Source organism: Thiomonas sp. (genome assembly GCF_034007205.1).
Lineage (GTDB): Bacteria > Pseudomonadota > Gammaproteobacteria > Burkholderiales > Burkholderiaceae_C > Thiomonas.
The window spans coordinates 56,664-112,404 of the sequence record NZ_JAVERI010000009.1 but is presented as its reverse complement, the minus strand read 5'-3'; the positions used below and the strand labels follow the sequence as shown (position 1 = coordinate 112,404).

At 66.6% G+C, this 55,741-nt stretch carries 56 protein-coding genes and 1 pseudogene (2 of these 57 only partly in view); 37 read left to right on the top strand and 20 right to left on the bottom strand.

The window, feature by feature from the left end:
- The 19 genes from RBR52_RS09260 to hprK form a co-directional block, all read left to right on the top strand.
- Positions 1–945: the 3' end of a nitric oxide reductase activation protein NorD gene (locus RBR52_RS09260; RefSeq protein WP_320376924.1), read on the top strand. Its footprint begins 1,401 nt before the window's first position; only the last 945 of its 2,346 coding nucleotides appear in the window; the start codon falls outside the window, past its left edge; the stop codon is at positions 943–945.
- A gap of 40 nt (positions 946–985) precedes the next feature.
- Positions 986–1,279, top strand: a complete 294-nt coding sequence (locus RBR52_RS09255; protein ID WP_320376923.1) for a hypothetical protein — start codon at positions 986–988, stop codon at positions 1,277–1,279.
- Positions 1,280–1,443: 164 nt separating this feature from the next.
- On the top strand, positions 1,444–1,767 hold the full coding sequence (locus tag RBR52_RS09250; RefSeq protein ID WP_320376922.1) for a DUF1840 domain-containing protein: 324 nt from the start codon (positions 1,444–1,446) through the stop codon (positions 1,765–1,767).
- Positions 1,768–2,242: 475 nt separating this feature from the next.
- Positions 2,243–2,626: a hypothetical protein gene (locus RBR52_RS09245; RefSeq protein WP_320376921.1), complete on the top strand. Its 384-nt coding sequence runs from the start codon at positions 2,243–2,245 to the stop codon at positions 2,624–2,626.
- A 148-nt stretch (positions 2,627–2,774) separates the two neighbouring features.
- Complete coding sequence (locus tag RBR52_RS09240) at positions 2,775–3,299, top strand: hypothetical protein (RefSeq protein ID WP_320376920.1); 525 nt, start codon at positions 2,775–2,777, stop codon at positions 3,297–3,299.
- A gap of 133 nt (positions 3,300–3,432) precedes the next feature.
- Positions 3,433–5,997 carry a penicillin-binding protein 1A gene (locus RBR52_RS09235; RefSeq protein ID WP_320376919.1) on the top strand — a complete coding sequence of 855 codons (2,565 nt, stop codon included), beginning with the start codon at positions 3,433–3,435 and terminating at the stop codon, positions 5,995–5,997.
- Between the two features lie 62 nt (positions 5,998–6,059).
- A complete protein-coding gene (glyQ, locus tag RBR52_RS09230; RefSeq protein WP_320376918.1) occupies positions 6,060–7,082 on the top strand; it encodes a glycine--tRNA ligase subunit alpha in 1,023 nt (340 codons plus the stop codon).
- Between the two features lie 62 nt (positions 7,083–7,144).
- Positions 7,145–9,262, top strand: coding sequence for a glycine--tRNA ligase subunit beta (glyS, locus tag RBR52_RS09225; RefSeq protein WP_320376917.1), 2,118 nt, complete (start codon positions 7,145–7,147; stop codon positions 9,260–9,262).
- Between the two features lie 20 nt (positions 9,263–9,282).
- Positions 9,283–9,858: a D-glycero-beta-D-manno-heptose 1,7-bisphosphate 7-phosphatase gene (gene gmhB / locus RBR52_RS09220; RefSeq protein ID WP_320376916.1), complete on the top strand. Its 576-nt coding sequence runs from the start codon at positions 9,283–9,285 to the stop codon at positions 9,856–9,858.
- 10 nt (positions 9,859–9,868) lie between these two features.
- A complete protein-coding gene (locus tag RBR52_RS09215; RefSeq protein ID WP_320376915.1) occupies positions 9,869–10,606 on the top strand; it encodes a lysophospholipid acyltransferase family protein in 738 nt (245 codons plus the stop codon).
- Positions 10,593–11,432: a SprT family zinc-dependent metalloprotease gene (locus RBR52_RS09210; protein WP_320376914.1), complete on the top strand. Its 840-nt coding sequence runs from the start codon at positions 10,593–10,595 to the stop codon at positions 11,430–11,432. The genes RBR52_RS09215 and RBR52_RS09210 overlap by 14 nt, the downstream gene beginning before the upstream one ends.
- On the top strand, positions 11,429–11,728 hold the full coding sequence (locus tag RBR52_RS09205) for an Lrp/AsnC ligand binding domain-containing protein (protein WP_320376913.1): 300 nt from the start codon (positions 11,429–11,431) through the stop codon (positions 11,726–11,728). Before RBR52_RS09210 ends, RBR52_RS09205 begins: the two co-directional genes overlap by 4 nt.
- Before the next feature lie 183 nt (positions 11,729–11,911).
- Positions 11,912–12,301, top strand: a complete 390-nt coding sequence (gene gloA / locus RBR52_RS09200; RefSeq protein ID WP_320376912.1) for a lactoylglutathione lyase — start codon at positions 11,912–11,914, stop codon at positions 12,299–12,301.
- Positions 12,302–12,368: 67 nt separating this feature from the next.
- Positions 12,369–12,701 (top strand): multidrug efflux SMR transporter, encoded by a 333-nt coding sequence (locus RBR52_RS09195; protein WP_320376911.1) that lies wholly within the window; start codon positions 12,369–12,371, stop codon positions 12,699–12,701.
- A gap of 155 nt (positions 12,702–12,856) precedes the next feature.
- Positions 12,857–13,648, top strand: a complete 792-nt coding sequence (locus tag RBR52_RS09190; RefSeq protein ID WP_320376910.1) for a transcriptional initiation protein Tat — start codon at positions 12,857–12,859, stop codon at positions 13,646–13,648.
- A 49-nt stretch (positions 13,649–13,697) separates the two neighbouring features.
- Positions 13,698–14,717, top strand: coding sequence for a substrate-binding domain-containing protein (locus RBR52_RS09185; RefSeq protein WP_320376909.1), 1,020 nt, complete (start codon positions 13,698–13,700; stop codon positions 14,715–14,717).
- Between the two features lie 323 nt (positions 14,718–15,040).
- Entirely contained in the window at positions 15,041–15,373 is a 333-nt protein-coding gene (gene hpf, locus RBR52_RS09180; RefSeq protein WP_320376908.1) for a ribosome hibernation-promoting factor, HPF/YfiA family, read from the top strand.
- A 117-nt stretch (positions 15,374–15,490) separates the two neighbouring features.
- Complete coding sequence (gene ptsN / locus RBR52_RS09175; RefSeq protein WP_320376907.1) at positions 15,491–15,961, top strand: PTS IIA-like nitrogen regulatory protein PtsN; 471 nt, start codon at positions 15,491–15,493, stop codon at positions 15,959–15,961.
- Between the two features lie 61 nt (positions 15,962–16,022).
- Positions 16,023–16,976: an HPr(Ser) kinase/phosphatase gene (gene hprK / locus RBR52_RS09170; protein WP_320376906.1), complete on the top strand. Its 954-nt coding sequence runs from the start codon at positions 16,023–16,025 to the stop codon at positions 16,974–16,976.
- Positions 16,977–16,998: 22 nt separating this feature from the next.
- Here hprK and fur read toward each other — a convergent pair whose 3' ends face one another.
- The gene (fur, locus tag RBR52_RS09165) at positions 16,999–17,478 is read right to left on the bottom strand and encodes a ferric iron uptake transcriptional regulator (RefSeq protein ID WP_320376905.1); all 480 of its coding nucleotides are present in this window, start codon (positions 17,476–17,478) and stop codon (positions 16,999–17,001) included.
- Between the two features lie 120 nt (positions 17,479–17,598).
- Here fur and RBR52_RS09160 point away from each other — a divergent pair, with 120 nt between their 5' ends.
- The 4 genes from RBR52_RS09160 to RBR52_RS09145 are packed head-to-tail and all read left to right on the top strand — an operon-like array spanning position 17,599 to position 20,209.
- Positions 17,599–18,246 carry an outer membrane protein assembly factor BamE gene (locus RBR52_RS09160; RefSeq protein ID WP_320376904.1) on the top strand — a complete coding sequence of 216 codons (648 nt, stop codon included), beginning with the start codon at positions 17,599–17,601 and terminating at the stop codon, positions 18,244–18,246.
- A 13-nt stretch (positions 18,247–18,259) separates the two neighbouring features.
- On the top strand, positions 18,260–19,084 hold the full coding sequence (gene dapB, locus RBR52_RS09155) for a 4-hydroxy-tetrahydrodipicolinate reductase (RefSeq protein ID WP_320376903.1): 825 nt from the start codon (positions 18,260–18,262) through the stop codon (positions 19,082–19,084).
- An 8-nt stretch (positions 19,085–19,092) separates the two neighbouring features.
- Positions 19,093–19,746 (top strand): MotA/TolQ/ExbB proton channel family protein, encoded by a 654-nt coding sequence (locus tag RBR52_RS09150; protein WP_320376902.1) that lies wholly within the window; start codon positions 19,093–19,095, stop codon positions 19,744–19,746.
- A gap of 10 nt (positions 19,747–19,756) precedes the next feature.
- Positions 19,757–20,209, top strand: coding sequence for a biopolymer transporter ExbD (locus RBR52_RS09145; protein WP_320376901.1), 453 nt, complete (start codon positions 19,757–19,759; stop codon positions 20,207–20,209).
- A gap of 2 nt (positions 20,210–20,211) precedes the next feature.
- On the opposite strand, the gene RBR52_RS09140 is transcribed toward RBR52_RS09145, so the two are convergent.
- Together RBR52_RS09140 and RBR52_RS09135 are read right to left on the bottom strand one after the other, a co-directional pair.
- Positions 20,212–20,568 (bottom strand): cytochrome c, encoded by a 357-nt coding sequence (locus tag RBR52_RS09140; RefSeq protein ID WP_320376900.1) that lies wholly within the window; start codon positions 20,566–20,568, stop codon positions 20,212–20,214.
- Between the two features lie 92 nt (positions 20,569–20,660).
- Positions 20,661–22,460, bottom strand: coding sequence for a diguanylate cyclase (locus RBR52_RS09135; RefSeq protein ID WP_320376899.1), 1,800 nt, complete (start codon positions 22,458–22,460; stop codon positions 20,661–20,663).
- A gap of 146 nt (positions 22,461–22,606) precedes the next feature.
- On the opposite strand from RBR52_RS09135, the gene RBR52_RS09130 reads away from it, so the two are divergent.
- Positions 22,607–23,245, top strand: a complete 639-nt coding sequence (locus tag RBR52_RS09130) for an MBL fold metallo-hydrolase (RefSeq protein ID WP_320376898.1) — start codon at positions 22,607–22,609, stop codon at positions 23,243–23,245.
- 1 nt (position 23,246) lies between these two features.
- On the opposite strand, the gene RBR52_RS09125 is transcribed toward RBR52_RS09130, so the two are convergent.
- From RBR52_RS09125 to RBR52_RS09105, 5 genes are all read right to left on the bottom strand, one after another.
- On the bottom strand, positions 23,247–24,506 hold the full coding sequence (locus tag RBR52_RS09125; RefSeq protein WP_320376897.1) for an OmpP1/FadL family transporter: 1,260 nt from the start codon (positions 24,504–24,506) through the stop codon (positions 23,247–23,249).
- 178 nt (positions 24,507–24,684) lie between these two features.
- Positions 24,685–25,017, bottom strand: coding sequence for a BON domain-containing protein (locus tag RBR52_RS09120; RefSeq protein ID WP_320376896.1), 333 nt, complete (start codon positions 25,015–25,017; stop codon positions 24,685–24,687).
- Positions 25,018–25,028: 11 nt separating this feature from the next.
- Positions 25,029–25,505, bottom strand: a complete 477-nt coding sequence (locus RBR52_RS09115) for a DUF6691 family protein (protein WP_320376895.1) — start codon at positions 25,503–25,505, stop codon at positions 25,029–25,031.
- Between the two features lie 25 nt (positions 25,506–25,530).
- Positions 25,531–25,974 carry a YeeE/YedE family protein gene (locus RBR52_RS09110; RefSeq protein ID WP_413818316.1) on the bottom strand — a complete coding sequence of 148 codons (444 nt, stop codon included), beginning with the start codon at positions 25,972–25,974 and terminating at the stop codon, positions 25,531–25,533.
- Between the two features lie 40 nt (positions 25,975–26,014).
- Complete coding sequence (locus tag RBR52_RS09105; protein ID WP_320376893.1) at positions 26,015–26,317, bottom strand: hypothetical protein; 303 nt, start codon at positions 26,315–26,317, stop codon at positions 26,015–26,017.
- A 385-nt stretch (positions 26,318–26,702) separates the two neighbouring features.
- On the opposite strand from RBR52_RS09105, the pseudogene RBR52_RS09100 reads away from it, so the two are divergent.
- From RBR52_RS09100 to RBR52_RS09090, 3 genes and pseudogenes are all read left to right on the top strand, one after another.
- Positions 26,703–26,825 (top strand): annotated as a pseudogene (locus RBR52_RS09100) (helix-turn-helix domain-containing protein); the annotation flags it as partial.
- Between the two features lie 101 nt (positions 26,826–26,926).
- Entirely contained in the window at positions 26,927–27,226 is a 300-nt protein-coding gene (locus tag RBR52_RS09095) for a type II toxin-antitoxin system RelE/ParE family toxin (RefSeq protein WP_320376892.1), read from the top strand.
- Positions 27,227–27,229: 3 nt separating this feature from the next.
- Positions 27,230–27,517 (top strand): addiction module antidote protein, encoded by a 288-nt coding sequence (locus RBR52_RS09090; protein WP_320376891.1) that lies wholly within the window; start codon positions 27,230–27,232, stop codon positions 27,515–27,517.
- Between the two features lie 353 nt (positions 27,518–27,870).
- On the opposite strand, the gene RBR52_RS09085 is transcribed toward RBR52_RS09090, so the two are convergent.
- Genes RBR52_RS09085 through pyrE form a run of 4 tightly spaced genes read right to left on the bottom strand, consistent with a single transcriptional unit; the run spans position 27,871 to position 31,931 of the window.
- The gene (locus RBR52_RS09085) at positions 27,871–29,241 is read right to left on the bottom strand and encodes a sigma 54-interacting transcriptional regulator (RefSeq protein WP_320376890.1); all 1,371 of its coding nucleotides are present in this window, start codon (positions 29,239–29,241) and stop codon (positions 27,871–27,873) included.
- An 8-nt stretch (positions 29,242–29,249) separates the two neighbouring features.
- The gene (locus RBR52_RS09080) at positions 29,250–29,759 is read right to left on the bottom strand and encodes a hypothetical protein (RefSeq protein WP_320376889.1); all 510 of its coding nucleotides are present in this window, start codon (positions 29,757–29,759) and stop codon (positions 29,250–29,252) included.
- Complete coding sequence (locus RBR52_RS09075; RefSeq protein ID WP_320376888.1) at positions 29,756–31,225, bottom strand: HAMP domain-containing sensor histidine kinase; 1,470 nt, start codon at positions 31,223–31,225, stop codon at positions 29,756–29,758. The genes RBR52_RS09080 and RBR52_RS09075 overlap by 4 nt, the downstream gene beginning before the upstream one ends.
- A 19-nt stretch (positions 31,226–31,244) precedes the next feature.
- Positions 31,245–31,931 (bottom strand): orotate phosphoribosyltransferase, encoded by a 687-nt coding sequence (gene pyrE / locus RBR52_RS09070; RefSeq protein WP_320376887.1) that lies wholly within the window; start codon positions 31,929–31,931, stop codon positions 31,245–31,247.
- Positions 31,932–32,125: 194 nt separating this feature from the next.
- On the opposite strand from pyrE, the gene RBR52_RS09065 reads away from it, so the two are divergent.
- From RBR52_RS09065 to ubiM, 4 genes are all read left to right on the top strand, one after another.
- Positions 32,126–33,052, top strand: a complete 927-nt coding sequence (locus RBR52_RS09065; protein ID WP_320376886.1) for a 23S rRNA (adenine(2030)-N(6))-methyltransferase RlmJ — start codon at positions 32,126–32,128, stop codon at positions 33,050–33,052.
- Positions 33,053–33,280: 228 nt separating this feature from the next.
- Positions 33,281–33,613, top strand: coding sequence for a YegP family protein (locus RBR52_RS09060; protein ID WP_320376885.1), 333 nt, complete (start codon positions 33,281–33,283; stop codon positions 33,611–33,613).
- 92 nt (positions 33,614–33,705) lie between these two features.
- Positions 33,706–35,109, top strand: a complete 1,404-nt coding sequence (locus tag RBR52_RS09055) for a dihydrolipoyl dehydrogenase (RefSeq protein WP_320376884.1) — start codon at positions 33,706–33,708, stop codon at positions 35,107–35,109.
- Between the two features lie 55 nt (positions 35,110–35,164).
- Entirely contained in the window at positions 35,165–36,421 is a 1,257-nt protein-coding gene (gene ubiM, locus RBR52_RS09050; protein WP_320376883.1) for a 5-demethoxyubiquinol-8 5-hydroxylase UbiM, read from the top strand.
- A gap of 76 nt (positions 36,422–36,497) precedes the next feature.
- On the opposite strand, the gene cydC is transcribed toward ubiM, so the two are convergent.
- Together cydC and cydD are read right to left on the bottom strand one after the other, a co-directional pair.
- Positions 36,498–38,288 (bottom strand): thiol reductant ABC exporter subunit CydC, encoded by a 1,791-nt coding sequence (gene cydC / locus RBR52_RS09045; protein ID WP_320376882.1) that lies wholly within the window; start codon positions 38,286–38,288, stop codon positions 36,498–36,500.
- Positions 38,285–40,042, bottom strand: a complete 1,758-nt coding sequence (gene cydD, locus RBR52_RS09040; RefSeq protein ID WP_320376881.1) for a thiol reductant ABC exporter subunit CydD — start codon at positions 40,040–40,042, stop codon at positions 38,285–38,287. Before cydD ends, cydC begins: the two co-directional genes overlap by 4 nt.
- 284 nt (positions 40,043–40,326) lie before the next feature.
- Here cydD and RBR52_RS09035 point away from each other — a divergent pair, with 284 nt between their 5' ends.
- The 4 genes from RBR52_RS09035 (at position 40,327) to RBR52_RS09020 (ending at position 46,739) form a co-directional block, all read left to right on the top strand.
- Positions 40,327–40,776: an OsmC family protein gene (locus tag RBR52_RS09035; RefSeq protein WP_320376880.1), complete on the top strand. Its 450-nt coding sequence runs from the start codon at positions 40,327–40,329 to the stop codon at positions 40,774–40,776.
- A gap of 324 nt (positions 40,777–41,100) precedes the next feature.
- Positions 41,101–42,894: an NADH-ubiquinone oxidoreductase-F iron-sulfur binding region domain-containing protein gene (locus RBR52_RS09030; RefSeq protein WP_320376879.1), complete on the top strand. Its 1,794-nt coding sequence runs from the start codon at positions 41,101–41,103 to the stop codon at positions 42,892–42,894.
- On the top strand, positions 42,895–45,831 hold the full coding sequence (gene fdhF, locus RBR52_RS09025; RefSeq protein WP_320376878.1) for a formate dehydrogenase subunit alpha: 2,937 nt from the start codon (positions 42,895–42,897) through the stop codon (positions 45,829–45,831).
- Between the two features lie 47 nt (positions 45,832–45,878).
- Positions 45,879–46,739 carry a formate dehydrogenase accessory sulfurtransferase FdhD gene (locus RBR52_RS09020; protein ID WP_320376877.1) on the top strand — a complete coding sequence of 287 codons (861 nt, stop codon included), beginning with the start codon at positions 45,879–45,881 and terminating at the stop codon, positions 46,737–46,739.
- 18 nt (positions 46,740–46,757) lie between these two features.
- Here RBR52_RS09020 and RBR52_RS09015 read toward each other — a convergent pair whose 3' ends face one another.
- Complete coding sequence (locus RBR52_RS09015; RefSeq protein ID WP_320376876.1) at positions 46,758–47,741, bottom strand: glucokinase; 984 nt, start codon at positions 47,739–47,741, stop codon at positions 46,758–46,760.
- Positions 47,742–47,875: 134 nt separating this feature from the next.
- On the opposite strand from RBR52_RS09015, the gene edd reads away from it, so the two are divergent.
- Positions 47,876–49,771 carry a phosphogluconate dehydratase gene (gene edd, locus RBR52_RS09010; protein WP_320376875.1) on the top strand — a complete coding sequence of 632 codons (1,896 nt, stop codon included), beginning with the start codon at positions 47,876–47,878 and terminating at the stop codon, positions 49,769–49,771.
- Entirely contained in the window at positions 49,768–50,391 is a 624-nt protein-coding gene (gene eda, locus RBR52_RS09005; RefSeq protein WP_320376874.1) for a bifunctional 4-hydroxy-2-oxoglutarate aldolase/2-dehydro-3-deoxy-phosphogluconate aldolase, read from the top strand. The genes edd and eda overlap by 4 nt, the downstream gene beginning before the upstream one ends.
- Before the next feature lie 40 nt (positions 50,392–50,431).
- Here eda and RBR52_RS09000 read toward each other — a convergent pair whose 3' ends face one another.
- The 5 genes from RBR52_RS09000 to glnE all read right to left on the bottom strand — a co-directional run.
- Positions 50,432–50,635 (bottom strand): hypothetical protein, encoded by a 204-nt coding sequence (locus RBR52_RS09000; protein WP_320376873.1) that lies wholly within the window; start codon positions 50,633–50,635, stop codon positions 50,432–50,434.
- A gap of 120 nt (positions 50,636–50,755) precedes the next feature.
- Positions 50,756–50,968 carry a hypothetical protein gene (locus RBR52_RS08995; RefSeq protein ID WP_320376872.1) on the bottom strand — a complete coding sequence of 71 codons (213 nt, stop codon included), beginning with the start codon at positions 50,966–50,968 and terminating at the stop codon, positions 50,756–50,758.
- Between the two features lie 14 nt (positions 50,969–50,982).
- On the bottom strand, positions 50,983–52,116 hold the full coding sequence (gene cydB / locus RBR52_RS08990; protein WP_320376871.1) for a cytochrome d ubiquinol oxidase subunit II: 1,134 nt from the start codon (positions 52,114–52,116) through the stop codon (positions 50,983–50,985).
- 5 nt (positions 52,117–52,121) lie between these two features.
- Positions 52,122–53,750 carry a cytochrome ubiquinol oxidase subunit I gene (locus RBR52_RS08985; RefSeq protein ID WP_320376870.1) on the bottom strand — a complete coding sequence of 543 codons (1,629 nt, stop codon included), beginning with the start codon at positions 53,748–53,750 and terminating at the stop codon, positions 52,122–52,124.
- Between the two features lie 172 nt (positions 53,751–53,922).
- Positions 53,923–55,741: the 3' portion of a bifunctional [glutamate--ammonia ligase]-adenylyl-L-tyrosine phosphorylase/[glutamate--ammonia-ligase] adenylyltransferase gene (gene glnE / locus RBR52_RS08980; protein ID WP_320376869.1), read on the bottom strand. Its footprint extends 923 nt past the window's final position; 1,819 of the gene's 2,742 nt are visible here — the last part of the coding sequence; its start codon lies beyond the right edge, outside the window; the stop codon is at positions 53,923–53,925.

Below are 55,741 nucleotides of genomic sequence, written 5' to 3'. Positions count from 1 at the left end.
GAAGACCTGGGCAAGAGCTACAACGAGCTGGAAGGCAAGGAGCCCATCTCCGAGCCCTTCCATTACGCCGAGTGGGACTACCAGATCCAGCTCGAACGCCCGGCCTGGGCCACGGTGCTGGAGCGGCGCGGCAAGCTCGGCGATCTGGCCCTCATCGATGCCATCACCGCGCAGTACAAGCGCGAGATCCACCGCATGAAGTTCCTGCTCGACGCCATGCAGCCGCAGGGCGTGCAGCGCATCCGCAAGCTCGAAGACGGCGACGAGATCGACATCAACGCGGCGATTGCCAGCTTCATCGACCTGCGCATGGGCCAGCAGCCCGATCCGCGCATCATGATGCGCAGCGTGCGCAGCGTGCGCGACTTCTCCATCCTGGTGCTGCTCGACCTGTCCGAATCGACCAACGACAAGGTCGCTGGACAGGACTATTCCGTGCTCGACCTCACCCGCCAGGCCTGCGTGCTGCTGGCAGACGCCATCAGCAAGGTGGGCGACCCCTTCGCCATCCACGGCTTCTGCTCCGACGGTCGCCACGATGTGCAGTACCTGCGCTTCAAGGACTTCGACCAGCACTGGAACGAAGAGCCCAAGGCGCGGCTGGCCGGCATGACCGGCCAGCTCTCCACCCGCATGGGCGCGGCCATCCGTCACGCCGGGCACCACCTGCAACTGCAGAAGTCGGCCAGGAAGCTGTTGCTGGTCATCACCGACGGCGAACCCGCCGACATCGACGTGCGCGACCCGCAATACCTGCGATCGGACGCCAAAAAGGCGGTGGAAGATGTCGCCAGGCACGGCGTGACCACCTATTGCCTGAGCCTGGACCCGCGCGCCGATCAGTACGTCGCCCGCATCTTCGGCCAGAACCGCTTCATGGTCGTCGATCATGTGCAGCGCCTGCCGGAAAAGCTGCCGCTGCTGTACGCCGGGCTGACGCGGTAGCGCGCCGTTTGTTCTTCTGACTTTTCACGCCAAACGCCGCATGGACAAATACGTCGGACTCGATCAGGACAGGCACGGCATCACCCAGCTCGGCCGCGTGGTGCTCGATGCCCGGGTGTTCGGCTTCATTGCCGACACGCAGGATTGCGCCGGCTGGAGCCTCGGCCAGATGCAGACCTTGATGGACAGGGTCGACAAGACCTGGGATCAGTACGGCAACCTCCCCAGCCGCCTGCCGCCTGAACTCGCCGAGCGCCACACCCGCATCTACACCGAGGCCGTGGCCCGCGCCAAGGAGCGGGGCTGGAATGCGGAGTTGGGGGAAGACGAGTAAGGCTCATGAGAAAACTTGGGGCGGCCTGGCGTTTTCCCATCAGGGTGAGGAAGCGGTCGGGCAGGCAACCCGGACTCGTCCCAGCATGACAGAGCCCGCTCGCGGAGGGCACAATGCGGCATCGAGACGGCGCATCGCCGTCTTGCCCCATGGAGCATCCATTCATGATCTACAAGTTTCAATCGAAGGCCGATAGCGATTTGTTCATGAACGCCGGGCCGGCCCAGCGCATTCTGTCCATCATCGGCAAGTCGGCCGGGCCGCAGGGCATCATCGAACCGGCTGAAATGCCTGCCGCCATTGCTGCGCTCGAAGCCGCCGTCCAGGAGGAAGAGCAGGCGCGCAATGCCGCCCTGGAGGCCGACGCGGCCGACGGACAGGCCGCCTCCGCCGCACAGCCCATCGGGTTGAAGCAGCGCGCCTGGCCGTTCATCCAGATGCTCAAGCGTTGCCAGCAGGCCGATACGCCGGTGGTCTGGGGCGTCTGAACCGCCGTGCACGGGCATCCTGCGGTCGATTCCGCGCGGGGCATGCCCGGCTGCACCAAGCGCTCGACATCGAACACGCCGCCTCGCAGATCGAGACCGTGGTCTGCACCCGCCCCGCTCAGGCCCACTTCCACCCGGGCTGATGGTCTGCGAGCGGGGTGGTGAAGTCGGCCGAGCCAAAACGAGACCTGCATGCGCCACCAAGTCTGCGAAAACGATGGGGGACTCGCGCATCAGATCAACTCGATCATGGAATGGATGCACGCGGTGGCGTTGCGGCCGCAACCGTAACGTGTGCTTGTGGAAATGGGTTGACCGGAAACCGTTTGGAAACAGTTGGTTTACATTCGTCCAGCAAAATCCGTCAAAGGGTCTCGACAGTGTTGTCGACATCAGCGGGAGTATTGCGTTGACCATTGCACCATTTCGTCGGAACTTCAGAAGACATCGGCGCATCAAATTTTGGAGGTTTGCCATGCAGCAGCTCCGTCTTTCTAAGCGCGTTTTTCTCGCCCTTGCCGTGGGCGGGCTGCTTGCGCTGCCGGGCTTGGCCCAGGCCCGCGTGTTCTGGAGCGTCGGCGTGGGTTTGCCGGTGTATTACTACGGCTCGCCCTGGTATTCTGGCTGGGGCGGTGGGTGGTATGCACCTTATCCAGTCTATGGCGGCTGGTACGACTGGAACCCTCCGGTCATCGTGGAGCAGCAGCCCGTGGTGGTGCAATCGCTGCCGCCCGGTCCGGCGCCACAGTCGTTCTGGTATTACTGCCGGAATCCGGCTGGCTACTACCCTTATGTCTCGGTCTGCCCCGGCGGGTGGACTCCAGTGCCCGCCACGCCCCCTCCGCCGCCTGCCAAGTGATTCACGGCTTGTTTCCCATAACGACTTTTGAGGACGCATCATGCGAATTCATCGAAACCTTCGGTTTTATCGAAACCTTCGGTTTTATCGAAACCTTCGGTTTTATCGAAACCTTCGGTTTTCCCGAAACCTTGGGTTTTCCCGTCCGTTGTTTGTTCTTCCTGCCATTCTGGGCGCGCTCGTGCTGGGGGGCTGCGCCACCGCACCGCTCGGGCCGACGATTGCCGTCATGCCCGCGCCGGGCATGCCTTTCGAACAGTTCCAGGCCATCGATGCAGTCTGCCGTCAGTTTGCCGCGCAGCAGGCGGCTCCCTACCAGGGCGGGGCCAGCAATTCCGGCTTGACCTCGGCGGCTGTGGCCACCGGCGTCGGTGCCGCAGCCGGGGCGCTGATCGGCGGCAACAGCCAGGGCGCCGGTGTCGGCGCGGGCGTGGGCCTGCTCGCAGGCAGCGCCGGTGGCGCGGGGTCTTATTCCGATACGCAATACAGTGCACAACGTGCCTACAACATTGCGTATCAACAGTGCATGTACTCCAAGGGAGCGCAGGTGCCGGGCTACACCGCACCACGCTATGTGCCGCCACCTCCGCCCCCGGCCTACCCCGCGCAGCCTTCCTATCAGCCCGCGCCGCAGCAACCGACCTACCCGCCCGCCCAACCCCCGGCGCAATGAGGCAGACCGGATGGGTGCCCAGCGTTGGCGGGCGATGGGGCGGGTTGCTGGCGCACGGCGTTACTTTGCGTGACAACTGGTCACGGCAAGGCGGGCGTTTTAGCGAACGCGGCGGCTATCATGCCCCGCGACCATGAGTACCCCTGCTGATTCCGCGCCTGCGGGTTCCCCCAAGCCGCCTGCCGGCCGCAACGAGCGTCGCCGCCCGGCGCGTTCGCTGCCGCTGTGGCTGCGATTTCTTCTCGGCGCAGCGCTGCTGGGCGCAGCCGGGCTGCTGGCGCTGGTGTTTGCCGTGGTCATGCTCTATCCGCGGCTGCCCGCACTGAGCGAGCTCACCGACTATCGCCCCGACCTGCCGCTGCGGGTGTATTCGGCCGAGGGCACGCTGATCGGCGAGTTTGGCGTGCAGCGCCGCACGGTGGTGCCGTTTGCGCAGATCCCGCTGCAGGTGCGCCAGGCCTTTCTCGCAGCCGAAGACGCGCAGTTCTACCAGCACGGCGCGGTGGACTGGACGGGGGTGTTTCGCGCCGCCCTGGCCGACCTGATGCACGGCGCGGCGGTGCAGGGCGCGTCCACCATCACCATGCAGGTGGCGCGCGACTTCTATCTCAGTCCGCAGAAAACGCCGCTGCGCAAGTTCACCGAAGCGCTGATGGCCTACAAGATCGAGCACGAGCTGAGCAAGGATCAGATTCTCGAGCGCTACCTCAATCAGGTCTATCTCGGCCAGCGCGCCTATGGCGTGGCCGCTGCGGCGCAGGTGTATTACGGCAAGCCGCTCGACCAGCTCAGCCTGGCGCAGATCGCCGTGCTGGCGGGCCTGCCCAAGGCGCCTTCGGCCTTCAACCCGCAGACCAATATCAAGGCCGCGCTGATTCGCCAGCATTACGTGCTGGGCCGCATGCTGGCACTGGGCGACATCACCCGGGTGGAGTATGACGACGCCATGCAGGCGCCGCTCGATGTCGTGGCCGGACAGGGTCTGCTGCGCTACAAGGTGGACGCCGATTACGCCGCCGAGCAGGTGCGCCAAATCATGGTGGCACGCTTTGGCGAGGCGGCCTATACCGATGGCTACAAGGTCTACACCACGTTGCACGACCGCGACCAGAAGGCCGCAGTCGATGCGGTGCACGCCGGGGTGCTGGCCTATGACCAGCGCCACGGCTGGCGCGGACCGCAGGCGCGCATCGACCTGCCCGAGCACGATGCCGATGCCTTGGCCGTGGCGATCAAGGCGCTCAAACCCTATGACGCAGCGGGCGGACTACATCCGGCCGTGGTGCTGCACGCCAGCCCCAAGCGGGTCGAGACCATGCTGAAATCGGGCAATACGGTGGAACTCGGCGGCGATGCGCTCAAGTTCGCCGCCGCGGGCCTTTCGCCCAAGGCCAGCGACAAGCTGCGCATCGATCGCGGCAGCGTGGTCTGGCTGCAGAAGCTGGCCAAGGGCTGGCGCATCGCGCAGATGCCCGATGTGCAGTCGGCGCTGGTGTCGCTCGATCCGAAAGACGGTGCGGTGCGCGCCTGGGTGGGCGGCTTCGACTACAACCACGAGAAGTTCGACCACGTGAACCAGGCCTTCCGCCAGCCCGGATCGAGCTTCAAGCCCTTCATCTATTCCGCGGCGATCGACGAGGGACTGGCGCCGACGACGGTCATCGACGATTCGCCCATCACCATTTCGCAGGGCCCCGGTCTGCCGCCGTGGACGCCGCACAACTACGACAACGAGCAGCTCGGCGCGATTCCGGCATCGCTGGCGCTGGCGCATTCCGACAACGTCTGTGCGGTCAAGGTGCTGCTGGCCGTGGGCATCCCCTACGCCCGCCAGTTCGCCTCGCGCTTCGGCCTGCCGCTCGATCAGATTCCGCCCTATCCGACCATGGTGCTGGGCGCGGGCAGCTTCACGCCGCTGCAGATGGCCACCGCCTATGCGGTATTCGCCAACGGCGGCTCGCTGGTCGAGCCCTACCTCATCCAGCGCATCGTCGATGCCCGCGGCGCCGAGGTCTACGTGCACAAGCCCGTCGTCGCGGGGCGGAACGCGCCGCGCATCATCAGCGCGGCCAATGCCTTTCTCACCACGCAGATGATGCAGGCGGTGATCCAGCGCGGCACCGGCGCGGCGGCGCGGTCGCTGGGGCGCATCGATCTGGCGGGCAAGACCGGCACCTCGCAGAATTTCCACGACGCCTGGTTCGACGGCTTCAACCCCGATCTGGTGGCCATCACCTGGATGGGCTACAACAACCAGCGCGACCTCTACCGTGGCGAGCAGGGCGCCAAGGCCGCGCTGCCGATCTGGATGGATTACATGCGTGTGGCGCTGCAGGGCAAGCCCGACGTGCCCTGGCCCGTGCCGCCGGGGGTGATCATGGCGCAGGTGAACCCGGCCACAGGGTTTGCCTCGAACGCGCCTGGCGCGGTGAGCGGCTATTTCCTGCAGAACTTCCCGCCGCTGGCCATCGATGCCATGATGCCGCTGTCGGCCTCGGCTTCGGCGCCCGCGGGGGCCGTGAGTACGGGCAGTGGCGGCATGCTGGTCGGGCCCGGCGGCGTGCCGGTGGGCACGTCCACCGTCAGCGTGCGCGGTCAGGGGCCGGGCACGCACCCGGCCGCCATCGCCCAGCCGGTGCCGCCGCAGCCCGTGCTCGCGCCCGGTGCCATCCTGCCCTCGCTGGGCGGCGGTCACTGAAGCCGCGCCGAGACCGAGCCGGGTGCGCTTTCTACAATGAGGCCTTCTTCAAGGCCGATTCCATGCGCACCTTTCAAGACCTCGTTCTCACACTGCAAACCTATTGGGCCCGCCAGGGCTGCGCTCTGCTTCAGCCCTACGACATGGAAGTCGGCGCCGGCACCAGCCATACCGCCACGTTTTTGCGCGCCCTCGGGCCCGAGCCGTGGAAGGCCGCCTATGTCCAGCCCAGCCGCCGCCCGAAGGACGGCCGCTACGGCGACAACCCCAACCGGCTGCAGCATTACTACCAGTTCCAGGTGGTGCTCAAGCCCGCACCTGAAAACATCCTCGACCTCTATCTCGGCAGTCTGCAGGCGCTGGGTTTGGACCTGAAGACCAACGACATCCGCTTCGTCGAGGACGACTGGGAGAACCCCACGCTCGGCGCCTGGGGGCTGGGCTGGGAGGTGTGGCTCAACGGCATGGAAGTCACCCAGTTCACCTACTTCCAGCAGGTCGGCGGCATCGACTGCAAGCCGCTGACCGGCGAGATCACCTACGGCCTGGAGCGTCTGGCGATGTACCTGCAGGGTGTGCAGAGCGTGTACGACCTGGTCTGGACCGAAACCGAGGTGGCTGGCGAAGTGACTGCCCCCACGCCCCCGCAAGCGGTGTCTGCCCTCCAAGGGGGCGCGAGCGCCTTGGGGCGGCCCGGCGGCGCTCGTACCCTTCTCAAATACGGCGACGTGTTCCACCAGAACGAAGTCGAGCAGAGCGCCTACAACTTCGAGCACAGCGACGTGGAGTTTCTGCTCACCGCCTTCGCCGCGCATGAAAAGCAGGCCAAGGCGCTGATGGCCGCGCAACTCGCGCTGCCCGCTTACGAGCAGGTGCTCAAGTGCGCGCACAGCTTCAATCTGCTCGACGCCCGCGGCGCGATTTCCGTCACCGAGCGCGCCGCCTACATCGGTCGCATCCGCCATCTCGCACGCGGCGTGGCGCAGGAATACCTCGACAGCCGCGCCCGCCTGGGCTTCCCCTTGGCGCCGAAAGACTGGGCCGACGAAGTCTTGGCCCAACTCGCCCAGAAGAAAGCCGCCTGAGGTCAGCAGCACGCCGCGCCCGCGCCGATGTCGCGGGCAGGCGTCGGCCCAAATTACCCGCCATGAACACACAGAATCTGCTTGTCGAACTCTTTGTCGAAGAACTGCCGCCCAAGGCCCTGCCCGCGCTGGGCGAGTCCTTCGCCCGCGCCCTGGCCGCGAGTCTGCAGGCCCAGGGCCTGGCCACCGCCGACTGCGTCGTCACGCCGTTCGCCAGCCCGCGCCGCTTGGCCGCCCACCTGACCGCCGTCGCCGCCAAGGCGGCCGACAAGGCCGTGGCGCAGAAGCTCATGCCCGCGGCCGTCGGACTGGATGCCGACGGCAAGCCCACCCCGGCCTTGCTGAAAAGGCTCGGCGCGCTGGGCCTGGGCAGTGACGCCGCCCCTCGGCTGCGCCGCGAGGGCGTTGGCAAGGCGGAAATCTTGTTCATCGACACCGTGGCGCCCGGCGCCTCGCTGGCCGAGGGTCTGCAGGAGGCGCTCGCCGGGGCCATTGCCCGGCTTCCCATCCCCAAGGTCATGGCCTACCAGTTGGCCGACGGCTGGACCACGGTGAAGTTCGTGCGTCCCGCGCACGGTCTGGTCGCGCTGCATGGCGCCGACATCGTGCCGGTGCAGGCGCTGGGGCTGACGGCAGGGCGCGAAACGCACGGCCATCGCTTCGAAGCCAGTGCCGACCCGATCGTGCTGCGCAATGCCGATGGCTACGCCCAGCAGTTGCGTGATGAAGGGGCGGTGATTGCAAGTTTTGCGCAACGCCGCGCCGACCTCCTCCAACGATTACAGGCGGCAGCCGCAGCAGCGGGACACGGGCTGCATCCCATCGAAGATGCCGCGCTGCTCGACGAAGTCACCGCCCTGGTCGAACGCCCGAATGTGCTGCTGTGCGAGTTCGATCCCGCCTTTCTCGCGGTACCGCAGGAGTGCCTCATCCTCACGATGAAGGCTAACCAGAAATACTTTCCCCTGCTCGACGCCGCGGGCAAGCTGACCCACCGTTTCCTCGTGGTCAGCAATATCTCGCCGTCCGATCCAAGCGCCGTGATCTCCGGCAACGAGCGCGTGGTGCGCCCGCGCCTGGCCGATGCGCAGTTCTTTTTCGAGCAGGACCGCAAGCGCTCGCTCGAAAGCCGCGTACCCGGCCTGGACAGAGTGGTCTATCACGCCAGGCTGGGCTCGCAGGGCGAGCGCATGCGACGGGTGCAGGCGCTGGCGCGCATCATCGCCGCCCAGATTCCACCTTCCTTTCCTGTCGATCTGGCCGAGCGCGCCGCGCTGCTGGCCAAGACCGATCTGCTGACCGATATGGTCGGCGAGTTTCCCGAACTGCAGGGCGTCATGGGGCGTTACTACGCCGCGCATGATGGCGAACATCCCTTGGTGGCCGAGGCCATCGAAGATCATTACAAGCCGCGTTTTTCCGGCGACGAGTTGCCGCGCAGCGACGTGGGCTTCGCGCTGGCGCTGGCCGACAAGACCGAAACCCTGGTCGGCCTGTTCGGCATCGGCGAGCGCCCGACCGGCGACAAAGACCCGTTCGCGCTGCGCCGCCATGCGCTGGGCATCATCCGCATGTTGATGGAGCGCGGCACAGGGATCGAGCTGTCGCGCTTTGTGCGCGATGCCGTGCCGGTGTTCAGCGCGGTGGCCGGGTTCGCCGACCCCGACGCAGAGGTGCAGACTTTCCTCTACGAGCGGCTGGCCAACCTGCTGCGCGAGCAGGGCTGGACGGCGCAGGAGGTCGATGCGGTGCTGGCGCAGCGGCCCGAGATCCTGGCCGATGTACCGCGCCGCCTGGAGGCGGTGCGCGCCTTCGCCGCCCTGCCCGAAGCAGACGCGCTGGCCGCAGCCAACAAACGGGTGGGCAATATTCTGCGCAAATCCGACGGGGTGAAGGACGGCAGCGGTTTCTATACAGACCGTCTGGTCGAGCCCGCCGAAATCGCTTTGTCGCAGGCCTTGCTTGCCGTGAGATCGCAGGTGCAGCAACACTATGCGGCAGGCGACTACACCGCCGCGCTCAAGGCGCTGGCCGCGCTGAAAGTCCCGGTGGATACCTTCTTCGACCAGGTGATGGTCAACGCCGAAGACCCCGCGCTGCGCGCCAACCGCCTGGCGCTGCTGGCTCGGCTGCAAAATGCGATGAACCAGGTCGCCGATCTGTCGCGTCTGGCGACCTGAAGCTGCAGGACAATGCCGACATGAAACTGCTCATCCTCGACCGCGACGGCGTCATCAACCAGGACAGCGACGACTTCATCAAGTCGCCCGATGAATGGGTGCCCATTCCCGGCAGCCTGGAGGCCATCGCACGGCTGAACCACGAGGGCTGGCATGTGGTGGTGGCGACCAATCAATCGGGCATAGGCCGGGGCCTGTTCGACATGAGCACGCTCAACGCCATCCACCGCAAGATGCAAAAGGCGCTGGCCGCGGTGGGCGGGCGCATCGACGCCATTTTTTTCTGCCCGCACGCGCCGGAAGATCATTGCAGTTGCCGCAAGCCCAAGCCCGGTCTGTTCCTCGACATTGCCCGGCGCTTCGAGCTCCAGACGCTCGACGGCGTGCCGTCGGTGGGCGACAGCGTGCGCGACTTGCAGGCCGGCGCGCCGCTGGGCTGCGCGCTGCATCTGGTGCGCACCGGCAAGGGCGAGCGCCTGGCCGATCTGGGCAATCTGCCCGCAGGCACGCGGGTGCACGACGACCTGGCGGCGTTCGCCGCCTGGCTGCTGCAGCAACCCGAAGCGGCGGCTGAAAAGACGGCCGACAGGACCTGACCGAGCCGCCATGCGCTTTCTCCGCTCCCTGCTTTATCTGGCCTGGCTGATCGTGACCGTGGCGCCTTACGCGATTGTTTTGCTGATCCTGTCCCTCTTCCTGCGCGGCACGCCGCTGTATCGTTTCGCACTGGGCTGGGTGCGCCTGTCGATCTGGGGGGCGCGCTTCATCTGCGGCATACGCAGCCGCGTCACCGGCATGGAGAATCTGCCAGACGGCCCTGTCATCCTGCTGTCCAAGCACCAGTCGGCCTGGGAAACGCTCGCCTATCCGCTGATCATGCCGCGTCCGCTGGCCTATGTGTTCAAGCGCGAGCTGCTCTACGTGCCGTTTTTCGGCTGGTCGCTGGGGCGGCTCGACATGGTGCACATCGATCGCAGCAAGCGCACCGAAGCATTCTCCCGCGTGGAAAAACAGGGCAGCCGGATTCTCAAGCAGGGTAACTGGATCATCATGTTTCCCGAAGGCACGCGCACCGCGCGCGGCGAGCAAGGCGTGTATAAGACCGGCGGCACCCGTCTGGCCATCGCCACCGGCGCCTGGGTGGTGCCGGTGGCCGTGACTTCAGCGCGCTGCTGGCCGCGTCAGGCCTTCATCAAGACACCCGGGGTGATCGACGTCTCCATTGGCAAGCCCATCTCGCCAGCAGGGCGCAAGCCTGCCGAAATGATGGCCGAGGTCGAACAGTGGATCGAGGCCGAGATGCGCCGTCTCGACCCCGAGGCTTACGCGCATGCCTCGCGCTGAACCTTCCCGCCGTGCGGCTGCACCGGGCTCGACGCAACTGGGCCTGTTCGACTGGACCGAGCCGGTTCCCGCTCCGATCGCGGCCCCGGCGCCTGAAGGCACTGCGACATCGCCGCCGCTGCAGCACTATGACGACGGCATCCACCATTTCGACTGGACGCTGCATCGCGCCGCCCGCCGCACCCTGGCGCTGCGGGTGGACGACCGCGGCGTCAGCCTGCTCGCGCCGCGGCTGGCCAGTGGCGCGAGCATCGTCCGGTTTCTGCAGCAGCATGCCGCCTGGGTGCAGCGCAAGCTGCGACAGCGCGAACAGCGCCAGCAGGCGCTGCAGGCCGCGCGCATCGAGTGGACCGATGGCGGCCGCATCCCCTATCTGGGCCAGCACCTCACCCTGCGGCTGCGCGGCGCCGCACAGTTGCAGTGGGACGAAGCAAGCTGCGAACTCCACCTGCCGCTGCCGCCCGATTGCAGCGCGCAGCAGGTGCGCGACAGCGTGGCCGCCTGGCTGCAGCGGCAGGCGCTGGTGCTGTTCACCGCGAGGGTGGCGCATTTCGCTGCCCGGCTTGGCGTGAACGTGACGGCGGTCAAGCTCAGCGCCGCCACCACCCGCTGGGGCAGCGCCAAGAGCGACGGCAGCATCCGCCTGCACTGGCGGCTGCTGCATTTCAGCCCGCAACTGGTCGATTACGTCGTCGCCCACGAAGTGGCGCATCTGCGCGAAATGAACCACAGCCCACGCTTCTGGGCGCATGTGGGCAACCTCTACCCGCAATACCAACAGGCCCGCACGCAACTGCGCAAAAGCGTGCTGCCGCCCTGGGGTTGAGAAAACGCCGGGCCGCCCCAAGTTTTCTCATCCACCTCGCGGCTTGCAGGCCGCTCGGATTCGGCTCCGTCCAGGCTGCCGCAGGGCAGCCTGGAGCCGCGGGCCTCATCCCCCTCGGGGGGCCTGACGCGAAAGCGCAGGTCTGGGGGCGCTCTTACCTGCTGCTGCGCGTCGCCGTCGCCGACATGCCCGGCCTGGAAGCCCTGATCGAAACCCTCAATCCCTACGGCGAAACCCGCACCTCGCTGGTCCTGTCCACCCCCATTGCGCTGCGTGCCGTGCCACCGCCCGACTGAGCCGGCGCCTTGGAGCGCCTCCAGGGTCGGCTCGCCGACCCGCCCCCCCGTGGGGAGTCAAGGAAACTTGGGGCGGCCCGGCGTTTCCTTGGAGCCGCGTGCAAGCGCGTCCCCGCGGTGCTACAAAACCGGCTGAACCAACCCCGGCGGCGCTGTGCCGCTCCCACCTCACAGGACATTCGCATGCGTTTCCTCCACACCATGCTGCGCGTCGGCAACATGCAGCGCTCCATCGATTTCTACACCCAGGTCATCGGCATGAAGCTGCTGCGCACCACCGACCGGCCCGAGCAGAAATACAGCCTGGCCTTCCTCGGTTTCGAGCCCAACCCGGCGCAGGCCGAGCTGGAACTAACCTACAACTACGGCGTCGATCACTACGACCTCGGCAGCGCCTACGGCCACATCGCCCTCGGCGTGGACGACGTGGCCGCTGCCTGCGCGCGCATCAAGGCCGCCGGCGGCAAGGTCACGCGCGAAGCCGGTCCGGTGGCTGGCGGCAGCACCGTCATCGCCTTCGTGCAAGATCCAGACGGCTACAAGATCGAGCTGATCCAGCATGGCACGATGTAAGACACGCAACGCTTGACGGCCGGTCGCGCGATCCCCGTCAGAGCCAAGCGACAAACGCTCGAAAGCCATGCAATCCTGGTTTTTTCTGTTCGGCGCGATCGCTGCCGAGGTCATCGGCACCACTGCGCTCAAGGCCACGCAGGGCTTCACCCGGCTGGCGCCGTCGCTCGTGGTCGTGGTCGCCTACGCCATGGCGTTCTACCTGCTGTCGCGCACCATGCAGACCATCCCGATGAGCATTTCCTATGCCGTCTGGTCGGGCGTGGGCATCGTGCTCATCACCCTGATCGGCTATGTGGTGTACCGCCAGACGCTCGACCCGCCCGCGCTCATCGGCCTGGGGCTGATTCTCGCCGGGGTGCTGGTCATCCACCTGTTTTCCAAATCCGTCATGCATTGACAGCCCCACCGAAAGCCGCGCAGCGCTGCACGATCAATCGACTACGGTGGTTGATCTCAGCATAAATATCCGTTGGTTTTGTTGAGCGCGTCGTCCTATCTTCTGGGCCTGTTGACGCGCGCAACCGACGCGCGATGTTTTTCGGAGCCCTCCCCATGACCTCACCCCTGACTTCGCGCCGTCTGGCGCTGCAATCCACGCTGGTCGCGGGCCTCGGCCTGACGGCGCTTGGCGCCAAGACGGCCCAGGCCGCCGCGGCGCAAGCGCGCCTCATGCCGCAAGGCGCCGCCACCCTGGCCGAGCTCGGCAAAAAACTCGCCGCCGCCCCGCGCCGCCGCGACTTCAAGACCACGCAGATGATTCTGGAAAACCGCGACGAATGGGACGCCGAAGCCCTCGATCTGGTGCTGGCCTACGCCGGTCAGCCCAGGCAGGTGTGGAACAACACCAATCTGGAAGGGCCCTGGCTCAACCTCATGCGCAATGCGATGAACGCGCAGATCTGGTCGTTCAAACATCCCGACTTTCTCGCCGTCTCGGCCACGCATGGCCCGGCGCACCTCGCGTTGTATGACGATGCACTGTGGGCCAAATATCAGTTGGGCGCCCTGACAAAAGGCAAGGCCAGAACCAATGTCTGGATCAAGGCCTCTGCCGCCGCCGACGCCGATCCCAAGGCCGTCGAGGACGCCAAGGGCGTGTATTCGCCCGCCGACAACAGCATCACCGTGCTGCAGGAGCGCGGCGCGGTATTCCTGGCCTGCCACAACGCCATCTGGGAACTCACCGGGCATCTGCACGCCAAGGGCGTGAATCCGGACAAAAAATCTCACGGTGAAATGGCCGCCGAGTTCACCAACCACCTCATTCCCGGCGCGGTGCTGACCCCCGGCATCGTCGCCACGCTGGTCGAGCTGGAAAACGCGGGCTATGGCTACGCCGGGTGAGCGCTGGCAGATACATCTGAGCTTTGACCGCCCAAAACTGGAGACTTTCATGCGCCCTTCCTCTTTCGCCTCAATGCCCTTGCTCGCCGCCTTGCTGCTGGCCCTGCCGGTGCTCGCCCATGCGCAACAGGCCGACAGCGGCTGGCAGGGCAAGGTGCACGCTCCGCAATACAAGGAAACCATCTTCCCGCCCTGGCAGCACGGCGCCAACAACCCCGCGCTGAACAAGGGTCTGGAATTTACCGTGCCCGAAGTCAACGATCTGCCCGACTTTCATGGCGACCTCGATCATCCCAAGCTGGTGATCTTCGTCGCCGGCAACTACTACTTCGCCATGGCGCCGCTGGTTCAGGCCTTCGAGAAAGCGCATCCCGACTACAGGGGCCGCGTGTTCTACGAAACCCTGCCGCCGGGCATTCTGCTCAAGCAGATGAAGAGCGGCGGCACGATCACCGTGGGCAATATGACCTGGACGGTCAAGCCCGACGTGTTCGCCGCCGGGCTGAAAAAGATCGAGGCGGGTATTCACGACGGCGTGCTGACCGGCCGGGCCATTCCCTATGTGAGCAACGACCTCACCATCATGGTTCCCAAGGGCAATCCGGCGCACATCACCGGCCTGGCCGATCTGGGCAAGCCGGGCGTCACCCTGTCCATGCCCAACCCGGCCTGGGAAGGCGTGGCGCGGCAGATCGAAGCCTCGCTGAAAAAAGCCGGGGGCGACGCGCTCGAGCAGGCGGTGTATGACACCAAGGTGAAGAACGGCCAGACCACGCTCACCCACATCCACCACCGCCAGACACCGCTCTACCTCATGCAGGGCGTGGCGCAGGCCGGGGTAACCTGGAAATCCGAAGCCATTTTCCAGGAGCAGGCGGGTCACCCGATCAGCCATGTGCCCATTCCCGCCGATCAGAACACCACGGCGATTTACGCTGCCGCCGTAGTCAAGGGCGCCGCGCACCCGAAGGCCGGGCTGATGTGGGCCGAATTTCTGCGCTCGCCCACGGCGCTGCGCATTTTCGAGCGCTACGACTTCAAGCCGGTGTCGGCGCACCAACCCGGCTGAGCCGGCTCCTTTCTCGCAGTTTGGCCCATCATTCGCCCCCGCCCGGGATTCTGGGTCGGGGCGTTTTTTTCGTCTTCGCCGCGCGCGTCCAGGTTGAACCTTTGCACGTTTGGCGAATGTCAGCAAAAACCCGGTGACAGGCTCGGGTCAGGGCTTGATTTTGGCGCAGGCCGGTAGCACACTGAATCTGACAAATCCATCACAACCGCGCACCGGCCAGGCGCCGCAGCGCACCACAGAGGAGGTCAAACCACACCAGACAACATCCCGGCAAGGCATCGCGCCCTGCTGTTTTCTTTCTTTCCGAAATCAGGAGCCTCACTATGAATCTGACCATCAGCGGCCACCATTTGGATGTCACCCCTTCGCTGCGCAGTTACGTCGAAACCAAGCTCGATCGCGTGGTGCGGCACTTCGATCAAGTGGTGAATGTGAACGTGCTGCTCAGCGTGGAAAAGCTCAAGGAAAAGGAAAAGCGCCAGCATGCCGAATGCAGTCTGATGGTCAAGGGCAAATCGATCTTCTGTGAAAGCCAGCACGAAGATCTCTACGCGGCCATCGACACTCTGGTCGACAAGCTGGATCGGCAGGTGGTGGAACATAAAAACCGCCTGCGCGACCATCAGGCCACGGCGGGCAAGCATCTGGCGAGCTGATCGGTGGGTTCTCGCCGCGGATCCGCAACGGCGCTCACCGGGCCGGATTCGCGGCGGTGACGGACTGCCGCAAAACCCGTTTAAACTCGCTGTCCTCCTTGGCCCAAGCGTGATCCCATGAACCGTCTTGCCCAGATTTTGCCGCCGTCGCATGTGCAGCTCGATGTGGACGTCAGCAGCAAAAAACGTGCGTTCGAATACGCCGGACTGCTGTTTGAAAACAGCCTCGGCCTCAACCGGGCGCTGATCACCGACAATCTGTTCGCCCGCGAGCGACTAGGCTCCACCGGGCTGGGTCAGGGCGTGGCGATTCCGCATGGGCGCATCAAAGGGCTCAAGCAGCCCAGCGCCGCCGTCATCCGCCTGCGCCAACCCATCGCCTTCGAAGCGCCGGACAACCAGCCAGTGTCGCTGCTGGTCGTGCTGCTGGTGCCCGAAAGCGCCAATGCCAAGCATCTGGAGTTGCTGTCGGCCATCGCGGAAATGCTCTCCGACACCGAACTGCGCGAACAACTGCTCACCGAGACGGATGCCACTGCGCTGCACCGCCGCATCAGCCTTTGGGCGCCGCTGCAAACCGCGGCCTGAGCGTCAGAGGCGGCGCTTCTGTGTCGTCCCGATGTTGTCGCCTTGATCTTCCCCGCCTGATTTGAAAGCCTCCACCCTCGCTGCCGAACGCCTGTTCGAGGCCAATGCGCCGCAGCTCATGTGGCAATGGGTCGCCGGGCAGAGCAACCCCGAGCGGCGCTTCGACATGGCCGCCATCGAGGGGGCCACTTCCGGCGCCGATCTGGTGGGGTATCTGAATTACATCCATCCTTTTCGCGTGCAGATTCTGGGCTGGCGCGAAGTCGACTATCTCAACGGCTCCTCACGGGAAGACCGGGTGCGCCGCATCCGCCGCATCATCGGCCTGGAACCTCCCGCACTGGTGCTGGCCGACGGCAAGGAACCGCCGCCCTGTCTGATCGACGAGTGCAATGCGGCGCAGGTGCCGCTGTTTCGCACCGCCGAGACGGCAGCCTTCACCATCGACGTGCTGCGCGCCTTTCTCTCCAAGCACTTCGCCGACCGCGTCACCCAGCACGGCGTGTTCATGGACATTCTCGGCCTGGGGGTGCTCATCACCGGCGAATCGGGTCTGGGCAAGAGCGAACTCGGGCTGGATCTCATCACCCGCGGTCACGGCCTGGTGGCCGACGACTGCGTCGATCTGCTGCGCGTGGCGCAGAACACCATCGAGGGCCGCTGCCCGCCGCTGTTGCAGAACCTGCTGGAAGTGCGCGGCATCGGCCTGCTCGACATCAAGACCATCTTCGGCGAGACCGCCGTGCGGCGCAAGATGCGGCTCAAACTCATCTGCCACCTGATTCGCCGCGACGTGCTCGACCGCAACTTCGAGCGACTGCCCGCGGGCAATCTCGAAGAAGACGTGCTGGGCGTGCCCATTCGCAAGGTGATGATTCCGGTGGAGGCCGGACGCAACCTGGGCGTGCTGGTGGAGTCGGCGGTGCGCAACACCATTCTGCAATTGCGGGGCATCGACACCCTGAGCGAATTTCAGGAGCGCCAGCGCCAGGCCATGCGCGACGGGGACGACTGACCTCCCCTGCCCGCGCGCGCCACTAGGCCTTTTCGCGCGAACGCGCGGCAAGCGGCGTGTGATCGGCCTTGTGGTAGTACGGACAAGTCTCCTTTTGGGCGCAGCTCGCGTAGAGCGAGAGCGAGTGCTCCTGCAATTCGAAGCCGTGTTCGGCGGCGATTTTTTTCTGCCGCCGCTCGATCTCCGGATCGAAAAATTCCACCACCCTGCCGCAGTCCAGGCACACCAGATGGTCGTGGTGCTTGCCTTCGTTGATCTCGAACACCGACTTGCCCGATTCGAAGTTGCTGCGCAGCAAAATGCCAGCCTGTTCGAACTGCGTCAGCACGCGGTACACCGTGGCCAAACCAATGTCCTGCTGTTCTTCGAGCAGCACGCGGTACACGTCTTCCGCAGTCATGTGGCGCTGCTTGCCTTTTTGAAAAATCTCCAGGATGCGCAGCCGCGGCTGAGTGACTTTCAGGCCGGTATTGCGCAAACCCTGTGCGTTGCTCTGAGACATGGGAAACGGAACCGTATTCAGTAGAATGCGCCGATGTTATACGACACCGGCCGCGTTGACCACGCGAGAGTCCCGATGCGGTTTCCCCCCGTTTTCGCTCCCCTGGATTGCCCCCCTGAAATGCCCGATTCGACCCAGCCGTCATGGCACGATTGGCGACGCGGCGCCCGTGTTGCTGCCTTCGCTGCCGCCGTCGTTGCCGTCTTGAGCGTACTGGCCCTGCTCGGCGGTTGCAGCTCCGCCACCACGCGCCACGATCTCACGTCGATATTCAAGCCCTACCGCGCCGATGTCATTCAGGGCAACTTCGTGTCGCGTGAAATGGCCGAGGAGCTCAAGCCCGGCATGACCAAGGAGCAGGTGCAGGCCATCATGGGCACGCCCCTGCTCAAGACCGTTTTCAACCAGAATCGCTGGGAATATGTATTCAGCCTGCGCCAGGGTTATCACGCGCCCATCGTGCGCCGCTACACGGTGTATTTCGACAAGGACGGCAAGATGATCCGCGCCGACGGCGACCCGCTGCCCACCGAGCAGGAGTTCGTCGCGCAGATCAATACCCTGCGCGATGGCGGCAGCAAGCCGAAGTCGCTGACCGAGGCGCAGTTGCAGGCCGAAATCGCAGCTGCGGAGAAGAAATTTGCGCAGACCAAACGGCCCGCTGCCACCGCTTCGCAGCCCGGCAATCTGACGGTTTATGCGCCGCCCTCAGAAATTGCCGAGTTGCAAAAAATTGCACCCGCAGCCTCTGCGCCCGCTGGCAACTGAATGCGGCTCGACCATGAATTCATCGCCTGAAGAGATGCACCGCATCGCCATTGCCGGCGCCAGCGGCCGCATGGGCCGCACCCTCATCGAGGCGGTGCTGGCCGCACCCGATTGCAGCCTCGGCGCCGCGCTCGACATGCCGGGCAGTCCGGCGCTCGGGCAGGATGCGGGGGCTTTCGCGGGGGTGCATACCGGCGTGGCGATTCGTTCCGATCTGTACGCCGCGCTGCAACACGCGCGCTATTTCATCGACTTCACCCGGCCCGAGGGCACCATGGCGCATCTGGCCGCGTGCGAGGCGGCGGGCGTGGCCATGGTCATCGGCACCACCGGCTTCGACGAGGCGCAGCTCGCGCGCATCCGCGCCGCATCGCAGCGCATCGCCATCGTCATGGCGCCCAATATGAGCATCGGCGTGAACGTGGTGTTCAAGCTGCTGGAGCAGGCCGCGCGCGCACTGGCGCAGGGCTATGACATCGAGATCATCGAAGCGCATCATCGCCACAAGGTCGATGCCCCTTCGGGCACCGCGCTCAAAATGGGCGAGATCGTGGCGGGCGCGTTGGGCCGCGATCTCAGGCAATGCGCCGTCTATGGCCGCGAAGGCGTGACCGGCGAACGCGATCCCTCCACCATCGGCTTCGCCACCGTGCGCGGCGGCGACATCGTCGGCGACCACACCGTGCTGTTCGCGGGTACGGGCGAGCGCATCGAAATCACGCACAAATCGAGCAGCCGCGCCACTTACGCGCAGGGCAGCCTGCGCGCCGTGCGCTTTCTCGCCGCGAAGTCCCCCGGCCTGTTCGACATGCAGGACGTGCTGGGCCTCAAGGACTGACCGGACGCATGGGAGGGCTTGCACAGTTCTGGCAGCAGGGCGACGCGCTCAGCCATCTGGTCGCGCTGGCGCTGCTGGCGATGTCGATGGCGAGCTGGTTCGTCATTTTGTGGAAGGCGGCGCTGCTCTGGCGCGCCACGCGCCGCGTGCCTGCGGGCATCGCCGCGTATTGGGGCGCGGCGTCGGCCTCTGAGGCCGCAGCGGCGACGCAGGCTGCCGATCCCGACGGCCTGTCCAGCCTGATGGCCGACACCGCCGCGCGGCTCGCGCGGCCCGATACCGCGCATCGCTGGCAGTCGCATGAAGACCGCGTCACCCGCGAGTTGCGCGAGGCCCTGCAGGCGGCGCAGCGGCGGCTGCAGGCCGGCCATGTGCTGCTGGCCAGCGTGGGCAGCACGGCCCCCTTCGTCGGTCTGTTCGGCACGGTCTGGGGCATTTATCACGCCCTCACCGCCATTGCCGCCAGCGGCCAGATCAGCGTCGATAAAGTGGCCGGGCCGGTCGGCGAAACCCTCATCATGACCGCAGCGGGCCTGGCCGTGGCCATTCCCGCCGTGCTGGCCTACAACGCACTGAGCAAGCGGGCGCGCCGGGTGCAGGGCGCGCTCGAAGGGTTTGCGCACGATCTGCAGCGGCTTCTCGCCACCCGGCCGGTTGTTTGAGCATCGCGTCATGAGCTTCGGCAGTTTCGATCAGGGCGACGAGGGCGAGGCGATGAGCGACATCAACATGACGCCGCTGATCGACGTCATGCTGGTGCTGCTGGTGATTTTCATCATCACCGCGCCGCTGCTGACCGGCAGCCTCAAGCTCGATCTGCCCAAGGTCGATGCCCCGGCCACGCAGCAGGTGCCGACCGTTTTGAATGTGGCGCTGCGCAAGGATGGTCAGCTCTATCTGGCCGACCGACCCATCACCCTGGCGCAACTCACGGCACGCTTCGCCTCCGCGGCGCAGCAGTCACCCAAGACCGAGGTGCACCTCAGCGCCGATGCCGCCGTGCCCTACGGCGACGTCGCCCGGGTGATGGGCGCGGCGCAGAACGCGGGACTCACCCGCATCGGACTCATCACCCAGCCGCCTGCCGGAAAAATGCCCGGCGCGGCATCGGCCCCGGCGGGCTGACCCTACTTGAACTTGTAGTACGTCTGGTCGAGGTAGGCGGCGATGTCCCTGACCTCTTCCGGAAACAGCTCGTGGTTGAGCTGACTGACGCACGACTGGGTGAAGGCGATCAGTTGCGCCGGGTTGTGCACCTTGCGGTCGGAACGCAGGTACATCGCCGAGCCGGAACCCATCATGCGCTCGGCATGGCAGGCGGCGCATTTGAGCTCATCGTAGAACTTCTGGCCCTGCGCCACATTGGCGCCGGCGAACTGCGGCGGCACCGCATCGGCAGCCCGCGCCAGCGGCCAGGCCGCGCCCAGCGCGATCAAGCTGCAGGCACCGAGGGCGCGCGGCATTTTGCCCTGTGATCGAATCATCGCTGTCTCCCATGTCATTGTTGGCGCTGAGTGTGCGGGTTGCGGTCTGGCCTGTCTACAGCAACCCTGCTGCGCACAGGGGAAATGCCAACTCAAGCCGGACGGGTGAACTGAAACAGCGAAGCCTGCAAGTCGGCATCCATCTCCGCTTCCCACACCACATAGTTATCGCGCCCCAGGGCCTTGGCGCGATACATCGCCACATCGGCCAGGCGCAGCAGTTCCTCCAGCGTTTGCGCATGGGGCGGATACAGCGCCACCCCGATACTGCCCGAGGCGCGGAATTCCTGCCCGGACAGGGCGTAGGGCGCGCGCAGCCGCTCCAGCGCATGCCGCGCCAGATCCTCGGCCAGACGAGGCGCGGGCAGATTGGGCAGCACCACGGCGAATTCGTCGCCGCCCAGCCGGGCGCAAACCGCATCCGGGCCGAAGGCCTCGCGCAGCCGCGCCGCGGTGGCCTGGATCAGCGCGTCGCCCGCTGCATGGCCGAACTGATCGTTGATGCGCTTGAGGCCATCGAGATCGAGCCACAGCACCGCGGCGAACGCCTGGCTGTCCCGCGTGCGGTCGAGCTGGCGCTGGCCGCTGTCGAACAGGCCGTTGCGGTTGAGCAGGCCGGTGAGCGGGTCCTTGAGCAGCAGATCCTGCAGGCGCGTGGCGCGCTCGCGCAATTGCGCCACGCGCACCGACAGACCATAGGTCAGCAGCAGGGCGAGAAATACCAGGACCCACTGCAGCGCGTCGGCGGTGAGAAACGTCTCGGGAAACCAGCCCAGCGTGCGCCCGATATTGGCAAAGCCGACGATCAACAGCGGAAACAGGCTGAGCAGCAGGATGACGGCGGGCATGAACCGCTGCTGCCAGCGCACCGCCGCCGCCCACGCGATCAGCACCAGCGTGGCCGCAGCGATCAACTGGGCGGGAACCAGCAGCCACTCGCTGTTGGGCAAAAGCGCCGCCACCGACAGCGTGATGGCCAGCCACTGCACGATCTGCAGCGCCAGATCGGTGCGCGGCGCATGGCGCGGCAGCAGCAGATAGGCGCGGATGAAATACAGGCCGCCAGCGCACATCAGCGCCAGCCCGCCCACCTGGCCGATGCCGTTCCAGACCAGGGCGTTGGGCCAGAGCTGGTGCTGGCCGATGCCCGAAATCGCCAGCATGTAGAACACCGTGGCCGCTTGCCACAGGATGTAGGCGAAATAGGCCCGGTCCTGCGTGCTCAGAAACAGAAAGGCGTTGTAGATCAGCAGCGCCACCACCATGCCGTAAAAGAGGCCTTGCAACAGGGCGTCATCCACCGTATGCCGATGAAAGGCTCGTTCCTCCCAGAGGTGGAACTGCGGCGTGAGGGCGCCATATTGCGCCACTCGAACCAAGAGCACGCTCGGCCCTTCGGGCGGCTGAAAGGCATAGGCGGTGTAACGCGAATGCAGGGCGTCGAGCTGGCCGATGCCCGCGGCGCGCTCGCCGCTGGCCTGGAACAGATCGGCTGGCAGCAGATAAGCCTGCGCCTCGCGCCAGACCGGGCGCCCCAACTGCAGCACCAGATGCTCGGGCGACAGCGCGCTGCGGTACAGGAACAGACGCACCCACAGCGCGTTTTCGCTCAAGCCCAGATTGCCGCCGTTGACCGCCTGGAACCGAGCCTCGGCCACGGCTGCCGGCGCCAGCCGCTTGCCGTTCTCGCGGAAGAACTGCAGCGAGTCCTGCAGGTTCCGATGCCGGAGATCCTGCGGCACCAGCACCACCATCGGGCGCTGGTCGGCACCGGAAGCGTCTGCCGCCCGGACGGGCGCCGCCATCATCAGCACCAGCAGCATGACGGCCTGCAGCACGATCACTGTGCGCAGCAGTTCGCTCCGGCGGGGACGCAACGACAGGGGATGCATGGTTTATGAGCGGACGAGGCGCGAGGCACAGATCGACGCAGTCTAGGAAGCGTCCGCAGGCGCTTCAATCCCTCTCAGCAGGGGGAGGCTGGGGCATTGCGCGCCATGTGGATAGACTGGGCCGTCTGCCTTTCGCAAATCCAGCCATGCTCCATTACCGCATTCTTCCCGTGACCGCATTTGCCCAAAACGCCTGCCTCGTGTGGGATGACGCCACGCAGGACGCAGTGCTCACCGACCCCGGCGGCGAGGCCGATCGCTTGCTGCAGGCGGTGCGCGACGAGGGGGTGACGCTGCGCGCGATCTGGCTGACGCATGCCCACATCGACCATGCGGGCGCCGCGGCCGAAGTGGCGCAGCGCGCGGGCGTGCCCATCATCGGCCCGCATCCGGGCGACCAGTTCTGGATCGACGCCCTGCCGCAGCAGGCGCAGATGTTCGGCTTTCCTCCCGCCAAGGCCTTCACGCCCGACCGCTGGCTGGCCGACGGCGACACCCTGCGGCTCGGCACACTGACCTTCACCGTGCGCCATTGCCCCGGCCACACGCCGGGGCATGTGGTGTTCCACCAGCCTGAGGCGCGGCGCTGCTGGGTGGGCGATGTGCTGTTCGCCGGGTCCATCGGCCGCACCGATTTTCCCGGCGGCAATCATCATCAACTGCTCGACAGCATCACCGGCAAGCTCTGGCCCATGGGCGACGACACGGTGTTCATCCCCGGTCACGGGCCGGAATCGACTTTCGGCGAAGAGCGCCGCAGCAATCCCTTCGTCGGCGGCACGTAGATCAGAACTTCCAGCCGACCGATACGCCCAGCGTGTTCTGGTTCATGCGCACGCTCTCAGTCGAGCCCGCCGTGGCGAAGCCGGGCGGCAGCGGGCCGGATACGCTGTTGTCGAGCGCATGGACGTAATCCACCGAGACTTCCATATCCTCGCTCACCGCGTAGGTGGCGCCGAGGGTGAGGTGGTCTTGCGTGACGGCGGGGGCGATGGTGTTGAGAAAGACCTGTGAGCTTTGCACCGGGTTGTCGGCGTGGTTCCAGCCGACGCGCAGCGTCAGGTCGGGGCTGTATCTGTAGGCCGCGCCGAGCTTGATGACGGTGATGTTCTTCCAGCCGAACGCCGGGCCGTTGCCCTCGCCGAGCCTGCATTGCTGCTGATAGAAGCAGTCGGCGGTGTTGCCGATGGCCTTGACCTTGGCGTAGTTGATGCGCACCACGTCGCCCGCCAGCGTCCATTGTGGCGTGGGCGTCCAGGCGAATCCCACGCCATAGGTTTCGGGAATATTGAAGTGCGCGCCCCCGGCGAACAGCCCGGTGTATTGGCTGAAGCTGCTCATGCGTGTTTCAGGCTGCCAGGTGGCGCCCAGGGTGAGGCCGGGGACGACCGTGCCCGTCCAGCCCAGTCGCACGCCTATGCCTGTGGAGCTGTCGTGGCCGTTGTCGGTGAGCTTGTCCGGATCAATCGAATAGGCCTTGAAGTTGCTCAGGCCGTTGGCGCGAAAGGTTTGCTTCACCAGGTTGAGGGCGATGCCCACGGCGTTGTCGTCGTCAAGCTTCATGGCGAAGGACGGCGAGATGAACATCTGCTGCAGATCGACTCCGGCGCCTGACTGCAGCGGCGGAAAAATGTCGGAGTAGCCGCTGTTCATGCCGCCGTTTCCATACAGGCTGAGGCCCACGGCCATGCGCGGGTTGAGCATCCAGTTCATCCCCACTTCTGGAATGAGAAACAGCGACTGGTCATTGCCCGAATAAGTACCGGTGATGGGCGTTCCTGCCGCCGGGCCCATGGCCGCGCCCAGACTGCCGGTGGTGCGCACGCTGCGGTCGGGTTTGAACAGACTCAGCCCGCCATCCACGCGGCTGCCGATCAACGCCATGCCGGCGGGATTGGTGGCAGCGGCCATCGCATCTTGTGGCAGGGCGATGCCCACACCGCCCATGCCATTGGATTTGACGCTGTACCCCGGCTGGAAGTAACCGTCGGTGGCCTGGGCGGCGGGCTCGGCGAGACTGGCAAACACGAACGCAAGTTTTTTCATGGCTTCGAAGGGCTGGAAAAGGGAGAAAATCGCCGCAGCTTTCAAGGAAACGCCAGGTCGCCCCTGGGGCGCCTTCAAGCTGCGGCGAAAACATGCCCCTTCCGTCGCGCAGACGGACGGACATGCGAGGAGCGCGACAAGGTCGCAGGGAACGGCGCGCAGGCGCCGAATTCGAGAATCAGTGCGGCGAGAATGGGGCCCGGTCGGGAGTGATCTGCCAGTCGCTGCACACCGCGTGCACCCCTGCCGTGGTGAACACCAGCCATTCCGCATGGGTGCGCAGCTTGGGGTCGCGCAGCGTGCCGCACAATCGCACCAAGCCCCCCTGAACCTCGATTCGAATGCCGAGATGGCGCAGCGACGTCTGGCTCAGACGCTCGATCACCTGCGCACGCAGGCGCGCGTCGGCCGTGGCGGGGGCGGCAGAGACATCTGAAGGCGGCATCGTGGAAACTGGCCGCTCGGTTTCGGCAAAACCTTCTGGATAACGCATCGGGGATGTCGTGGGCATGGCGATCTCCTTCAAGGTTTGGCCGTCAACGGGGCCGCCTTGCGACGGGGTCGGATCGACTCGGCTTGCGGCAGCTTGGCCGCAGCGCGCTGCCACAGCTCGAAACCCGACATCCCGGCCACCATGCTGGCGAAAAACACCCACTGCGGCGCGTGCAGTGTGGCCAGCGAGGCGAGCGACGGGCCGGGGCACAGCCCGGTCATGCCCCAGCCGATGCCGAACACCGCGCTGCCCAACAGCAGCCGCGAGGTGATGCTGCGGGTATCGGGAAAGGCGATGGGCTCGCCCAGCAGCGCCTTGCTGCGGCGCTGCGCGAGCTGCATGGGCACGAAGGCCACGACCACCGCGGTGACGAGCACCAGCAGCAGACTCGGGTCCCAGGCCCCGGCGATGTTCAGAAAGCCCAGCACCTTGGCGGGATCGGTCATGCCCGAGAGCAAGACGCCCAGGCCGAACAGCAGACCGGAGCAAAACGCGAGCTTGTTCATCAGAATCTCCTTGAAAACGCGGGGATCAATGCAGCAGGGCGTGAACCGACACGGCGGTGACGATGCCGGTGGAGAGAAACGTGGCCACCGCCGTCAGCGATCGACGCGACAGCCGCGCCAGACCGCAGACGCCGTGGCCGCTGGCGCAGCCCGAACTCAGCCGTGCGCCCACGCCCACCAGCAGACCGCCGACAAGCAGAAGCGACCACGGCGCTTCGAACTGCGCGCCGGGAATGGGCATCGACAGCGCCCACAGCACCGAAGCCGCGAGCACACCGACGACAAAACTCAGCCGCCACGGGGCTGGACGGCGTGCGGCCAGGGCGTCGCAGAGCGAGCCACCCAGAATGCCGCTGATCCCGGCGATCTTGCCGCCGCCCAGCGCCAGCGCACCGGCCGCAGCGCCGATCAACACGCCGCCTGCGATGGCGGAATATGGGGTGAATACAGACCAGTCGATATTGAACATGGCAGTCCTCCAGTGAGTGTCAAGCGGGGATGAGGGCGGCTCAGCGTCGCAGGTCGGAGCGACGATGCGAAGCGCGCGACCCGCAGTCGCCAAATTCGCGTTGCAGCAATTCCAGGTCTTGCGCATGCTGGCGCTGCAGGCGGGCGAGCGGATCGGGTTGGTAAAGCGCGCGCTCAAGAAAACGCAGGGCCGCCCCAAGTTTTCTTGACCCCCTCGGGGGGTAGGGCGGCGAGCCGACCTTGGGGGCCGTCCATCGTGCAGCCAAGGCGTGCAATTGCCGCTGCATGGCGTGAAATCGTGCCAGTGCCTGTTCGGTATGGGACGAGGCAGGGAGTGTGTGCATCAGGGTTCTCCGGTAAGGGGCAGATCGGTCGGATGCGATCTGCGCGGAGTCCTAGTGCAAACCCTGTGCCACGGATGCGTTTGCGAAGGGAGCGAGGGAAAAAATCACATAAAGCGGCGACGGCTTCCCGGGAATTTTTGCAAGAGATTGATTTATTTTGATTTTTTTGTCGCCACTCTGCGACAGGCCGTGCGGCCATCAAGCCCGATCTGGAGGGCTGCCTGGCGTGGCGATAGAGCAACTCATATAGTGTGCGTGCACCGCGCGCGATCCGTACCTGCCCATGCGGGCGGAAGGCTTGGAGGTCAGGCAATGCCGGGTTTCACCGATCATGGCGGTTTCAAGTGCGAAGTGCAACACCTTGCCATCCGGTAAGGTGCTGTGAATGACACGAACGACGTACCGACAACTTCAAGCGGCTGAGTGCATGCGCATCGAGATCTGGAAAGCCGAAGGCATCAGCCTGCGGGCCATGGCCCGCAGGCTGGGCCGCTCGCCGGCGACTGTCCCTTCCACAGGACGCGGCGCGCCGGTGAAGGCGGCGTTGAGCCTTTCAGTGCGCTACGAATTCACCCTTGCGTTTTGTATCCGTAAAGATACAATCACCGCATGAACACTTTTCTGCGGACGGAAGAGTTTGACGTTTGGCTCTCCGCTTTGAAGGACAAGGTCGGTCGAGCTCGTATCGTCCACCGCATCCGGTCTGCCGAACAGGGCAATTTTGGCGATTGTGGGCCGGTTGGCGAGGGCGTTTCAGAAATGCGCATCCATGTCGGCCCCGGCTACCGCGTCTACTACACACGCCAGGGAGAAGTGATCTATCTGCTTCTGTTGGGCGGCGACAAGTCGTCCCAGAAGCGCGACATCAAACGCGCCATCGAGATGGCGCGGACTTTGGACAGGGAGTGAATCATGGCCAAACTTGCCACCTTCGACGCTGCTGACTACCTGGATGACGAGGAAACCATTGCGGAGTATCTGACCGCTGCCTTGGAAGATACAAACCCCGACGTATTCCTCACCGCCGTCCGTGACGTTGCGCGCGCTCGCGGCATGGCGCAACTCGCCAAAGATGCGGGTCTTGGCCGTGAGAGTCTCTACAAGGCGCTCACGCCAGGCGCAAAGCCGCGCTATGACACCATGCTCAAGCTGCTACATGCCTTAGGCGTAAAGCTTTCTGCTACGCCAATTCACTCATGAGAAAACGCAGGGCCGCCCCAAGTTTTCTCATCCCCCTCGGGGGGCCTGACGCGCAGCGGCAGGTCTGGGGGCGCTCTCAAGGAAACGCAGGGCCGCCCCAAGTTTCCTTGACCCCACGGGGGATGAGGCTGGACATGCGTGGGCGACTGCTCGCCCACGCATGCCTGCCGAATCCGAGCGGCTTGCAAGCCGCGAGGTGGACCGGGTCGGCGAGCCGACCCTGGGGGCGCTCGTGAGCATCCCCAGGGTCCATTAGGGCCTGTTCGGACGCCCGGCAGTTGCGCTTGCGCTTTCCTCCGGTTTCCGGTCGCCAGGCACCTCAAACATTACTTGTCAGCTCCCGAGCGGTTCGCTCAACCCCCCGGCGGCGCTTCCTCTGCGGCCGCTTTGAACTGCGCCGGGTCGAGGTGGTGTTTGCCCAGCAGTCGGTAGAACTCGGTGCGGTTGCGTTGCGCCAGGCGCGCGGCCTGGGCGACGTTGCCGTGGCTCATCTTGAGTAACTGGGCCAGATAATCGCGTTCGAACCGTTCGCGGGCTTCGGCGAAGGGCAGCAGGGTGGTGGGTTTGAGCCGCAGCGCGCGCGTCACCGAAGTAGCGGGGATGCGGCTGGTGGTGCTCAGCGCGCAGCACTGCTCGACCACGTTCATGAGCTGGCGCACATTGCCGGGCCAGTCCTGCTGTTGCAGCAGGTCGAGGGCGTCGGGCGTGAAGCCGGTGATGCGCCGGTGCAGCCGGGGGGCGAGAACCTGCAGCGCGTGCTGCGCCAGCATGGCGATGTCCTCGCGCCGCTCGCGCAGGGGCGGCAGGTGCAGGCTGACGACGTTGAGGCGGTAATACAGGTCGTCGCGGAACTGGCCTGCGACGATGGCGGCATCGAGATCGCGGTGGGTGGCAGAGACGATGCGCACGTCCACATCGACCGCCTGCGCCGCGCCCAGCGGGCGCACCTGGCGCTCTTGCAGCACGCGCAGCAGCTTGACCTGCAGCGGCAGCGGCATATCGCCGATTTCGTCGAGAAACAGGGTGCCGCCGCTGGCCTGCTGGAACAGCCCGGTCTGCGCCTGGCTGGCACCGGTGAATGAGCCCTTGGCATGGCCGAACAGCTCGGATTCGAGCAGGGTTTCGGGAATGGCGGCGCAGTTGATGGCGACGAACGGCCCGGCCTGCCGCGCGCTCGCCCGGTGAATGGCGCGGGCGAGCATTTCCTTGCCGGTGCCCGACTCGCCGCGAATGAGCACGCTGGCCTCGCTGCGCGCCACCAGTCCGGCTTCGGACAGCAGCGCCAGCATGCGCGGGCTGGCGGTGAGAATGTCGGCGCACCAGGCTTCGTCCTTGGGCGAGGGCTTGGCGGACTGCGCCGGCTGCAGCGCCACGGCGCGCGCCAGCAGGGCGAGCAGCTCGCGGGCTTCGAAGGGCTTGGTGAGAAAGCCGAACACGCCACGCTGCGTGGCGTCCACCGCGTCGGGGATGGTGCCGTGCGCGGTCAGCACGATGACCGGCAGCGTGGGGTCTTGCGCGTGGATGCGCTCGAACAGCGACAGCCCGTCCATGCCGTCCATGCGCAGGTCGGTGATGACTGCGGCGGGGCGGCTGGCGGCGAGGCTGCCCAGCGCCTCGGCGCCGCTGGCCGCGGTGACCGGCACGTAACCGGATGAGCGCAGGCGGATGGCCAGGAGCTGGCGCAGGTCAGGGTCGTCATCCACCAGAAGAACGGTCGTGGGCATGGGGCGTGTCAGTGGCTGCGGTTCTGGAGCTGGGTTTCCAGCGATTTGATCTGATCGATCTGCTTTTGCAGGGTCTGGACGTTTTTCTGCGCCTGCTGCAGCGCCAGTTGCTGCGCGCAGTCGCGTTGCAGCAGGGCGATGAAGTGGCGCGTCGGCACATCGTCCGCGCGGGCGCGCAGACCTTCGAGCAAATTCTGTGCGAGTTCGGCGTCGCCTGCATCGCCGCGAGCCAGCAGCAGCATGGCGAGCTGCAGTTGTTCGGCAGGCGAGCGCCGCTTGCCCAGTGTCAGCAGCCGAGCGGTGAGATTCTGCGAGGCTGGGCCTGCGGTCTGTGGCGTGTCGCGCAACAGGCGGATGAGGGTGGCTTCATCAGGACGATCGGTCTGTGTCGCAGCGGTGGCGGTCGTCTCTGTGCTCGGCGAAAAACGCGGCATCTCGGCGCAGGACGACAACAGCGCGAGCGGCAAAACGACGGGAAGTACGAGGCGTTGGCGTAAAAAAAAGCGGAGCAAGTTCATACCGGATTTTGCGTTCTTTCAGGGAGAAACACGCGGAACACCGCGCCGCAGCCGGGTGCGGATTCGGGCGCGAGGTCCAGCGTGCCGCCGTGCATTTGCGCGTATTGCCGCGCCAGCGCCAGCCCCAGCCCGGTGCCGCGCAGGGCGCTGGCGGGCTGGTTGCGGCCCTGGAAAAAGGGCTGGAACAACTGCTCGCGGTCTTCCGGCGCCACGCCCGGCCCCTGATCGCTGACGCAGATTTCGGTGCCGCCTTCGACCGGATGCGCATCGAACCCGATGCGCCCGCCCTGCGGGCTCAAGCGGATGGCGTTGACCAGCAGGTTCTCGAACAGGCTTTCCAGCTTGGCGCGGTCGCCCTGAACTTGTAGCGCATCACAGCCGCAATCCACATGCACGCCCTTTGCCCGCAGCGTCAGGTGATTGCGGCGGATCAAACTGGCGAGCAATAGCCGCAGCTTCACCGGGCCGATCTGCAACGGCTCGGGTCGATGCAGCGCACTGTCGTAGCGAATCAGGCTGTCGATGCGCTGGTGCAGGTCGCGCACATTGCCGCGCATGATGCGGGCGATGGACTGCTGCTCGGCGTTGAGCGGGCCGGGCACGCCCTCGGCAAGCAAGTCCACGCCTTCCTTCATCGAGGCCAGCGGCGTTTTGAGCTCGTGCGACACATGCCGCAGCAACTGGATTTTCTGCGCCTCCAGATCGGCCAGCCTGCGGCGCAGCCAGTCGAGCTGCTTGCCCAGATCGACCAGATCGCGCGGCCCGGCCACCCCGGGCGCCGGGTCGAGCCGACCTTCGCCCAGGCGGCGGATGGCGCGTTTGATCTGCCGCAAGGGCTGGCTGAGCAGCCACGAGAACAGCAGCGCCAGACAGACCGACAGGCTCACGCTGGCCAGCGCCAACCAGCCCAGCACCGACCACACGCGCTCGGAGACCTGCTGCAGCCGCGCCTGCTGCGCATCGACCAGGCCGTTGCTGTGGGTGATCAGCGTGTCGGCCGACCGGCGCATGGCGTCGAACTGCGGGTTGATCGCATTGAACACCCTGGCCCCATTCTTCACTTGGATCGAGGCCAGGACATCGGCCGCCAGCGCCGTCTCCTGCGCGCTCAGGCGGCGCAGCGTGTGCTGCTGCTCGGGCGGCAGGGGCATGGCCTGGAGCAGCGCCGCGTCGCGCACGAAAGCCTCGTGCGCCTGCTGCACGCCGCGGCACAGCGCGGCGTCCTGCAGCACCAGACACTGACCGCTGGCGCGCTGCAGATTGTCGATGTCCTGCGCGAGCTGGCGCGAGGTGCGCGTGAGCTGCACCGCCACGGCCACCGAGCTGCGCGCCTGGATGGCCACCTGATCGAACAGATACGCCGTGACCGCCAGCCCGATGAGCAGCGGCAGCCCCACCAACGCAAAGCTCCACAGCAGCAGCGCGGAAAACGAAATGCGCAGAGGCATGCGCGGCTTGAGGCTCATCGCTGCGGGGGGATGAAGTTCAAACCCCGTAAGTGTCGCGGTACTGCTGCACCGCGGGCCGCCAGCGCGCCAGCTCCGGGTCGCCGCTTGCGGTCAGATAGGCGAGCAGGCTGTCGAGATTGGCGATGGCAATGACCGGCAAGCCGTATTCCTGGCTGACATGCTGCACGGCGGAAACGTCGAGGGTGCGGCCCTGAATCGCGGCCTTTTCCTGGCGGTCCAGCGCGATGAGCACGGCGGCGGGTTCGGCCCCGGCGGCGCGGATCAGCCGCACCGACTCGCCCGTGGCCGTGCCCGCGGAAATGACGTCATCGACGATGACCACCCGGCCCCGAATCGGCGCGCCCACCATGACGCCGCCCTCGCCGTGATCCTTGGCCTCCTTGCGGTTGTAGGCGAAACCCACATTGCGCCCCAGCCGCGCCAGTTCCACCGCGACCACCGCGCCCAGGGGAATGCCCTTGTACGCCGGGCCGAACAGCAGGTCGAACGCCAAGCCGCTGTCGAGCAGTGCGCGGGCGTAGAACTGCGCCAGCCGCGAGAGCATCGCGCCGTCGTTGAACAGGCCGGCGTTGAAAAAATAGGGCGACTGCCGGCCCGCCTTGGTGGTGAAGTCGCCAAAGGCGATCACGCCGCTGTCGACGGCAAAACGGATGAAGTCGAGCGCGTTCTGCGCAGAGGCTGAGGAAGGGGCAGGGGTGGTCATATTGGCATGCAGAGTGTGGCGGCGCCGCAGAACGCGCCGCTGATTCTCAAGAAAACGACGGGCCGCCCCAAGTTTTCTTGACCCCCCACGGGGGGCGGGTCGGCGAGCCGACCCTGGGGGCGCTCAGAACGGCATTGTGCCGCAGGGTTTGCCCCGACCAGAGCCAACGGCGCGCCTGCGGCTACAGTGCGCACATGCTCGCCTACCGACACGCCTTTCACGCTGGCAACCACGCCGACGTGCTCAAACATCTGGTGCTGGTGCAGGTGCTTCGGCACATGAACCGCAAAGACAAACCCTATTGGGTGATCGACACCCACGCGGGCGCCGGGGGCTACGCCCTGCACGAAGCGGCGGCGCAGAAAAAGGCCGAATATGCGCAGGGCATCGAGCGCCTGTGGAGCCGCAAGGACGCGCCTCCCGCCGCCGGGCCGTCCCAAGGCGGGAGCAGCCCCCTCGGGGGGCAGCGAGCGAATGCGAGCGTGGGGGCAATAATCCCAGAAGCGGTGCAAGACTACCTGGCGCAGATTCGCGCGTTCAACACCAGTGGCGCTCTCCTGTATTACCCCGGCTCGCCCGCCATCGCCCGCCAGCTCATGCGCGCGCAGGACAAGCTGCGGCTGTTCGAGCTGCATCCCAGCGATCACCGCGTGCTCGAAGCCACCTTCGGCGCGCAGCCGGGGGTGCAGGTGCGCTGCGCCGACGGCTTTGTCGCGCTCAAGAGCCTGCTGCCGCCGCCAGACCGCCGCGCCGTCATCTTGCTCGATCCGTCTTATGAACTGAAAACCGACTACGCCGCGCTGCGCAACACGCTCAGCGATGCCCTGCAGCGCTTTGCCGTGGGCACCTATGCGGTGTGGTACCCGGTGCTGCAGCGGCGCGAGTCGCATCTGCTGCCGCAGCAGTTGCGCCGCATCGCCGGTCAGTCCGACTGGCTCGATGTGCGCATGCAGGTGCGCGAACCCGACTCCAGCGGCTTCGGCCTGCTGGGCAGCGGCCTGTTCCTCATCAACCCGCCGTGGACGCTGCACGCCACCCTGCGCGAGACGCTGCCCTGGCTCACCGCGGTGCTCGGGCAGTTCAATGGGGCGCATTTCCTGCTCGAACAGCAGGCGAGCTGACCCGCCGGAGAAGCGCGCCGGATTGCTTCCGAGGACACTCAAATACGGGAGAAAACGTCGCCGATCTGTCAACCATTGTCAAAACTACCGTCGTAAATCTTGAATTTGTCACGAAATCGGCCGACCATTCGGGGCTGCGGGAATATGTTGCACCCGCCTATCGTCCCTACGCGCGTGATGCTTGGGCAGCGTCCGCGCCATTCCCCCGATCCCTTTCAGGAGACCTCAATGGCAGTCAGCTTCGAATTGCACAAGAACGAAAAAGGCCAGTTCCATTTCTCGCTCAAGGCGGCCGACGGCGGCACGCTGCTGCGCAGCGAGCAGTACGAGAGCAAGGCCTCCGCCGAGAACGGCATCGCCTCGGTGAAAAAAAACAGCCTGCTGCCCGAGCGTTTCGAAAAGCTGGTCGCCAGCGACGGCCGCGCCTACTTCACCCTGAAGGCGGCCAACCATCAAGTGGTCGGCACCAGCCCGATGTTCGGCACGACCGACCAGCGCGACGCCATGCTCGCCTTGGCACACGCCGAGACCGAGCACGCCGCAGTGCATGACCACACCTGAGTTTTTCGCGCCGCGCAGCTTGACCCCGCCCAAACCAGGCGTCACGCCGCACCGATAGACTGGCACGGATCACCGTTCACCGGAGTTCATCCGTGCGTCATGTTCGTATCGCCATTCTGGGCGCCGGCACAGCCGGCCTCACCGCGCTGTCGCAGGTGCGCAAGCACACCGACGATTTCGTCATCATCAACCACGGCGCCTATGGCACCACCTGCGCGCGCGTGGGCTGCATGCCGTCCAAGGCGCTGATCCAGGCGGCCGACGATTTTCATCGCGGCAGTCAGCTCGCCACGCTGGGCATTCAGGGCGGCGAGAGCCTGCGGGTCGATCTGCCCGCCGTGCTGCAGCGGGTGCGCGACTACCGCGATGCGCGCGTGGCCGGGGTGCTCGGCGCGACCCACAGCCTGCAGCCCGCGCAGAACCTCGCCGGACGCGCCCGCCTCGACGGGCCGGGGCGCGTGGTCGTCACCCAGGCCGACGGGCGGGAGGAAGTCATCGGCGCCGACCGCATTCTCATCGCCACCGGCACCCGCCCGGTGGTGCCGCAGGCCTGGCAGGCGTTTGGCGAGCGCATCCTCACCACCGACGATCTGTTCGAGCGCGCCGACCTGCCACGCCGAATCGCCGTGATTGGCCTTGGCGTGATCGGCATCGAACTGGGGCAGGCGCTGGCGCGGCTGGGCCTGGACGTGCACGGCTTCGAGCTGCGCGACAGCCTCGGGCCGCTGACCGATCCGGTGGTGCAGGCCGAGGCGCAACGCCGCATCGGCGCCGAATTCCCGCTGCATCTCGGCCGCGCCGTCGAGCTGCGCGAGGGGACGGCAGGCGCGCTGATCGTGGACAACGGCGAAACCCGGATCGAGGTCGATGCCGTGCTGGCGGCGATGGGGCGGCGCACCAACACCGACGGTCTCGGGCTGGAAACGCTGGGTGTGCCGCACGATGCCCGCGGCCTGCCCGATTTCGACCGCAACACCCTGCAGATCGGCGACCTGCCGGTGTATTTCACCGGCGATGTCAACGGCGAACTGCAGGTGCTGCACGAAGCCTCCGACGAGGGCTTCATCGCCGCCTTCAACGCGCTGCACGGCAAGACGCGCTTTCGCCGCCGCGTGCCGCTGGCCATCGCCTTCACCGATCCGCAGATCGCCGTGGTCGGCCAGACCTGGCGGGCGCTGCAGGGCAAATCGTTTGCCACCGGCGGTTTCAACTTCGCGCAGCAGCCGCGCGCCCTGGCCATGCTGCGCGCCGCGGGCCAATTGCATGTGTATGCCGAGCCCGGCAGCGGCAAACTGTTGGGGGCGGAAATGTGCGTGCCCGGCGCCGAGCATCTGGGCCACCTGCTGGCGCTGGCGCTGCAGCGCGACATGACCGTGGCCGAACTGCTCACCCTGCCCTTCTATCACCCGGTGCTCGAAGAGGGTTTGCGCGCCGCCTTGCGGGTGCTGGCGCGCGCGGTGTATGGTGAGGCGCCGCTGGAAATGGCGCGGCTGTAAACACCGCAAAAATCCGCTTCATTCACGGTTCATTGACGTTTCACAGGACTTCGACATGACTTTCGATCTCGCCATCATCGGTGCCGGCCCCTCCGGTCTGTCCATGGCGCGGGCGCTGGCCGACAGCGGCCTGCGCATCGCCCTGGTCGAGCAGCAAATCGCGCAAGCGCTGGCCGATCCGCCGTTCGACGGGCGCGAAATCGCGCTGAGCCTGCGCACCCTGCGCGCCCTGCGCGAGTCGGGGGTGTTCGACCATATTCCACCCAATCAGGTGTTCCCGCTCGAACAAGCCGTCGTATTCAACGGCGACGATCCGCGTCCCATGCGGGTGTCGCCGCTGCGCGGCAAGACCCAGCTCGGCGCGCTGGTGCCCAATCATCACATCCGCCGTGCCGTCTGGGCCGCCGTGCAGGGCCAGCGCGGACTGACGCTGTTCGACGGCAACCGCGTCGGCGCCCTCCACCCCGACGCCAGCGGGGTGGACATCGAACTGCTGCCGGTGGCCAACGCCGCGCCATCGCCGGGCGAGACTACAGCAGCCGCAAGCCCCGCGCCGCTGTCCATCCGCGCCAGGCTGCTGATCGCCGCCGACAGCCGTTTTTCGGAAACCCGCCGCAAAATGGGCATCGGCGCCGACACACACGATTTCGGCAAGGTCATGCTGGTGTGCCGCATGCAGCACGAGCAGCCGCATCACCACACCGCCTGGGAATGGTTCGGCTTCGGCCAGACGGTGGCGCTGCTGCCGCTGTCCGAACACCTCTCGTCGGTGGTGCTGACCCTGCCGCAGCATGAGATGGATGCGCTGCTCGCGCTGGGCGATGCCGACTTCGAGCGCGACATCGCCCGTCGCTACCAGGGCCGCCTGGGGGAAATGAAGCGCGCGGGCAGCCGCCATACCTATGCGCTGGTCGGGGTGTACGCGCAACGCTTCGTCGCCCCGCGCTTCGCGCTGATCGGTGATGCCGCAGTGGGCATGCACCCGGTCACCGCACACGGCTTCAACTTCGGTCTGCACGGCGTCGAACTGCTGTCGCGCGAAATCCTCGCCGCCGCCCGTGCGGGCGGCGACATCGCCGCGCCCGAGCGCCTGCGGCGTTACGAGGCGGCGCACCGCCGCGCCACCCTGCCGCTGTATCTGGCCACGCAGGCCATCGCCACGCTCTACACCGATGATCGCAGCCCGGCCCGGCTGGTGCGCCAGCTCGTGCTCGGCGCCTCCAGCCGCTTCGGCCCGCTGCGCCTGGCCATCGCCACCGCGCTGAGCGAAGAGGGCTTGAGTCTGCGCGGGCTGCTGCCGCGCATGGCCTGACCCCTCCCCCGCTGGCGGGGGAGGTGGGGAGGGGGAATTTTTCGGCGCGCCCTGACTGCTCAGTGCGCTGCCGGCCTTACAGCGCGTCGTGCAGCGCGCGGAAGGCGCCGCCCTGCCGTGCCAGCAGTTCGGCGGGCGTGCCGGTTTCCACCACCCGGCCCGCTTCCATCACCAGCACGCGGTCGACCGCCGCAGGCAGCGCGGCGATGCGGTGGCTGATGAGCAGCACGGTGCGGCCCTGCATGAGCCGCGCGATGTCGCGCAGCAGATCGCGCTCGGTCAGCGCGTCCAGCCCTTCGGTCGGTTCGTCGAGGATGAGCAGCGGCGCGTTGCGCAGCAGCGCGCGGGCTATGGCCACGCGCCGCGCCTGCCCGCCCGACAGGCGTGTGCCCGCCTCGCCCACCCAGGTCTCGTAACCCTCGGGCAGCGCGCTGATGAAGTCGTGCAACTGCGCCGCCTTGCACGCCGCGACCACCTCGTCAAACGTGGCCTCGGGTTTGGCCAGCATGAGGTTGTCGCGGATCGTGGTGTTGAACAGATAGGTGTCCTGCGACACCACGGCGATGTGCGCGCGCAGCGCCTCGCCGGGCCAGGCGCGCAGGTCGTGGCCGCCGATGCGCACACTGCCTTCCTGATAATCCCAGAATCGCAGCAGCGCCTGCACCAGCGTGCTCTTGCCCGCCCCACTGGGGCCGACCAGCGCGACGCGCTCGCCCGCGCGAAGGTGCAGGCTCAGGCCGTCGAGCGCCCAGGCCGCCTCGCCGCGCGCGCCGGGGTAGCGCAGCCGCAGACCGTCGATCTGCACCTCGGCGTTTTCCCATTGCGGCACGGGCATGTCGGCGGGCTCCTCGATCTGCGGGCGGGCGTCGAGTATGCCGAACACGCGGCGCGCCGCCGCCAGCGTCTCGCCCAGCATCTGCAGCGCCAGCGGCAGCGGCAACACCGCCTCGAAGCTGGAGAGCACGAACAGCGCCAGCATGGGCAGCTCGGCGGGGGCGATGGAAGCATCGGTCACCAGCGGCACGGCCAGCAGCAGCGCGCACCACATCGCCAGATTGGCCGACAGCCCGAGCAGCCCCTGCGACAGGCCGGTGGCGCGGCTGAGCTGGCGTTGCTGCTCGATCATGGCGTCGGTCAGCACCGCGATGCGCTGCGCCTGCCGCTCCACGCCGCCGTACACGCGCAGCTCGCCCAGCCCCTGCATGCCATCGACCGCGGCGCTGCGCAGATCGGCGCGCTGCGCCACCAGCCGTCGGCCTGGCGCATGCCCCAGACGGAAGGTCAGCAGCGGCACGGCCATGCCCGCGAGCAGCAGGAACAGCAGGGTGGAGGCGGCCACACGGCCGCTGTAGAGCGCCATCATGCCCAGAATGAGCGCGCCGCCGAGCAGCGCCACGCCGATGGGCACGAGCACGCGCAGGTAGAGGTGGTTGAGCGCGTCGATGTCGCTGATGAGGCGGCTGCTGAGGTCGGCGCTGCGCAGCTCCTGCAGCCGCGCCGGGGCCAGCGGCTCCAGCCGCTGGTAGAACCACACCCGCAAGGCCTGCAGCAGGCGGAAGGTGGCTTCGTGCGTGACCAGGCGCTCGATGTAGCGCCCAGCAGTGCGGGTGATGGCCATGCCGCGGATGATCGCCGCCGGGGTGAAGTAATCCATGATCCCGCCGACCAGGCCGACCAGCGCCATCTGCGCGATGAACCAGCCTGAAGCCGCCATCAGCGCCACATTGGCCAGCAGCGTGACCAGCGCGGCAACGGCGCCCCACAGCATCCAGCTCCGGTAAGGGAGAAACAGGCCGACGAGCCGCCGCAGATCGGCTCTGGCCTGCGGCAGATCGAAATCGGGCGGCAGCGGGTTCCAGCGCATCATCTCGGATCTTCCTCGGCGGCGGGTTCGTGGGCGCGCACCAGCCGGACAAAGGCGCCGCCTGCGGCCAGCAAAGCGGAGGGCGCGCCCTGTTCGACCACGCGCCCGGCGTCTAGCACCACCACATGGTCGGCCTGCAGCACCGTACTCAGGCGGTGTGCGGCCAGCAACACGCAACGCTGCCGCGCCAAGGCCAGAATGGCTTCGCCCACCTGAGCCTGCGTTTGGGCGTCGAGCTGCGCCGTGGCTTCGTCGAGCAGCACCAGCGGTGCGGGCTTGAGCAGCGCCCGCGCCAGCGCCAGGCGCTGCACCTGTCCGCCCGACAGCCCCAGGCCGCGCTCGCCCAGCGGGGTGTCGTAGCCCTGCGGCAGCGCGGCGATGAAGTCATGCGCCTGCGCCGCGCGGGCGGCGCGCTCCACCGCCTCCTGCGGCGCGTCAGGCTGTCCCAGCGCGATGTTGTCGCGCACCGTGCCCTCGAACACATGCGGGCGCTGCGGCACCCAGGCCACATGGCGCAGCCAGTCGGCAGCGTCCAGCCCGGTCAGCGGCACATCGTTCACCAGAATGCGCCCGGCCTCGGGCTGCACCAGCGCCATCAGCGCGTGCAGCGCGGTGCTCTTGCCCGCACCGCTGGCGCCGACCAGCGCGGTGAGGCCGCGCGGCGGGGCGGTGAAGCTCACCGCGTCGAGCGCGGGTGGCAGATCGGCGGCGTGGCGCACGGTCACGGCGTCGAAACGGATTTGTACGACGTCGGTCTCGAGTTTTTGCGTGCCGCCGGTGGCCTGGGCGTGCGGCGCAATCGGGGTGTCGAGCAGCTTGAGCAGGTTTTGCGCCGCGCCGATGGCTTCCATGCGGGCGTGGTAGAAAGTGCCCATATTGCGCAGCGGCAGGTAGAACTCGGGCGCCAGCAGCAGCACGAAAAAGCCGTTGAAAAAATGCATCTCGCCGTAATAAAGGCGAAAACCGATGAATACCGCCACCATCGCTATGCTGATGGTGGAAAAAAACTCCAGCACCACCGACGACAGAAACGCCATCCGCAGCACCTTCATGGTGCCGATGCGGTAGTCCTCGGTGAGTGCGGCGACCACCTCGGCCTCATGGCGGCTCACGCCGAACAGCTTGAGCGTGGTCAACCCCTGCAGCGAATCGAGAAAGCGCGCGCTCATGCGCGCGAGCAACTGCCACTGCTGCTGGTTGAGGATTTCCGTGCCCTTGCCGATCAAGATCATGAACACCGGAATCAAGGGCGCGGTGAACAACAGCACCAGCCCCGACACCCAGTCCTGCGGCAGCACGAATACCAGGATGGACAGCGGCACCAAGGCTGTGAGCGACATATTGGGCAGGTAGCGCGCGTAATACGCCTCCAGCGCGTCGATGCCGGTGACGAGGGTGTTGGCGATGTCGCCGCTGGACTGGCGCGTGAGCCACAACGGCCCCAGCGCCTGCAGATGGTCGTAGAGCCGCCCGCGCAGATCGCGCCGCACCTGCGCCGCCGCTTCGAAGGCCACGTTTTCCGAGGCGCGCATCAGCACGAAGCGCAGCGCAAAAATCGGCAGCATCGCCGCCAGATAGCCCCACACCTCGGCGAGATGCCGGTGATCGATGATGACCTCCGACACCACACGCGCCAGCAGCCAGGCCTGCGCGATGATCAGCCAGCCCGCAAACAGCCCCAGCCCCACGGCGCGGTTGAGCTGGGGACGGATGTCTTGCTTGCGGGCTTTGAGCCAGAGTTCTTCGGGAGTGACCAAGGTGGGAGATGGGGCAGTGCGGCGAGCCGCGGAACCCGCGGCGGCATAGTCGGCATGTTAGACGGCGCGGCGCCGCCCCTCGACGCCCCACAGGTATTAAAGTTGACCGCAATCGGTCTTGCCGCAACTTTCTGCGCCACGACCCTGCCGCGCGATCAATCAGGAGGTTTCATCGAAAACAAACTCCGGTTGGAAACCCTCCCCTTCAGGGAGATAATTGAAAGCAGGAAGGGCGTAATTTTTCCCGCTTGTTTCGCCCGACTAGACCGGGCGCGGATTGAAACATGGACGACAAACAGCCTCCCAGCGTCACCCTCAAGCAGATCGAGGACTACCGGTTCGATATCCACTACGCACCGGACCGTCCCGCCATTGCGTCCGACGAGCCGCCGCCGCTGGGCCAGGGCGCGGGGCCGTCGCCTTCGCACCTGCTGCTCGCCGCCGTGGGCAACTGCATGAGCAGCAGCCTGTACTTCGCGCTGCGCAAATTCAAGCTCGATCCCAAGGGCCTGACCACCACCGCCACAGGGGAAATCGGGCGCAACGAAGCGGGTCGCCTGCGCGTGCTGTCCATCGCGGTGGACATTCGCATGGGCGCGACCGCCGAAGGCATGGCGCGCCTGGACCGCGTGCTACTGCAGTTCGAGCAGTTCTGCACCGTGGGCGAAAGCGTGCGCCAGGGCATCCCGGTGACCGTTTCGGTATTCGACGGCAGCGGGCAGAAACTCAAGTAAACGCGCAGAAAGGCAGCCTTGCTTTTGCCACGCCGCCTTGACTGCGCCCCCCTCCGACTGGGCGGCCGGTCACTTCGATGCCGTCGCCGCCCATCTTCGCGCAGTTCGCGCCGCTCCCGTTGCGCGGGTGATCGTTCACCGGCCAGTGGCCCACCCTCGAACCCGCGGGTCTGCGGGTCCACTGCGGCAACCGGCAATACGCATCGGAGCCAGACCTGCCGCTGACGACTCCCTGGCGCGGCTCGCACGCGCGGACTATAAAGTGGAGCCAGGAGACGTCCACACCCAAGCAGCAGCGGGGCCTCGACATCCCGCCCAACCGCCATGACCCCATCCTCCAACCCTTCCGACCCCTCCGCCGTCGTTCTGTCTTCGGCCGAGGATTTGCGCAGCCGCGCCCGGCGCCGCGGCAAGCTCAAGGGGCGCCAGCCCGATCCGCAGGCGCTGGCCGAGGTGCAGCAGCTCATCGGCGCGGGGCCGCACCGCCGCGATCTGCTGATCGAGCATCTGCACCGGCTCAACGACCAGTGGCGCGGCTTGTACGAACGCCATCTGGTGGCGCTGGCCCGGTTGATGAACCTGCCGATGGCCGAGGTGTACGAGGTGGCGACTTTCTATCACCACTTCGAGGTGCTGCGCGACGACGCCCAGCCTGCGGCGATCACCGTGCGGGTGTGCGACAGCCTGCCGTGCGCGCTGGCCGGGGCGAACGATCTGCTGCAGCGCCTGCCGCAACTGCTCGGCGCCGAGGTGCGCGTGGTGGCCTCGCCCTGCATGGGCCGCTGCGAGCAGGCGCCGGTGGCGGTGGCGGGGCAATGGCCGGTGGTGCAGGCCACGCCCGACCGAGTACGCGAATGCGTGCAAAAACAGCGCCTGAAACATCCCCTGCCCGCTGACGATGCCGCCTTCGACCCCGCCGCCGACGCGCCGAAAGCCATCACCCACGGGCCGGGCGACGCGACCCCCGCCTACGTCGGCTACGACGCCTATCGCGCCCGCGGCGGCTACGCGCTGGCGGCGGCGGTGGCCAGCGGCCAGCGCTCGCACGCAGAAATCATCCAGACGCTGAGCGACTCGGGGCTGCGCGGCCTGGGCGGCGCGGGTTTTCCGACGGGGCGCAAGTGGAGCATCGTGCGCAACTACCCCGCGCCGCGGCTGATGGCGGTGAACATCGACGAGGGCGAGCCCGGCACGTTCAAGGATCGCACCTATCTGGAGCGCGACCCGCACCGCTTTCTCGAAGGCATGCTGATCGCCGCGCAGGTGGTGGGCATCGAGGTCTGCTACCTCTACCTGCGCGACGAATACCACGGCGCCCGCGCCATTCTGCAGCGCGAAATCGCGCGGCTGCAGGCCGATCCGCCCTGCGCGCTGCCGCGCATCGAGCTGCGGCGCGGCGCCGGGGCGTATATCTGCGGCGAAGAGTCGGCGATGATTGAAAGTATCGAGGGCAAGCGCGGCGAGCCGCGCATGCGTCCGCCCTATATCGCCGAAATCGGGCTGTTCGGCCGCCCCACACTCGAACACAACTTCGAGACGCTGTACTGGGTGCGCGACATCGCCCGCCGCGGCGCGGCGTGGTTCAGCGGCTTCGGGCTGCATGGTCGCAAGGGGCTGCGCTCGTTCAGCGTCAGCGGCCGGGTGAAATCGCCCGGGGTGAAACTCGCCCCGGCGGGCATCACCCTGCGCGAACTGGTCGACACCTACTGCGGCGGCATGCTCGACGGCCACAGCCTCTACGCCTACCTGCCGGGCGGCGCGTCCGGCGGCATTCTGCCCGCGCGGCTGGCCGACGTGCCGCTGGATTTCGACACCCTGCAGCCGCACGGCTGCTTCATCGGCTCGGCCGCCATCATCGTGCTCAGCGACCAGGACCGCGCGCGCGATGCCGCGCTCAACGTCATGCGTTTTTTCGAGCACGAGAGCTGCGGCCAGTGCACGCCCTGCCGCGTCGGCACGGCCAAGGCCGCACAACTGATGCAGGCGCCGCAATGGGATCACGCCACGCTCGAAGACCTGAACCAGGTCATGGCCGACGCCTCGATTTGCGGACTCGGGCAGGCGGCGCCCAACCCGGTGCGCTGCGTGCAGACCTATTTTGCTCACGAGGTGTGCTAAATGAACGTCAACGCGAAGACCATCAAGCTTGAACTCAACGGCCGCCCGGTGCAGGCCTTCGAGGGCGAAACCCTGCTGGAACTGGCCGACCGCCACGGCGTGGCCATCCCCCGGCTGTGCCACAAACCCGGCTACCGGCCCGATGGCAACTGCCGCGCCTGCGTGGTCGAGATCGACGGCGAGCGCACGCTGGCGCCGAGCTGCTGCCGCACCGCTGCCGAGGGCATGAAGGTGCGCTCAGACAGCCCGCGCGCGGTGAAAAGCCAGAACATGGTGCTCGAAATGCTGCTGTCGGACCTGCCCGAGCAGGGCTACAAATGGCTGGGCGACGACGCCACCCGCCCGCACGGCGAACTCAGCGACTGGGTCGTGCGCCAAGGCGTGCAGGTGCGACCGGCGCTGGCGGCGATCTCAAGAACACGCCGGGCCGCCCCAAGTGTTCTTGACCCCCTCGGGGGGCGGGCGGGGCACAGCCCGGCCCAGGGGGCACTCACCCGCCGTGACAATCCCGCGCCCGACGTATCGCACCCGGCGATGGCGGTCCACCTCGACGCCTGCATTCAGTGCAAGCGCTGCGTGCGCGCCTGCCGCGAAGAGCAGGTCAACGACGTCATCGGCTACGCCTTCCGCGGTGGCCGCAGCGAAATCGTGTTCGACCTGCACGACCCCATGGGCGAGAGCACCTGCGTGGCCTGCGGCGAATGCGTGCAGGCCTGCCCCACCGGCGCGCTCAGCCCCAAGACGCATATCGGCGCGCAGACCGTCGATCGCCAGGTCGATTCGGTCTGCCCGTTCTGCGGCGTGGGCTGCCAGATCACCTACAACGTGAAAGACGAGAAGATCGTCAGCGTCGACGGGCGCGACGGCCCGGCCAACCACGGCCGCCTGTGCGTCAAAGGACGCTTTGGCTTCGATTACGCGCACCACCCGCAACGGCTCACCCGGCCGCTGATGCGCAAACCCGGAGTGCCCAAAGACCCGGCACTGCTGTCGCGCCAGGGCGACTGGCGCGAGGTATTCCGCGAAGCCACCTGGGACGAGGCGCTCGACTTCGCCGCGGGCAGGCTCAAAGACCTGCGCGCCCGCCACGGCGCCAAGGCGCTGGCCGGTTTCGGCTCGGCCAAGGGCAGCAACGAGGAGGCCTATCTGTTCCAGAAACTGGTGCGCACCGGCTTCGGCAGCAACAACGTCGATCACTGCACCCGGCTGTGCCACGCCTCCAGCGTCGCCGCGCTGCTCGAAGGCGTGGGCTCGGGCGCGGTGAGCAACCCGGTCAGCGATGTCGAACAGGCCGAGCTGATTCTGGTGATCGGCGCCAACCCCGCGGCCAACCACCCGGTGGCGGCCACCTGGATGAAAAACGCCGCCCGGCGCGGCGCCAGGATCGTGCTGGCCGATCCGCGCGTGACCGACCTCGGCCGCCATGCCTGGCGTGTGCTGCAGTTCCGCCCCGATACCGACGTGGCCCTGCTCAACGCCATGATCCACACCGTCATCGAAGAGGGACTGGCCGATCAGACCTTCATCGCGCAGCGCACCAGCAACTTCGAGGCGCTGAAACAGAACGTGCAGGGCTACAGCCCCGAGGCCATGGCGCCGATCTGCGGCATACCGGCGCAGACCATCCGCGAGGTGGCGCGGGCTTTTGCCACCAGCAAGGCCTCGATGATTCTGTGGGGCATGGGCATCAGCCAGCATGTGCACGGCACCGACAACGCGCGCTGCCTCATCGCCCTGACCAGCGTGACCGGCCAGATCGGCAAGCCCGGCAGCGGGCTGCATCCTCTGCGCGGACAGAACAATGTGCAGGGCGCCAGCGACGCCGGGCTCATTCCGATGATGTATCCCAACTACCAGCCGGTTGGCAACCCGCAGGCGCATGCGTGGTTCGAGGCCTTCTGGCAGACGCGGCTCGACGACCAGCCCGGCTACACCGTGGTCGAGATCATGCACAAATGCCTCGCGCCCGACAGCGATCCGCACAAGATCCGCGGCATGTATGTCGAGGGCGAAAACCCGGCGATGAGCGACCCCGATCTGAACCACGCAAGGCTGGCGCTGTGCGCACTGGAACACCTGGTGGTGCAGGACATTTTCATGACCGAGACCGCCTGGCTGGCCGATGTGGTCCTGCCCGCGAGCGCCTGGCCCGAGAAGACCGGCACCGTCACCAACACCGACCGCATGGTGCAGCTCGGCCGCCGCGCGCTCACCCCGCCGGGCGAGGCGCGCGCCGATCTGTGGATCATCCAGCAGATGGCCGCGCGCCTGGGCTTGAACTGGCACTACCCCGGTCCGGAGCAGGGCGTGGCCGCGGTGTATGAAGAAATGCGCCAGGCGATGAGCCCGGCCATCGGCGGCATCACCTGGGAGCGGCTGGAGCGCGGGGCAGTGACCTATCCCTGCCTCACGCCGCAAGACCCGGGGCAGCCCATCGTGTTTTCCGACCGCTTTCCCACCGCGGATGGTCGCGTCAGGCTGGTTCCCGTCGACCTGATTGCCGCGGCCGAGCGCCCCGATGCGCAGTATCCGCTTGTGCTCATCACCGGCCGCCAGCTCGAACACTGGCACACCGGCAGCATGACGCGGCGCTCGACGGTGCTGGGCGCCATCGAGCCGATGCCCACGGCCTCGATGAATGCGGCCGAGCTGCAAAAGCTCGGCGTGCAGCCGGGCGATCCCATCACCGTGCGCTCGCGTCGCGGTTCCGTCGTGCTCAGCGCGCGGCGCGACGACGGCACGCCCGATGGCACGGTGTTCATCCCCTTCGCCTATTACGAGGCGGCGGCGAATCTGCTGACCAATCCCACGCTCGATCCCTTCGGCAAGATCCCCGAGTTCAAGTACTGCGCGGTGGCCGTGAGCGCGGGCGGCACACTGGCGCCGGTGGCGGGCTACGCCCGCAGCGGGGCGGAGATTTCGGAGCAGGCGACATAGGCGATCTCTCCACTTTCGAGACCGCAGCGCCGCTGGCTTTCGAAGCCGTGGCGCTGCCGTGTCGCAGCGACGCGCCCCGCCTCAGCCGGGCGCGCTGCGCCGTGGTGCGGCCGATCCGTATCCTCGATCAGCAGGGCGAGCATCGGCAGATCGACATCCCGACTGAACGCCCGCTGACGCTCTATGTCGACAAACGCGAGCTGGTCACGCTGATGACCCTGGGTGCGAACCCCGAGCTGCTGGTGCTCGGCTACCTGCTCAATCAGGGGCTGGTGGCCGACATGGCCGAGGTCGATGGCATCGACGTGGACTGGTCGGTCGAAGCCGCGGCGGTGCGCACCCGCCACGGCGTGGCCGATCTCGGCGCCCGGCTGCAGCGTCGCGTCGTCACCACGGGGTGCGGACAGGGCACGGTGTTTGGCGATGCGATGGCGCAACTGGGCCAGACCCGCCTGCCCGACGCGCAGGCCGCGCGCCTGAACCACGCCACGCTGACCCGCCTGCTCGAACAAATGAAACTGCGCGACAGCGTGCATCGCCAGGCCGGATCGGTGCATGGCTGCGCGCTGTTTCTGGGCGATGCGCTGCAATGCTTCGTCGAAGACGTGGGCCGTCACAACGCCATCGACACCGTCGCCGGGTGGATGGCGGTGCACGGCGTACCGGGGGGCGACAAGGTGTTCTACACCACCGGTCGGCTCACCAGCGAAATGGTGATCAAGTCGGCACGGATGGGCGTGCCCATCATCGTCTCGCGCAACGGCGTGACCGCGATGGGGCACCAGTTGGCCGAGACGCTGGGCATGACCCTGTTCGGCCGCGCGGCGGGTCGCCACTTTCTGTGCTACACCGGATTCGAGCGCTTCGACGCCGAAGCCGAAACGCCGCAGTCTGCCGATTCGCCGTAAACCGTCCTTGAAGGCGGTTTACGCGAGCGGCCCGAGCTTTTGTTCGAGCGCCGCTGCGGCGCCGAGCAAGGCGGGCCAGGGGCTGTGGATGACCCACACGGGAATGTCGCGCAGATAGGCCGAGGTGCGTCCCTTGTCCTCGAAGCGCTGGCGGAAGGGCGAGCGCACGAACAAATCGCCCAGCCGCGGCACGATGCCGCCGCCGATATACACGCCGCCGCGCGCGCCCAGGGTGATGGCCAGGTCGGCGGCCACCGTGCCCAGCAGGGTGCAGAACGTGCCGACGGTTTCCACACAAAGCGGGTCGGCGCCGCCCTGCGCTTGAGCGGCGATGTCGGCGGCGCTGCGCTCTGGCGGCGTCTGCCCGGCGATCTGCCCGAGCGCCCGGTGCAGGAATTCCATCCCTGCGCCCGACAGCAGGCGCTCAGCCGAGACATGGCCGAAGCGCGCGCGCGCCAGGCGCCAGAGCTCCACCTCGCGTTCATCGAAAGGGGGGAAGCTCACATGCCCGCCTTCGCCTGCCAGCGGCGTCCAGCCGCCGAGTCCGTCGGGAATCAGCCCCGAGACGCCCAGCCCGGTACCCGCGCCCAGCAGCGCCAGCGGCGTCCCGGCCATGGCGCTGCCGCCTCCCACCTGCACCAGCTCGCTGGCGGGCAGCTCGGGCAGCGCGCGGGCGAGCACGGCGAAGTCGTTGAGCACCAGAAAGGTGTCCAGCCCCAGCTCGGCGCGGGTTTGCGCAATGGAAAAGCCCCAGTGGTGATTGGTCATGCGGATCTGGTCGCCATACACCGGGTTGGCGATACCGATGGCGACATGGCGCACAGAGGACGCACCGACGGCAGCGAGATAACTGCGCAGGGCGTCGGCGAAAGTGGCGTGGTCTGCCGTGGGGAGCACGCGAACCTCGCTCGGCCCTTGCGCCGTGAGCAGGGCGAAGCGGGCATTCGTACCGCCGACATCGCCGACGAGTCGGGTTGGAGGGTTACAGGAGGCGGCCTTCATCTTGAACGAGTAATCTGAGGCGTCTTGCCGACGGACGATGTGAGCATAGTATGTCGCTGGTCCCGGTATTGCATTCGTCTCACATGAGCCGGCCGCATCGGCGGTCTATTGCACAACGACTGTTTGGAGTTGCCATGTCTTCTTTGCATCCCGTGGTGGCCGCTGTGACGCAGCGCATCGAGGCGCGCAGCGCGGCGCGGCGCGAGGCCTATCTGGCGCGCTTGCGCGCGGCGCGCGGCGGCAAGGTCGAGCGCGCGCATCTGTCGTGCACCAATCTGGCGCACGCGATGGCCGCCGCCCCGACTTCCGCCAAATTGCTGCTCAAGGAGATCACTCCGCAATCTCGCCCCAATCTGGCCATCGTTTCCGCTTACAACGACATGCTCTCGGCGCATCAGCCGCTGGGCGCGTTTCCCGCGTGGATCAAGGAGGCCGCGCAGGCGGCGGGCGCCACCGCGCAGTTCGCCGGGGGCGTGCCCGCGATGTGCGACGGCGTGACCCAGGGGCAGGCGGGGATGGAGCTGTCGCTGTTTTCGCGCGATGTCATCGCCATGGCGACGGCCGTGGCGTTGAGCCATCAGATGTTCGACGCCGGGCTGTATCTGGGCGTGTGCGACAAGATCGTGCCGGGTCTGCTGATCGGCGCGCTGGCTTTCGGTCACCTGCCCGGCATTTTCGTGCCCGGCGGGCCGATGACCAGCGGCATGGGCAACGACGAAAAGGCCCGCATCCGCGCGCTGTATGCCGAAGGCAAGATCGGCCGCGCCGAGCTGCTCGAAGCCGAGATGCAGTCGTATCACAGCGCGGGCACCTGCACCTTCTACGGCACGGCCAACTCCAACCAGATGCTGATGGAAATCATGGGCCTGCACCTGCCCGGCTCGGCCTTCGTCAACCCCGGCACGCCGCTGCGCGAGGCGCTCACCCGCGCGGCCGCCACCCGCGCGGTGGCGATTTCCGCCGAAGGGTCGGAGTACACCCCGATCGGCGAACTGGTCGATGCGCGCGTGATCGTCAACGGCCTGGTCGGCCTGCTGTGCACCGGAGGTTCGACCAATCACACCATCCACCTCGTCGCCATCGCGAGGGCGGCGGGCATCGACATCAACTGGACCGATTTCGACGATCTCTCCAAGGCCGTACCCACGCTCACCCGGCTCTACCCCAACGGCCGCGCCGACGTCAATCAGTTCCACGCTGCCGGGGGCATGGGCTTTGTCATCCGCGAACTGCTCGCCGCCGGGCTGCTGCACGCCGATGTGCAGACCGTGGCCGGGCCGGGGCTGGCGCGCTACGCGCAGGAACCTGGGCTCGACGGCGGTCAGCTCGTCTGGCGCGGCGTGAATGGCGACTCGCTCGACCGCGACATCCTGCGGCCCGTGGCCGATCCATTCGCCCCGGACGGCGGTCTCAAACTCATGACCGGCAACCTGGGGCGCGCGATCATCAAGGTCTCTGCGGTCAAGCCCGAGTACCGCGAGATCACCGCGCCGGCCCTGGTGTTCGACGATCAGGACGATCTGCTCGCCGCCTTCAAGCGCGGCGAACTCGAGCGCGATTTCGTCGCCGTCATCCGCTTTCAGGGCCCGGCGGCCAACGGCATGCCCGAACTGCACAAACTCATGCCCACGCTGGGCGTGCTGCAGGATCGCGGTTTCAAGGTGGCGCTGGTCACCGACGGGCGCATGTCGGGCGCATCCGGCAAAGTGCCCTCGGCCATCCACGTCACGCCTGAAGCCGTGCACGGCGGGCCGATCGCCAGGGTGCGCGATGGCGACCGCATCACCCTGAACGCCCACACCGGACAAGTCAACGCCGAAGTGCCGCCCGAGGTCTGGGCCACGCGGCAGGCGCAGGCCATCGACCTGAGCCGCCGCCAATACGGCGTGGGCCGCGAGCTGTTCGCCGCCTTCCGCCAGCATGTGGACGGCGCCGAGCAAGGCGCGACCAGTTTTCGGCATCCCGACTGGACGCACGAACCTGAGCACGCCATGTCCGCCATGCCCGCCACTGCAGGAATCGAAAAATGACCGCCGAAGAACTGCTGCGCGCCGGGCCGGTGATGCCCGTGCTGGTGATCCGCGACCCCGGCCTGGCCGTCGATCTGGCCACGGCGCTGGTGGCCGGCGGCATTCGCACCCTGGAAGTGACGCTGCGCACTCCGGCGGCGCTGGACGCCATCCGTCAGATTCGCGCCCGCGTGCCCGGTGCGCTGGTGGGCGCGGGCACCGTGCTCAGCCCCGCCGACTGGCAGCGCGCGCAGGACGCCGGCGCCCTGTTCGGCATCAGCCCGGGGCTGACGCCAGCGCTACTGGCGGCTGCGCGCCACGGCAGCCTGCCCTTCGTGCCCGGCGTAGCCACCGCCAGCGAGGCCATGACGGCGCTGGAGGCGGGCTTCACCGCGCTCAAGCTCTTCCCCGCCGAGGCCGTGGGCGGGCAGGCGCTGCTCAAATCGCTGTACGGGCCGCTGCCGCAACTGCTGTTCTGCCCCACCGGGGGCATTCATCCGGGCAATGCAGCCGCCTATCTGTCCTTGCCCAATGTGGGCTGCGTGGGCGGCTCGTGGCTGGCGCCCGAATCGCTTCTCGCTATGCACGACTGGGACGCCATCACCGCACTGGCCCGCGAAGCGGCGGCGTTGCGGCAGTAAGTGAGCGCGGGGCCCGGTTCGCAGGATTCAATTCGCTGGTTCAGTGCAGTTTGGGCGGCTTTGCCGCACGGGGTTCGTCCAGCCGATCAAACCACATGATGGCGCCTGCCGCCAGCAGGACAAAGAAGGCAGTGGCGAGGATCCAGGCGATGTACCACGAGGCGTTGCCACCCACGAGGATGCCAAGGAAGAGCACCGCCGCCCCGCAGATCAGGAACAGCGCGAGAGACAACAGTTTTTTCATTGCATCCATCCATGAAAAACGGAGGTTTCGATAAACCGAAGGTTCGATAAAAAGGGCCAGGTTGCCCTGGCCCGGAGCAAGGCCCTGCAATGATGCGAGAGCCTTCGGTGCAGTTACGGTTCAGTGCCCGCCATGCGCAGCACCGCCGTTGCGGCGAGCTTCTTCCTGGGCGTCATACAGAGCGCCCGCGCCGGCCGAAACCAGCACGATCATCGCGGTGCCGAAGATCCACGCCAGGTACCACGGCGCGTAGTCGCCCAGGATGATGCCGAAGCAGAGGATCCCGACAAAAGCAGCAATCAAGTACAGGATGAAATAAGACAGATCTTTCATGACGAACTCCTGGTTCAGTAAGCGTGGGGATCGGCTTCGACTTCCTTCGGATCGACCTTGCCGCGCATGACATAGAACGCCCAGCCGGTGTACCAGAAGATAAGTGGCACGAATACCAGAGCCCAGCCGGCCATCCACAGCAGTGTGTTTTCACTGGAAATGGAGTTCCAGAGGGTCAGGCTTTGCGAGGGGTTGGAGCTCGACGGCATCAGGAAGGGGAACATGGCCACACCGATGGTGCCGATGACGCCGATCCACGACACCGCGCCCAGCCACCAGGCCAGCGTGTGCTTGTTGCTGCGCACGCTCATCCAGCCGAGGAACATACCGGCAAAACCGAGCAGCGGCACGATCCAGAGGATGGGGTAGGACTTGTAGTTGGACAGCCAGCCGCCGGGCACCAGCTCGACCGTCTGCTGCAGCGGGGTTTGCGGCACGCCGGCCCCGGGGAAGCTCACGATCTTGTAGCCGTTGACCAGGCTGACCCACACCCCCAGCACCGCGAACAGCACGATGGCGGCCAGCGCGGCATAGCCCGCAGCAGCCTTGGCGCGACCCGAGATCGGATCGGGCGTGCGGCCCATGATCATCACGCCGCCCATATAGATCGACAGCGACAGCGACAGCAATCCAGCCAGCACCGAGAACGGGTTGAACAGGAAGATGAAGCTGCCGGTGTAGACCGAGCGCAGATCCCACTGGAAGTGGAAGGGCACGCCCATCAGCATATTGCCCATGGCGGCGCCGAAAATGATCATCGGCAGCGCGCCGCTGAGCAGCAGCGTCCAGTCCCAGGCATTGCGCCATGCAGGAGAGGGCATTTTGCTGCGGTACTCGAAGCCCAGCGGGCGCACGATCATGCTCCACAGCAGCAGCAGAATGACCACATACAGGCCGGAAAACGAGGTGGCGTAGATCAGCGGGTAGGCCGCGAAGATCGCGCCGCCGCCGAGAATGAACCACACCTGATTGCCGTCCCAGTGCGGGCCGATGGCGGCGAGCATGGCGCGGCGCTCAGTATCGGTCTTGCCGACAAAGCGCAGCAGCGTGCCCACGCCCATGTCCATGCCGACCATGGTGCCCAGCGCGACGAACAGGATGCCGAGCAGGAACCACCACAAGACTTGAAGAATGAGATACAAGTCCATGACTTTTACTCCTTATGCGCGCTCATCGGAGCGGCCGGGTTGGGGGCGAAACCACCGCCGAACGAGGGTTGCGGCTTGCGGCTGACGGGAGTGGACGGCGTGCCATGCTCTTCCGGGCCTTGCTTGATCGCCCGCACCATCAGGTACATCTCCACGGCGATGAAGATGGAGTAGAGCGAGACGAAGCCGATCAGCGAGAAGACCATATAGCCCACGCTGTGGCTGGACGCGGCCATCCAAGTGGGCAGCATGCCGAACACCGCCCACGGTTGACGACCGATTTCCGCAGTCAGCCAGCCCAGTTCGCAGGCGATGAAGGGCACGGGGATCATCCACGGCGCGAGTTTCAGGAACCAGCGGTTTTGCGGCTGTTCGAGCTTGCCGGTGATGGTGAGCATGGCGGCGTAGACGAAGTAGGCCAGCATCAGAAAGCCCAGGCCGACCATGAAGCGGAAGACCCAGAAGACCACCGAGACTTGGGGAATGGTGTCCTTGGCGGCCTTGGCGATATCGGCATCGGTGGCCTTGGACACGTCCTGGTCGGGCGCATAGCGCGTCAAGAGCAGGCCGTAGCCCAGATCCTTTTCATGCGCCTTGAACTGCGCCAGGGCGGCGGCGTCGTTGGAGTTCTTGCTCAGCGCCTTGAGCGCTTCGACCGCCGGGATGCCATTCTTGATGCGCACCGCAGCCTCGGCTTCGATCTGATCGACACCGGGCACGACCTTGTCGAGCGTGTGCGTCAGCAGCGGGGTCAGCACATAGGGCACCTGGATCTGCCAGGCGTTCTTCTGCTCATCCTGCATCGGCCAGGCGATGACATTGAATGGCGCCGGAGCAGCTTCCGTCTGCCACATGGCTTCCATGGCGGCCAGCTTGGACGGCTGGGCGTGCGCGCCGACGAAACCCAGCGCGTCGCCCAGGGTGATGACACCTGCGGTGGACAGCACGCCGAACAGCGCCGCCATGCGGAAGGAACGGCGCGCGAGTTCCAGGTGGCGGTTGCGCAAAATGTACCAGGCGCTCACCCCGGCGACGAACACAGCGGCCGTGACGTAACCGGCGATGCTGGTGTGGACGAACTTGGCCTGCGCGTCGGGACTGAAGATCAGCGCGCCGAAGTTGGTCAGTTCCATGCGCATGGTGATGGGGTTGTAGGCGGCGCCTTGGGGGCCTTGCATGAAGCCGTTGGCCACCAGAATCCACAGCGCCGACAGGTTGGAGCCGATCGCCACCAGATAGGTCACCAGCAGGTGCTGGCCCTTGGACAGGCGCTTCCAGCCGAAGACCATCATGCCGATGAAGGTCGATTCCATGAAGAACGCCATCAAGCCCTCGATGGCCAGCGGAGCGCCGAAGATGTCACCGACGAAACCGGAATAGAAAGACCAGTTGGTGCCGAACTCGAATTCCATGGTCAGGCCGGTGGCCACGCCCAGGGCGAAGTTGATGAGAAACAGCTTGCTCCAGAACTGGGTCATGTCGCGGTAGATCGTTTTGCCGGTGGTGACGTAAACCGTCTCCATGGCGGCGATCATGAAGCTGATGCCCAAGGTGAGGGGGACGAAAAGAAAGTGGTACAGCGCGGTGGCGGCGAACTGCCACCGCGACAAGTCCACGACGAGGGTGTCGATCATGTTGGCGCTCCTGTTGTGTCGATTTGCGGGTCTTTCGCGGCATCGGGCAGAGGATAGGCTTCAACCTGGGCCGCGAAGAACGCTGCCTAAGGATAGGCGCCGATGTATCTCATTTTTTTGATTTGGAGCAATATCAGGGAATTCCCTAGCCTGTGTGTTGTCAGCAAACCGCTCAAAGGCAGGGCTGCCGCTCGGCGCAAGGCGCACCCTTGCCGAATACCGCTTGCGTGAGCGCCGATACGGCGGCGCGCTCGGCCTGCATGGCGTCGGCGGCCACACGCGCGGCGTCCGCCCCGGCCAGGCGCTCGCGGTGCTGGACGCGGCGCAGCTCGCGGTAGGCGTCCGCCGCGGCTCGGCCGACCCCGGCAGGCAGCAGGCCCAGCGCCTCGGCCATGCCGAGCAGGGCGATATTGCCCAGATCGGCGGTGAGCTGCGGGTAGTCGGCGGCGTGCGCCAGCACGATGAATTGCACGGCAAACTCCACATCGACCATGCCGCCGGGGTCGTGCTTCACGTCGAACGAATCGCTGCGGTTGGGGTGGCCGTCGGCCACCTTTTGCCGCATGGCGAGGATTTCGGCGCGCAGCGCCTGAAGGTCGCGCCGGGTGGTGAGCACAGCGGTGCGGATGGCCTCGAAGCGCGCGCCGATGGCCGGATCGCCCGCGCAAAACCGCGCCCGGGTGAGCGCCTGATGTTCCCAGGTCCAGGCGGTGTTGCTGCCCCGCCCGCGCTGATATTGCTCGAAAGCCTCCACGCTCGTGACCAGCAATCCGGCATTGCCGTTGGGTCGCAGCCGGGTGTCGATCTCGAACAGGCGCCCCGCTGCGGTGTGCGCCGTGAGCCACCACACCAGTTTGCGGGCGAAGGCGGCGTAGAGATCCTGCGCGTTCTCGGCCGGATCGTCGTAGAGGAAGACGATGTCGAGATCGCTGCCGTAACCCAGTTCCTTGCCGCCCAGCTTGCCGTAGGCGATGACGGCGAAGGCGGGCTGCTCGCGGTGCTTGCGCGGCATCTCCTGCCAGCACCACTGCAGCGCCAGTTGCACCGTGGCGTCGGCCAGTGCCGAGAGTTCATCAGCGACCTGCTCGACCTTGATGAGCCCGGCCAGATCGCGTGACAGGGTGCGGAACATCTCGGCGTGAAAGCCCTGCCGCAACAGATCCATGCCCTCGCCGGCATCCCAGCGGCCCGACTCCAGCAGCCGCGCCTGTTGCTGCAACAAATCGAGCCGGTAGTCCTGGGCGTTGAAACGCTCGCTCGGCGGGCTGATGAGTTCATCCACCACGGCGGGATGGCGCTTGATGTAATCGGCCGCCCAGGCCGAGGTTTCGAGCACGTTGCACAGCCGGGCGAGCGCGGCGGGCTGTTCGGCGAAAAACGCCAGATAGGTTTCGCGCCGCCCGATGGCTTCGAGCAGATCGATGACGCGGTTCAGGCACACCTCGGCCGTGGGGCGCCCGGCGGCCATGCCGATCACCCGGTCGAGCACGCGCAGCAGCCGCAACCGCCCCGCATCACTCAGCGCGGTGTAGCGCGGCGAGGTTTCGAGCGCCTTCAACCGCGTCACGACGGCGTCGTGCGCCAGACCCGCCTTGGCCAGATGGTGCCGTACCGCCTCCAGGCTCTCGGACGGTTTGCAGCAGCCGGTGCATTGCGGCCCGTTGTGCAGCAGGGCGTCGAACTCGCTGGCGACGAACTCGCGCACCTTGTCGAGCTCGCGCAGCAGCTTGCAGCCCCTGGGGCAGGCACCGCGGCGCTGCGCGTCGTCATCGATGAAACCCATCGCCCAGGCCAGGGCGTGCAGGTCGGCATCGTCGGCAGGCAGACTGTGCGTCTGGGCGTCGTCGAGATACTGGATGCGGTGCTCCAGGCGGCGCAGAAAGCGATAGCTCGACGCCAGCCGACCGGCCGTTTCGGCCTGCAGCAAGCCCTGCTGCGTCAGCAATTGCAGTGCGGGCAGGGTGGCGCGTTCCCGAATCTGCGGCATGCGC

Coding starts and splice junctions, on each gene's coding strand:
- RBR52_RS09120 (WP_320376896.1), bottom strand. CDS start 25,017: ATGCCCACGACATCCCCGATGCGTTATCCAGAAGGTTTTGCCGAAACC.
- RBR52_RS09145 (WP_320376901.1), top strand. CDS start 19,757: ATGAGCTTCGGCAGTTTCGATCAGGGCGACGAGGGCGAGGCGATGAGC.
- RBR52_RS09235 (WP_320376919.1), top strand. CDS start 3,433: ATGAGTACCCCTGCTGATTCCGCGCCTGCGGGTTCCCCCAAGCCGCCT.
- RBR52_RS09250 (WP_320376922.1), top strand. CDS start 1,444: ATGATCTACAAGTTTCAATCGAAGGCCGATAGCGATTTGTTCATGAAC.
- RBR52_RS08985 (WP_320376870.1), bottom strand. CDS start 53,750: ATGATCGACACCCTCGTCGTGGACTTGTCGCGGTGGCAGTTCGCCGCC.
- RBR52_RS09130 (WP_320376898.1), top strand. CDS start 22,607: ATGCTCCATTACCGCATTCTTCCCGTGACCGCATTTGCCCAAAACGCC.
- cydC (WP_320376882.1), bottom strand. CDS start 38,288: ATGATGCGCTGGAACCCGCTGCCGCCCGATTTCGATCTGCCGCAGGCC.
- RBR52_RS09105 (WP_320376893.1), bottom strand. CDS start 26,317: ATGCACACACTCCCTGCCTCGTCCCATACCGAACAGGCACTGGCACGA.
- RBR52_RS09190 (WP_320376910.1), top strand. CDS start 12,857: ATGACCTCACCCCTGACTTCGCGCCGTCTGGCGCTGCAATCCACGCTG.
- glyQ (WP_320376918.1), top strand. CDS start 6,060: ATGCGCACCTTTCAAGACCTCGTTCTCACACTGCAAACCTATTGGGCC.
- RBR52_RS09110 (WP_413818316.1), bottom strand. CDS start 25,974: ATGTTCAATATCGACTGGTCTGTATTCACCCCATATTCCGCCATCGCA.
- hpf (WP_320376908.1), top strand. CDS start 15,041: ATGAATCTGACCATCAGCGGCCACCATTTGGATGTCACCCCTTCGCTG.
- fur (WP_320376905.1), bottom strand. CDS start 17,478: ATGTCTCAGAGCAACGCACAGGGTTTGCGCAATACCGGCCTGAAAGTC.
- cydB (WP_320376871.1), bottom strand. CDS start 52,116: ATGGACTTGTATCTCATTCTTCAAGTCTTGTGGTGGTTCCTGCTCGGC.
- RBR52_RS09000 (WP_320376873.1), bottom strand. CDS start 50,635: ATGAAAAAACTGTTGTCTCTCGCGCTGTTCCTGATCTGCGGGGCGGCG.
- RBR52_RS09085 (WP_320376890.1), bottom strand. CDS start 29,241: ATGCCCACGACCGTTCTTCTGGTGGATGACGACCCTGACCTGCGCCAG.
- RBR52_RS09125 (WP_320376897.1), bottom strand. CDS start 24,506: ATGAAAAAACTTGCGTTCGTGTTTGCCAGTCTCGCCGAGCCCGCCGCC.
- RBR52_RS09080 (WP_320376889.1), bottom strand. CDS start 29,759: ATGAACTTGCTCCGCTTTTTTTTACGCCAACGCCTCGTACTTCCCGTC.
- RBR52_RS09030 (WP_320376879.1), top strand. CDS start 41,101: ATGACCCCATCCTCCAACCCTTCCGACCCCTCCGCCGTCGTTCTGTCT.
- RBR52_RS09060 (WP_320376885.1), top strand. CDS start 33,281: ATGGCAGTCAGCTTCGAATTGCACAAGAACGAAAAAGGCCAGTTCCAT.
- RBR52_RS09195 (WP_320376911.1), top strand. CDS start 12,369: ATGCAATCCTGGTTTTTTCTGTTCGGCGCGATCGCTGCCGAGGTCATC.
- RBR52_RS08995 (WP_320376872.1), bottom strand. CDS start 50,968: ATGAAAGATCTGTCTTATTTCATCCTGTACTTGATTGCTGCTTTTGTC.
- RBR52_RS09090 (WP_320376891.1), top strand. CDS start 27,230: ATGGCCAAACTTGCCACCTTCGACGCTGCTGACTACCTGGATGACGAG.
- fdhF (WP_320376878.1), top strand. CDS start 42,895: ATGAACGTCAACGCGAAGACCATCAAGCTTGAACTCAACGGCCGCCCG.
- RBR52_RS09185 (WP_320376909.1), top strand. CDS start 13,698: ATGCGCCCTTCCTCTTTCGCCTCAATGCCCTTGCTCGCCGCCTTGCTG.
- RBR52_RS09140 (WP_320376900.1), bottom strand. CDS start 20,568: ATGATTCGATCACAGGGCAAAATGCCGCGCGCCCTCGGTGCCTGCAGC.
- RBR52_RS09135 (WP_320376899.1), bottom strand. CDS start 22,460: ATGCATCCCCTGTCGTTGCGTCCCCGCCGGAGCGAACTGCTGCGCACA.
- RBR52_RS09215 (WP_320376915.1), top strand. CDS start 9,869: ATGCGCTTTCTCCGCTCCCTGCTTTATCTGGCCTGGCTGATCGTGACC.
- RBR52_RS09115 (WP_320376895.1), bottom strand. CDS start 25,505: ATGAACAAGCTCGCGTTTTGCTCCGGTCTGCTGTTCGGCCTGGGCGTC.
- eda (WP_320376874.1), top strand. CDS start 49,768: ATGACCGCCGAAGAACTGCTGCGCGCCGGGCCGGTGATGCCCGTGCTG.
- pyrE (WP_320376887.1), bottom strand. CDS start 31,931: ATGACCACCCCTGCCCCTTCCTCAGCCTCTGCGCAGAACGCGCTCGAC.
- RBR52_RS09035 (WP_320376880.1), top strand. CDS start 40,327: ATGGACGACAAACAGCCTCCCAGCGTCACCCTCAAGCAGATCGAGGAC.
- RBR52_RS09210 (WP_320376914.1), top strand. CDS start 10,593: ATGCCTCGCGCTGAACCTTCCCGCCGTGCGGCTGCACCGGGCTCGACG.
- RBR52_RS09065 (WP_320376886.1), top strand. CDS start 32,126: ATGCTCGCCTACCGACACGCCTTTCACGCTGGCAACCACGCCGACGTG.
- gmhB (WP_320376916.1), top strand. CDS start 9,283: ATGAAACTGCTCATCCTCGACCGCGACGGCGTCATCAACCAGGACAGC.
- gloA (WP_320376912.1), top strand. CDS start 11,912: ATGCGTTTCCTCCACACCATGCTGCGCGTCGGCAACATGCAGCGCTCC.
- ubiM (WP_320376883.1), top strand. CDS start 35,165: ATGACTTTCGATCTCGCCATCATCGGTGCCGGCCCCTCCGGTCTGTCC.
- dapB (WP_320376903.1), top strand. CDS start 18,260: ATGAATTCATCGCCTGAAGAGATGCACCGCATCGCCATTGCCGGCGCC.
- RBR52_RS09255 (WP_320376923.1), top strand. CDS start 986: ATGGACAAATACGTCGGACTCGATCAGGACAGGCACGGCATCACCCAG.
- RBR52_RS09095 (WP_320376892.1), top strand. CDS start 26,927: ATGAACACTTTTCTGCGGACGGAAGAGTTTGACGTTTGGCTCTCCGCT.
- ptsN (WP_320376907.1), top strand. CDS start 15,491: ATGAACCGTCTTGCCCAGATTTTGCCGCCGTCGCATGTGCAGCTCGAT.
- RBR52_RS09015 (WP_320376876.1), bottom strand. CDS start 47,741: ATGAAGGCCGCCTCCTGTAACCCTCCAACCCGACTCGTCGGCGATGTC.
- RBR52_RS09160 (WP_320376904.1), top strand. CDS start 17,599: ATGCCCGATTCGACCCAGCCGTCATGGCACGATTGGCGACGCGGCGCC.
- RBR52_RS09245 (WP_320376921.1), top strand. CDS start 2,243: ATGCAGCAGCTCCGTCTTTCTAAGCGCGTTTTTCTCGCCCTTGCCGTG.
- RBR52_RS09075 (WP_320376888.1), bottom strand. CDS start 31,225: ATGAGCCTCAAGCCGCGCATGCCTCTGCGCATTTCGTTTTCCGCGCTG.
- glyS (WP_320376917.1), top strand. CDS start 7,145: ATGAACACACAGAATCTGCTTGTCGAACTCTTTGTCGAAGAACTGCCG.
- edd (WP_320376875.1), top strand. CDS start 47,876: ATGTCTTCTTTGCATCCCGTGGTGGCCGCTGTGACGCAGCGCATCGAG.
- RBR52_RS09150 (WP_320376902.1), top strand. CDS start 19,093: ATGGGAGGGCTTGCACAGTTCTGGCAGCAGGGCGACGCGCTCAGCCAT.